The 54,838-nt window shown below is 71.5% G+C and carries 54 protein-coding genes, 2 tRNA genes and 2 pseudogenes (1 of these 58 cut by a window edge); 29 read left to right on the top strand and 29 right to left on the bottom strand.

Annotation, left to right across the window (positions count from 1 at the left end):
* Positions 1-661 precede the first annotated feature (661 nt).
* The 9 genes and pseudogenes from IE108_RS17405 to lysA form a co-directional block, all read left to right on the top strand.
* Positions 662-1,042, top strand: a pseudogene (locus tag IE108_RS17405) (amino acid permease); the annotation flags it as partial.
* A gap of 213 nt (positions 1,043-1,255) precedes the next feature.
* The gene (gene kdpF, locus IE108_RS34685; protein WP_018533641.1) at positions 1,256-1,345 is read left to right on the top strand and encodes a K(+)-transporting ATPase subunit F; all 90 of its coding nucleotides are present in this window, start codon (positions 1,256-1,258) and stop codon (positions 1,343-1,345) included.
* A gap of 7 nt (positions 1,346-1,352) precedes the next feature.
* Entirely contained in the window at positions 1,353-3,017 is a 1,665-nt protein-coding gene (gene kdpA, locus IE108_RS17400; RefSeq protein WP_064728417.1) for a potassium-transporting ATPase subunit KdpA, read from the top strand.
* Positions 3,014-5,161 (top strand): potassium-transporting ATPase subunit KdpB, encoded by a 2,148-nt coding sequence (gene kdpB, locus IE108_RS17395; RefSeq protein WP_189397689.1) that lies wholly within the window; start codon positions 3,014-3,016, stop codon positions 5,159-5,161. Before kdpA ends, kdpB begins: the two co-directional genes overlap by 4 nt.
* Positions 5,162-5,166: 5 nt before the next feature.
* Complete coding sequence (locus IE108_RS17390; protein WP_064728416.1) at positions 5,167-5,838, top strand: potassium-transporting ATPase subunit C; 672 nt, start codon at positions 5,167-5,169, stop codon at positions 5,836-5,838.
* Positions 5,839-5,956: 118 nt separating this feature from the next.
* Positions 5,957-6,649 (top strand): response regulator, encoded by a 693-nt coding sequence (locus IE108_RS17385; RefSeq protein ID WP_064728415.1) that lies wholly within the window; start codon positions 5,957-5,959, stop codon positions 6,647-6,649.
* Positions 6,646-6,870, top strand: coding sequence for a hypothetical protein (locus IE108_RS17380; protein ID WP_064728414.1), 225 nt, complete (start codon positions 6,646-6,648; stop codon positions 6,868-6,870). The genes IE108_RS17385 and IE108_RS17380 overlap by 4 nt, the downstream gene beginning before the upstream one ends.
* A 180-nt stretch (positions 6,871-7,050) precedes the next feature.
* Positions 7,051-7,398 (top strand): SAV_915 family protein, encoded by a 348-nt coding sequence (locus tag IE108_RS17375; protein WP_064728413.1) that lies wholly within the window; start codon positions 7,051-7,053, stop codon positions 7,396-7,398.
* Between the two features lie 15 nt (positions 7,399-7,413).
* Positions 7,414-8,748: a diaminopimelate decarboxylase gene (lysA, locus tag IE108_RS17370; RefSeq protein ID WP_064728412.1), complete on the top strand. Its 1,335-nt coding sequence runs from the start codon at positions 7,414-7,416 to the stop codon at positions 8,746-8,748.
* A gap of 61 nt (positions 8,749-8,809) precedes the next feature.
* Here the strand turns inward: lysA and IE108_RS17365 are convergent, their stop codons facing one another.
* Positions 8,810-8,965 carry a hypothetical protein gene (locus IE108_RS17365; protein WP_107420190.1) on the bottom strand — a complete coding sequence of 52 codons (156 nt, stop codon included), beginning with the start codon at positions 8,963-8,965 and terminating at the stop codon, positions 8,810-8,812.
* Between the two features lie 263 nt (positions 8,966-9,228).
* Between IE108_RS17365 and IE108_RS17360 the strand changes: the two genes are divergently transcribed.
* Genes IE108_RS17360 through IE108_RS17350 form a run of 3 tightly spaced genes read left to right on the top strand, consistent with a single transcriptional unit; the run spans position 9,229 to position 11,101 of the window.
* Positions 9,229-9,720 carry a DUF2975 domain-containing protein gene (locus IE108_RS17360; RefSeq protein WP_064728411.1) on the top strand — a complete coding sequence of 164 codons (492 nt, stop codon included), beginning with the start codon at positions 9,229-9,231 and terminating at the stop codon, positions 9,718-9,720.
* Positions 9,720-9,962 carry a helix-turn-helix domain-containing protein gene (locus IE108_RS17355; RefSeq protein WP_161341258.1) on the top strand — a complete coding sequence of 81 codons (243 nt, stop codon included), beginning with the start codon at positions 9,720-9,722 and terminating at the stop codon, positions 9,960-9,962. The genes IE108_RS17360 and IE108_RS17355 overlap by 1 nt, the downstream gene beginning before the upstream one ends.
* Entirely contained in the window at positions 9,959-11,101 is a 1,143-nt protein-coding gene (locus IE108_RS17350) for an NAD(P)/FAD-dependent oxidoreductase (RefSeq protein WP_107420189.1), read from the top strand. Before IE108_RS17355 ends, IE108_RS17350 begins: the two co-directional genes overlap by 4 nt.
* 39 nt (positions 11,102-11,140) lie before the next feature.
* On the opposite strand, the gene IE108_RS17345 is transcribed toward IE108_RS17350, so the two are convergent.
* From IE108_RS17345 to IE108_RS17330, 4 genes are all read right to left on the bottom strand, one after another.
* On the bottom strand, positions 11,141-11,785 hold the full coding sequence (locus tag IE108_RS17345; RefSeq protein WP_064728408.1) for a response regulator transcription factor: 645 nt from the start codon (positions 11,783-11,785) through the stop codon (positions 11,141-11,143).
* A complete protein-coding gene (locus IE108_RS17340; RefSeq protein ID WP_373296989.1) occupies positions 11,776-13,014 on the bottom strand; it encodes a sensor histidine kinase in 1,239 nt (412 codons plus the stop codon). The genes IE108_RS17345 and IE108_RS17340 overlap by 10 nt, the downstream gene beginning before the upstream one ends.
* 98 nt (positions 13,015-13,112) lie before the next feature.
* Positions 13,113-13,775, bottom strand: coding sequence for a DedA family protein (locus IE108_RS17335; protein ID WP_064728407.1), 663 nt, complete (start codon positions 13,773-13,775; stop codon positions 13,113-13,115).
* Positions 13,776-13,913: 138 nt separating this feature from the next.
* Positions 13,914-14,345, bottom strand: a complete 432-nt coding sequence (locus IE108_RS17330; protein WP_064728406.1) for an ArsI/CadI family heavy metal resistance metalloenzyme — start codon at positions 14,343-14,345, stop codon at positions 13,914-13,916.
* A 92-nt stretch (positions 14,346-14,437) separates the two neighbouring features.
* Here IE108_RS17330 and IE108_RS17325 point away from each other — a divergent pair, with 92 nt between their 5' ends.
* The 3 genes from IE108_RS17325 to IE108_RS17315 are packed head-to-tail and all read left to right on the top strand — an operon-like array spanning position 14,438 to position 16,336.
* Positions 14,438-14,827, top strand: coding sequence for an ArsR/SmtB family transcription factor (locus IE108_RS17325; RefSeq protein WP_064728405.1), 390 nt, complete (start codon positions 14,438-14,440; stop codon positions 14,825-14,827).
* Entirely contained in the window at positions 14,824-15,921 is a 1,098-nt protein-coding gene (arsB, locus tag IE108_RS17320; protein ID WP_064728404.1) for an ACR3 family arsenite efflux transporter, read from the top strand. The genes IE108_RS17325 and arsB overlap by 4 nt, the downstream gene beginning before the upstream one ends.
* Positions 15,914-16,336, top strand: a complete 423-nt coding sequence (locus IE108_RS17315; protein ID WP_064728403.1) for an arsenate reductase ArsC — start codon at positions 15,914-15,916, stop codon at positions 16,334-16,336. Before arsB ends, IE108_RS17315 begins: the two co-directional genes overlap by 8 nt.
* A 39-nt stretch (positions 16,337-16,375) precedes the next feature.
* Here IE108_RS17315 and IE108_RS17310 read toward each other — a convergent pair whose 3' ends face one another.
* The 3 genes and pseudogenes from IE108_RS17310 to IE108_RS17305 all read right to left on the bottom strand — a co-directional run bounded on the left by IE108_RS17310 (position 16,376) and on the right by IE108_RS17305 (position 17,223).
* Positions 16,376-16,714 carry a deoxyxylulose-5-phosphate synthase gene (locus IE108_RS17310; protein WP_079163542.1) on the bottom strand — a complete coding sequence of 113 codons (339 nt, stop codon included), beginning with the start codon at positions 16,712-16,714 and terminating at the stop codon, positions 16,376-16,378.
* Positions 16,715-16,920: 206 nt separating this feature from the next.
* A pseudogene (locus tag IE108_RS34830) lies at positions 16,921-17,022 on the bottom strand (Uma2 family endonuclease); the annotation flags it as partial.
* Positions 17,023-17,148: 126 nt separating this feature from the next.
* Positions 17,149-17,223: transfer RNA gene (locus IE108_RS17305), tRNA-OTHER, on the bottom strand.
* Between the two features lie 192 nt (positions 17,224-17,415).
* Here IE108_RS17305 and IE108_RS35400 point away from each other — a divergent pair.
* Entirely contained in the window at positions 17,416-18,567 is a 1,152-nt protein-coding gene (locus tag IE108_RS35400; RefSeq protein ID WP_444545607.1) for a hypothetical protein, read from the top strand.
* Between the two features lie 280 nt (positions 18,568-18,847).
* The gene (locus tag IE108_RS17295; RefSeq protein WP_064728402.1) at positions 18,848-20,023 is read left to right on the top strand and encodes a glutathione-independent formaldehyde dehydrogenase; all 1,176 of its coding nucleotides are present in this window, start codon (positions 18,848-18,850) and stop codon (positions 20,021-20,023) included.
* A 186-nt stretch (positions 20,024-20,209) separates the two neighbouring features.
* On the opposite strand, the gene IE108_RS17290 is transcribed toward IE108_RS17295, so the two are convergent.
* The 10 genes from IE108_RS17290 to dnaK form a co-directional block, all read right to left on the bottom strand.
* Positions 20,210-21,964, bottom strand: coding sequence for an FAD-dependent oxidoreductase (locus IE108_RS17290; protein ID WP_064728401.1), 1,755 nt, complete (start codon positions 21,962-21,964; stop codon positions 20,210-20,212).
* Entirely contained in the window at positions 21,964-22,227 is a 264-nt protein-coding gene (locus IE108_RS17285) for a UBP-type zinc finger domain-containing protein (protein WP_064728400.1), read from the bottom strand. The genes IE108_RS17290 and IE108_RS17285 overlap by 1 nt, the downstream gene beginning before the upstream one ends.
* Before the next feature lie 71 nt (positions 22,228-22,298).
* Positions 22,299-22,727, bottom strand: a complete 429-nt coding sequence (locus tag IE108_RS17280) for a DUF2267 domain-containing protein (protein WP_064728399.1) — start codon at positions 22,725-22,727, stop codon at positions 22,299-22,301.
* A gap of 70 nt (positions 22,728-22,797) precedes the next feature.
* Positions 22,798-23,292 (bottom strand): Hsp20/alpha crystallin family protein, encoded by a 495-nt coding sequence (locus tag IE108_RS17275; RefSeq protein ID WP_064728398.1) that lies wholly within the window; start codon positions 23,290-23,292, stop codon positions 22,798-22,800.
* The gene (trxA, locus tag IE108_RS17270) at positions 23,292-23,762 is read right to left on the bottom strand and encodes a thioredoxin (protein ID WP_064728397.1); all 471 of its coding nucleotides are present in this window, start codon (positions 23,760-23,762) and stop codon (positions 23,292-23,294) included. The genes IE108_RS17275 and trxA overlap by 1 nt, the downstream gene beginning before the upstream one ends.
* On the bottom strand, positions 23,759-26,401 hold the full coding sequence (clpB, locus tag IE108_RS17265; protein WP_064728396.1) for an ATP-dependent chaperone ClpB: 2,643 nt from the start codon (positions 26,399-26,401) through the stop codon (positions 23,759-23,761). Before clpB ends, trxA begins: the two co-directional genes overlap by 4 nt.
* On the bottom strand, positions 26,392-26,799 hold the full coding sequence (locus IE108_RS17260) for a chaperone modulator CbpM (RefSeq protein ID WP_064728395.1): 408 nt from the start codon (positions 26,797-26,799) through the stop codon (positions 26,392-26,394). The genes clpB and IE108_RS17260 overlap by 10 nt, the downstream gene beginning before the upstream one ends.
* Complete coding sequence (locus tag IE108_RS17255) at positions 26,796-27,749, bottom strand: DnaJ C-terminal domain-containing protein (RefSeq protein ID WP_064728394.1); 954 nt, start codon at positions 27,747-27,749, stop codon at positions 26,796-26,798. The genes IE108_RS17260 and IE108_RS17255 overlap by 4 nt, the downstream gene beginning before the upstream one ends.
* Before the next feature lie 6 nt (positions 27,750-27,755).
* The gene (locus tag IE108_RS17250) at positions 27,756-28,364 is read right to left on the bottom strand and encodes a nucleotide exchange factor GrpE (protein ID WP_064728393.1); all 609 of its coding nucleotides are present in this window, start codon (positions 28,362-28,364) and stop codon (positions 27,756-27,758) included.
* 8 nt (positions 28,365-28,372) lie between these two features.
* Positions 28,373-30,268 carry a molecular chaperone DnaK gene (gene dnaK / locus IE108_RS17245; RefSeq protein WP_064728392.1) on the bottom strand — a complete coding sequence of 632 codons (1,896 nt, stop codon included), beginning with the start codon at positions 30,266-30,268 and terminating at the stop codon, positions 28,373-28,375.
* A gap of 320 nt (positions 30,269-30,588) precedes the next feature.
* Here dnaK and IE108_RS17240 point away from each other — a divergent pair, with 320 nt between their 5' ends.
* The gene (locus IE108_RS17240) at positions 30,589-32,370 is read left to right on the top strand and encodes a PucR family transcriptional regulator (RefSeq protein ID WP_079163541.1); all 1,782 of its coding nucleotides are present in this window, start codon (positions 30,589-30,591) and stop codon (positions 32,368-32,370) included.
* Between the two features lie 35 nt (positions 32,371-32,405).
* Here the strand turns inward: IE108_RS17240 and IE108_RS17235 are convergent, their stop codons facing one another.
* Positions 32,406-34,580, bottom strand: a complete 2,175-nt coding sequence (locus IE108_RS17235; RefSeq protein ID WP_064728391.1) for an FUSC family protein — start codon at positions 34,578-34,580, stop codon at positions 32,406-32,408.
* Between the two features lie 132 nt (positions 34,581-34,712).
* On the bottom strand, positions 34,713-35,834 hold the full coding sequence (locus tag IE108_RS17230) for a hypothetical protein (RefSeq protein WP_064728390.1): 1,122 nt from the start codon (positions 35,832-35,834) through the stop codon (positions 34,713-34,715).
* A gap of 404 nt (positions 35,835-36,238) precedes the next feature.
* Between IE108_RS17230 and IE108_RS17225 the strand changes: the two genes are divergently transcribed.
* Complete coding sequence (locus tag IE108_RS17225; RefSeq protein WP_064731806.1) at positions 36,239-36,688, top strand: DUF1931 family protein; 450 nt, start codon at positions 36,239-36,241, stop codon at positions 36,686-36,688.
* Positions 36,689-37,559: 871 nt separating this feature from the next.
* Here the strand turns inward: IE108_RS17225 and IE108_RS17220 are convergent.
* The 4 genes from IE108_RS17220 to IE108_RS17205 all read right to left on the bottom strand — a co-directional run bounded on the left by IE108_RS17220 (position 37,560) and on the right by IE108_RS17205 (position 38,965).
* The gene (locus IE108_RS17220; protein WP_064728389.1) at positions 37,560-37,979 is read right to left on the bottom strand and encodes a PIN-like domain-containing protein; all 420 of its coding nucleotides are present in this window, start codon (positions 37,977-37,979) and stop codon (positions 37,560-37,562) included.
* Positions 37,976-38,395, bottom strand: coding sequence for a DUF433 domain-containing protein (locus IE108_RS17215; RefSeq protein WP_229851896.1), 420 nt, complete (start codon positions 38,393-38,395; stop codon positions 37,976-37,978). Before IE108_RS17215 ends, IE108_RS17220 begins: the two co-directional genes overlap by 4 nt.
* Before the next feature lie 36 nt (positions 38,396-38,431).
* Positions 38,432-38,779, bottom strand: coding sequence for a hypothetical protein (locus tag IE108_RS17210; protein ID WP_064728388.1), 348 nt, complete (start codon positions 38,777-38,779; stop codon positions 38,432-38,434).
* Positions 38,780-38,892: 113 nt separating this feature from the next.
* Positions 38,893-38,965 (bottom strand) — tRNA-Arg (locus IE108_RS17205).
* 193 nt (positions 38,966-39,158) lie between these two features.
* Here IE108_RS17205 and IE108_RS17195 point away from each other — a divergent pair.
* Positions 39,159-39,302, top strand: coding sequence for a hypothetical protein (locus tag IE108_RS17195; RefSeq protein ID WP_159394610.1), 144 nt, complete (start codon positions 39,159-39,161; stop codon positions 39,300-39,302).
* An 85-nt stretch (positions 39,303-39,387) separates the two neighbouring features.
* Here IE108_RS17195 and IE108_RS17190 read toward each other — a convergent pair whose 3' ends face one another.
* Entirely contained in the window at positions 39,388-41,193 is a 1,806-nt protein-coding gene (locus IE108_RS17190) for an IclR family transcriptional regulator domain-containing protein (RefSeq protein WP_064728387.1), read from the bottom strand.
* Between the two features lie 242 nt (positions 41,194-41,435).
* Complete coding sequence (locus IE108_RS17185; protein WP_064728386.1) at positions 41,436-42,722, bottom strand: M6 family metalloprotease domain-containing protein; 1,287 nt, start codon at positions 42,720-42,722, stop codon at positions 41,436-41,438.
* Positions 42,723-43,035: 313 nt separating this feature from the next.
* Between IE108_RS17185 and IE108_RS17180 the strand changes: the two genes are divergently transcribed.
* On the top strand, positions 43,036-43,689 hold the full coding sequence (locus tag IE108_RS17180; protein WP_189397686.1) for a TetR/AcrR family transcriptional regulator: 654 nt from the start codon (positions 43,036-43,038) through the stop codon (positions 43,687-43,689).
* 183 nt (positions 43,690-43,872) lie between these two features.
* Positions 43,873-45,408 carry an MFS transporter gene (locus IE108_RS17175; protein ID WP_064728384.1) on the top strand — a complete coding sequence of 512 codons (1,536 nt, stop codon included), beginning with the start codon at positions 43,873-43,875 and terminating at the stop codon, positions 45,406-45,408.
* Positions 45,409-45,508: 100 nt separating this feature from the next.
* Here IE108_RS17175 and IE108_RS17170 read toward each other — a convergent pair whose 3' ends face one another.
* Positions 45,509-46,000, bottom strand: a complete 492-nt coding sequence (locus IE108_RS17170; protein ID WP_064728383.1) for a MarR family winged helix-turn-helix transcriptional regulator — start codon at positions 45,998-46,000, stop codon at positions 45,509-45,511.
* A gap of 118 nt (positions 46,001-46,118) precedes the next feature.
* Between IE108_RS17170 and IE108_RS17165 the strand changes: the two genes are divergently transcribed.
* Positions 46,119-46,904 (top strand): dioxygenase family protein, encoded by a 786-nt coding sequence (locus IE108_RS17165; protein WP_226486512.1) that lies wholly within the window; start codon positions 46,119-46,121, stop codon positions 46,902-46,904.
* Between the two features lie 28 nt (positions 46,905-46,932).
* Here IE108_RS17165 and IE108_RS17160 read toward each other — a convergent pair whose 3' ends face one another.
* On the bottom strand, positions 46,933-47,451 hold the full coding sequence (locus IE108_RS17160) for a GNAT family N-acetyltransferase (protein WP_064728381.1): 519 nt from the start codon (positions 47,449-47,451) through the stop codon (positions 46,933-46,935).
* Between the two features lie 181 nt (positions 47,452-47,632).
* Between IE108_RS17160 and IE108_RS17155 the strand changes: the two genes are divergently transcribed.
* Positions 47,633-48,631 carry a sigma-70 family RNA polymerase sigma factor gene (locus tag IE108_RS17155; RefSeq protein WP_031044499.1) on the top strand — a complete coding sequence of 333 codons (999 nt, stop codon included), beginning with the start codon at positions 47,633-47,635 and terminating at the stop codon, positions 48,629-48,631.
* A gap of 412 nt (positions 48,632-49,043) precedes the next feature.
* Complete coding sequence (locus IE108_RS17150; RefSeq protein WP_064728379.1) at positions 49,044-49,730, top strand: TetR/AcrR family transcriptional regulator; 687 nt, start codon at positions 49,044-49,046, stop codon at positions 49,728-49,730.
* A 121-nt stretch (positions 49,731-49,851) separates the two neighbouring features.
* Here IE108_RS17150 and IE108_RS17145 read toward each other — a convergent pair whose 3' ends face one another.
* A complete protein-coding gene (locus IE108_RS17145; RefSeq protein ID WP_064731804.1) occupies positions 49,852-50,829 on the bottom strand; it encodes a helix-turn-helix transcriptional regulator in 978 nt (325 codons plus the stop codon).
* A gap of 62 nt (positions 50,830-50,891) precedes the next feature.
* Between IE108_RS17145 and IE108_RS17140 the strand changes: the two genes are divergently transcribed.
* The 4 genes from IE108_RS17140 to IE108_RS17125 form a co-directional block, all read left to right on the top strand.
* Positions 50,892-52,439 carry an MFS transporter gene (locus IE108_RS17140; protein WP_064728377.1) on the top strand — a complete coding sequence of 516 codons (1,548 nt, stop codon included), beginning with the start codon at positions 50,892-50,894 and terminating at the stop codon, positions 52,437-52,439.
* Positions 52,440-52,565: 126 nt separating this feature from the next.
* The gene (locus IE108_RS17135) at positions 52,566-53,327 is read left to right on the top strand and encodes a DeoR/GlpR family DNA-binding transcription regulator (RefSeq protein ID WP_189397684.1); all 762 of its coding nucleotides are present in this window, start codon (positions 52,566-52,568) and stop codon (positions 53,325-53,327) included.
* A complete protein-coding gene (gene pfkB / locus IE108_RS17130) occupies positions 53,324-54,271 on the top strand; it encodes a 1-phosphofructokinase (RefSeq protein ID WP_064728373.1) in 948 nt (315 codons plus the stop codon). The genes IE108_RS17135 and pfkB overlap by 4 nt, the downstream gene beginning before the upstream one ends.
* A 154-nt stretch (positions 54,272-54,425) precedes the next feature.
* A protein-coding gene (locus IE108_RS17125; RefSeq protein ID WP_064728371.1) for a PTS fructose transporter subunit IIABC crosses the window boundary here: on the top strand, positions 54,426-54,838 show its 5' end (the start). Its footprint extends 1,693 nt past the window's final position; 413 of the gene's 2,106 nt are visible here — the first part of the coding sequence; the start codon lies at positions 54,426-54,428; the stop codon falls past the right edge of the window.

Genomic DNA, 54,838 nt, shown 5'->3' with positions numbered 1-54,838 from the left:
CCGGACCGGCTCAGTCCAGCCCCGACACCTCGAACACCGCCCGGGCGGTCTCGCGGTCGACGCGCTTGGCGAGCCGGCCCAGCGCCGCCCCGCCGCGGGTCAGCGACCCGGAGGCCACCGAGAGCCGGGTGTCCTCGGCCGGCCGGTACCGGAGCGGCGGGTTGGCGACGAGCGTCGCCGGGTCCAGCTCCACCCGCCCGCCGAAGGCGTCCCGCAGGACCAGGCGCTGCGAGACGCCGTCCACGCAGCGCACCGACACCAGCCGGTCGGTGCGCACCAAGTGCTCGCGCAGCAGCCCACGCGCGGCCGGCCGGCCCCGGCCCGTCGTGACCCGGCACGGGCAGAGCACGGCGAACAGCAGGAGGCCGAGCGCCGCCCACAGCACCGAGCGGGCCGGGCGGTGGTGCCCGCCGCCAGGTCAAGCAGCTGGAGCGCGACCGGCAGGGCCGCGGCGCAGCGGACCGCGCCGCGCAGCTCCCCGGCCCAGCGGGTGTCGTATGCCGTACCGGCGGCCGGCCGCGAACGTGCCGACCCCCGCGCGTCGTCGCGGCGTCCCATGCCGCTGAAGGTAGGCACCGGCACCGCCGCCCCGCGCCCCTCCTGACGCCTCCTGACGGAACCCCTGCGTACGAGCCGCCGCCGTCCGGGAAGGCGGCGATCTGAGGCCGGCCGGCAGGCCCACCGGCACGGCGTGCTCACGCCGGCCGCCGTCTCCGCCGTGCTGCCGGTGCTCTCCGGCGGCGACACCAACACCTTGGTGCCGCTGTTCGCCATCGGGGTCTTCGTCGACTTGACCCTCGCCCAGGCCGGCATGGTCGTGCACTGGTGCCGGGAGCGCGGCGCCCGATGGCGCGCGAGGACCGCCCTCAACGGCACCGGCGCCCTGCTCGCCGGCGTGTCCGCCGTCGTCGTCACCGCGACCAGGTTCCAGGACGGCGCCCGGCTCGTCGTGATCGCGCTGCCGCTGCTGGTCCTCGCCTTCGAGGCCGTCCGGCGCGCCTACGCCCGGATCGGCGAGCGGCTGGGCGTCGGACGGCTCCCCGGCCGCTCCCCGTCAGGGATGCGTCAAAGGCGTTCGGGCGGCCGTATGGAAGCCATCAACGGTGGCCGGAAACGGTCGAGGAGGGGTTTTCCTCGACTTGTCAGTTCCCTGCCCGAACCTCTTAGGAGTTGCGATGGCCGACGTGGCCTTCGTCGTCACCACGATCGCGGTGTTCGCGCTGGTGGCCCTCGTCGCCAAGGGGGTGACGAAGCTGTGACCGCCGAGAACATCGTCGGCCTGGTCGTGGCCGTCGCCCTCCTGGGTTACCTCGTCCTCGCCCTGATCTACCCGGAGAGGTTCTGAGCACCACATGAGCCCCGTCCTCGCCGGCGTCCTCCAGCTGCTCGCCCTCATCGCGGCGCTGGCGCTCGCCTACATACCCCTCGGCAACCACATGGCCCGGGTCTACACCTCCGACAAGCACTGGCGCGTCGAGAAGTGGATCTACAAGGGCATCGGTGCCGACCCCGACCGGGAGATGCGCTGGCCCGCGTACCTGCGCGGCGTCCTCGCCTTCTCCCTCGCCGGCGTCCTCTTCCTCTACCTGCTCCAGCGGCTCCAGGGCGTGCTGCCCGGCTCCCTCGGCTTCGCGTCGATCGACCCGGACCAGGCGTTCAACACCGCCGTGTCCTTCGTGACCAACACCAACTGGCAGTCGTACTACGGCGAACAGGCCATGGGCCACGTCGTGCAGACCGCCGGTCTCGCCGTGCAGAACTTCGTCTCCGCCGCCGTCGGCATGGCCGTCGCCGTCGCCCTGGTACGCGGCTTCGCCCGATCCCGCACCGGCGAACTGGGCAACTTCTGGGCGGACCTGGTGCGCGGCGTCGTCCGCGTACTGGTGCCCATAGCGGCCCTCGCGGCGGTCGTCCTGGTCGCCTGCGGGGTCATTCAGAACTTCTCCGGCATCCACCAGGTCGGCCAGTTCCTCGGCGACCCGCAGCAGTGGAACGGCGGCGCCGTCGCCTCCCAGGAGGCCATCAAGGAGCTGGGCACCAACGGCGGCGGCTACTTCAACGCCAACTCCGCCCACCCCTTCGAGAACCCGACGCCCTTCTCGAACCTCTTCGAGATCTTCCTGATCCTGCTCATCCCGTTCTCGCTGACCCGGACCTTCGGCCTCATGGTCGGCTCGGTCCGCCAGGGCTACGCGATCCTCGGCACGATGGCCGCCATCTGGGTCGGCTTCACCGCCCTGATGATGTGGACCGAGTTCGCCCACCACGGACCCGCCCCGGAACTCGCGGGCGCGTCGATGGAGGGCAAGGAACTCCGCTTCGGCGTGGGCGCCTCGTCGATCTTCGCGGTGGCGACCACCCTCACCTCCACGGGCGCGGTGGACTCCTTCCACTCCTCGTACACCGGACTCGGCGGCGGCATCACCATGCTCGGCATGATGCTGGGCGAGATCGCGCCCGGCGGCACCGGCTCCGGCCTCTACGGCATGCTGATCATGGCCGTCATCGCGGTGTTCATCGCCGGCCTGATGGTCGGTCGGACGCCCGAGTACCTGGGCAAGAAGATCGGCACCCGCGAGATCAAGTTCGCCGCCTGCTACATCCTCATCACGCCCGCCCTGGTGCTGGTCCTCACCGCCGCCGCCATGGCCCTGCCGACCCCGGGCGCCTCGATGACCAACAGCGGGGCGCACGGGTTCTCCGAGATCCTCTACGCCTACACCTCGGCCTCGAACAACAACGGCTCCGCCTTCGCCGGCCTGAACGCCGACACCCAGTGGTTCAACAGCACCCTGGGGCTGGCGATGCTGCTCGGCCGCTTCCTGCCGATGGTGTTCGTCCTGGCGCTCGCGGGCTCCCTCGCCCGGCAGCAGCCCGTACCCGCCTCGGCCGGCACCCTGCGCACCGAGAAGCCGCTGTTCGCCGGCCTGCTCGTCGGCGCCATCCTGATCATCACCGGTCTGACCTACTTCCCCGCGCTCGCCCTGGGGCCGCTCGCCGAGGGGCTGGCGGCATGAACACCGAGACGCGCACGACCGACACCCGGAAACACGAGGACGCCATGTCCACAGCCACCCCGACCAGGGCGCCGCACAGCGACGCGCCCACCGGGCACAAACCGCAGGAAGGCCGTGTGGGCGCGGGCCTCTTCGACCCCGGGCAGCTCCTCAGGTCGCTGCCCGACGCCTTCCGCAAGCTGGACCCGCGGGTGATGGTGAAGTCGCCCGTCATGTTCGTCGTCCTGGTGGGCTCCGTCCTGACCACGGCGTTCGCCTTCGCCGACCCCGGCGACTGGTTCGGCTGGACCATCAGCGCCTGGCTCTGGCTGACCGTGCTCTTCGCCAACCTCGCGGAGGCCGTCGCCGAGGGCCGCGGCAAGGCGCAGGCCGACACCCTGCGCCGGGCCAAGACCGACACCGTCGCCCGCCGCCTGGTGGACGGACGCGAGGAGCGGGTGCCCGGCACCGGCCTGCGCGTCGGCGACCTCGTGGTCTGCGAGGCCGGCGACGTCATCCCCGGTGACGGCGACGTCGCCGAGGGCGTCGCCTCCGTCGACGAGTCGGCGATCACCGGCGAGTCCGCCCCCGTGATCCGCGAGTCCGGCGGCGACCGGTCCGCCGTCACCGGCGGCACCAAGGTGCTCTCCGACCGGATCGTCGTCAGGATCACGACGAAGCCGGGGGAGACCTTCATCGACCGGATGATCAACCTGGTGGAGGGCGCGGCCCGGCAGAAGACGCCGAACGAGATCGCGCTGAACATCCTGCTGGCCTCGCTGACCGTCGTCTTCCTCCTCGCCTGCGCCACCCTGCCGCCCCTCGCGGACTACGCGGGCACCGACCTGACGATGGTCGTGCTGGTGGCCCTGCTGGTCTGCCTCATCCCGACCACCATCGGCGCCCTGCTCTCCGCGATCGGCATCGCGGGCATGGACCGCCTCGTGCAGCGCAACGTCCTCGCCATGTCGGGCCGCGCCGTCGAGGCAGCCGGCGACGTCTCCACCCTGCTGCTGGACAAGACCGGCACCATCACGCTCGGCAACCGGCAGGCCGCCGAGTTCGTGCCGGTCGGCGACGCCACCGAGGCCCGGCTGGCGGACGCCGCCCAGCTCTCCTCGCTGGCCGACGAGACCCCCGAGGGCCGCTCCGTCGTCGTACTCGCCAAGGAGCGGTACGGGCTGCGCGAACGCGACCGGGGCGAGCTGGTGGGCGCCGAGTGGATCGAGTTCACCGCCCAGACCCGGATGTCCGGCGTGGACGTCGGCGGCCGCAAGGTCCGCAAGGGCGCGGCCGGTTCGGTCACCGCCTGGGTCCGCGAGCGCGGCGGCACGGTCGCCGAGGGCGCCGGCGAGGCCGCCGACCGCATCTCCGCGGCGGGCGGCACCCCGCTGCTGGTCGCCGTGGAGGACGGCGACGGCGCCCGCGTCCTCGGGGTGATCCACCTCAAGGACGTGGTCAAGCAGGGCATGCGGGAGCGGTTCGAGGAACTGCGGCGCATGGGCATCAAGACCGTCATGATCACCGGCGACAACCCGCTGACGGCCAGGGCGATCGCCGAGGAGGCGGGCGTCGACGACTTCCTCGCGGAGGCCACCCCCGAGGACAAGATGGCCCTGATCAAACGGGAGCAGGCCGGCGGGAAGCTGGTCGCGATGACCGGCGACGGCACCAACGACGCGCCCGCCCTCGCGCAGGCCGACGTCGGCGTCGCGATGAACACGGGCACGTCGGCCGCCAAGGAGGCCGGCAACATGGTCGACCTCGACTCCAACCCGACCAAGCTCATCGAGATCGTCGAGATCGGCAAGCAACTCCTCATCACCCGCGGCGCCCTGACGACGTTCTCCATCGCCAACGACGTCGCCAAGTACTTCGCGATCATCCCGGCGCTCTTCGCGGCCGTCTACCCGGGCCTGGACAAGCTCAACATCATGGGGCTGTCCTCCCCGGACTCCGCGATCCTGTCCGCGGTGATCTTCAACGCGCTGGTCATCGTGGCCCTGGTGCCCCTCGCCCTCAAGGGCGTGCGCTACCGCCCGGTCAGCGCCGACCGGCTGCTCCGCCGCAACCTCGCCGTCTACGGCCTCGGCGGGCTGATCGCCCCCTTCCTCGGCATCAAGGCCATCGACCTGCTCATCTCCCTCATCCCCGGGATCGGCTGACCGCCATGAACACCTCCGTCACCAACACCGCCCGGCTGCTCGGCGCGGGCCTGCGCGCCCTGCTCGTGCTGACCCTCCTCACCGGCGTCCTCTACCCGCTGGCCGTCACCGGCATCGCCCAGGGACTCTTCGACGGCAAGGCGAACGGCTCCGAGGTCGAGTCCAACGGCGAGGTCGTCGGCTCGTCCCTGATCGGCCAGGCCTACAACCTGCCGCTGAAGGAGGGCCAGGAGACCCCGGCGCCCGACCTCAAGTGGTTCCAGGGCCGCCCGCAGAACGGACTCGGCAGCAACAGCGTCAACACCCAGTACCGGCTCATCCTGTCCGGGGCCACCAACCGCTCCGCCGACAACGCCGAGCTGGTCCAGTGGGTCAAGGACGCCAAGGCCGCCGTCGTCAAGGACAACTCCGTCCCCGGCCATCCGGTCAACCCCGCGGACGTGCCCGCGGACGCCGTCACCTCCTCCGGCTCCGGCCTCGACCCTGCCATCTCCCCGAAGTACGCCGACCTCCAGGTCCAGCGGGTCGCCGAGAAGAACGGCCTGCCCGCCGACCGGGTCCGGAAGCTGGTCGACGAGCACACCGAGGGCCGCACCCTCGGCTTCATGGGCGAGCCCCGGGTGAACGTGCTCGAACTCAACATCGCGCTCAAGGACCTCGCGGCGGCCGGCCGCTGATGGCCTTACGCGCACGCCGTCGGAGCCGGCCGGCCGGAACCCGTCCCCGGCCGCCGGCTCCGACCACACCCAGGACGTGTCGATTCGACGGGAAATCCGACGGGAAAGGCGCACAGCGATGACCCGGGTGCTGGTCGTGGAGGACGACCCCCGGCTCGTCCGCGCACTCGTCCTGAACATGCGGGCCCGCCGCTACGGCGTCGACGCGGCACCCGACGGCACCACGGCCCTGCGCCTGGCCCAGGCCCGCCGCCCGGACGTGGTCGTCCTCGACCTCGGACTGCCGGACAGGGACGGCGTCGACATCATCAGGACGCTGCGCGGCTGGAGCCGGGTGCCGATCCTGGTGCTCTCGGCCCGCCGGGCGTCCCGCGAGAAGGTCGCCGCGCTCGACGCGGGCGCCGACGACTACATCACCAAGCCCTTCAGCATGGACGAACTCCTGGCCCGCCTGCGCGCCGCCGTCCGCCGCACCGACGCGTCCCCCGGCGCCGCGACGACGCTGGTCACCACCGACGAGTTCACCGTCGACCTGAGCGCCAGGAAGGTCCGCCGCTGCGACCGCGACGTCCGCCTCACGCCGACGGAATGGCACCTGCTGGAGATCCTGGTCACCCACCCCGGCCGCCTCGTCAGCCAGAAGCACCTGCTGCGCGAGGTCTGGGGCGAGGCCCGCGGCAACAAGACCAACTACCTGCGGGTCTACATGGCCCAACTGCGCCGGAAACTGGAGACCGACCCCTCCCACCCCCGCTACCTCGTCACCGAGGCCGGGATGGGCTACCGCTTCGAGCCGGGGGAGGCCGCATGACGTTCCCCCGTCCCGGCGGCGAGGGCGGCACGGGTCCAGGCGGCGACCGCGGCACGGGTCAAGGCGGCGACCGCGGCATGAAACGGCTCTTCCACGCGCTGCTGCTCGCCGCCGCGCTCGTGTTCACCGCGGGCCTGCTCGCCGACTCGCTCTGGCTGCTCGGCATCGGCACCTGGACGCTCATCGCGGCGCTGCTCGTCGAGCTGGTCCACCGGCCCTGAGGCCCACCCCGTCAGCGTCCCGTCAACAACGCCCCCGCCCCCGTCAGCGTCCCGTCAGGGACCACCCCGGACCCGGGGGCACCGGGCATAGCGTCGAGGAAGAGCCCCGGCCCGCCTCCCCGCGCCGCCCGGGGCCACGCACACCACACGCGCGCCCCGCGCACACCCCGGGAGGACCCCATGGCACAACCCCTGTACGGCGAGGACCCCGAGCCCTGCGAACCGTTCCCGGCCGGACCCCTGTACGTCCCGGTCCGGCCGGGCCCCTCCGGATGCGCCACCCGCCTCTTCCGCACCCCGCTGGGCCGCCGCACGGCCGTCGCCTTCACCTCCGAGCGCGCCCTGGCCGCCGCCCTCGGCACCGGCCAGCCCTGGATCCGCCTCGCCGAGCCCGCGCTGCGCGCGCTGACCGCGCCGCTCGGCGTCACCACCGTCACGCTCGACCCGCGGTTCGCCGCCCCGGCCGCCACGCCGGCCGCCGCCGCGTCCGCCGTACGGCCGTCCGCCCCGCTGCTGCGGGCCGGCTGAGAGGGGTTGCCCGGTATGACCACCGTCCACGTGCCCGCGGCCCGCGCCGCCCGCGCCGACCTCTCGGTCTGGCCCGCCTCCACCACCGACCCCGCGCACGGCGAGCTGTCCGTGGGCGGCGTCCCCCTCACGGAGCTGGCCGACCGCTTCGGCACCCCCGTCTACGTCCTCGACGAGGCCGAGGTCCGCGAACGCTGCCGCACCTACCGGCACGCCTTCCCCGACGCCGAGATCCACTACGCCGCCAAGGCGTTCCTGTGCCGGGCGATGGCCCACTGGGTCGACGAGGAGGGCCTCGGCCTGGACGTCTGCTCGGCCGGCGAACTCGAACTCGCCGTCACCACCGGTTTCCCGCCCGAGCGCATCGTCCTGCACGGCAACGCCAAGTCCCCGCGCGACCTCGAGACCGCCCTGCGGCTACGGGTGGGCCGCATCGTCATCGACTCCCCGTCGGAGATCGCGCGCCTCGCGGCCGCCGTGGGGCCGAACGGCAGCCAGAAGGTGATGGTCCGCGTCGTGCCCGGCATCGGCGCGGGCGGCCACGAGAAGATCCGGACGGGCACGGACGACCAGAAGTTCGGCCTCTCGATCTCCGACGGATACGCCCAGCACGCCATCGCCCGCATACTCGACCAGCCCCAGCTGCGGCTCACGGGCCTGCACTGCCACCTGGGTTCCCAGATCACCGGCGTCAAGCCGTACCTCGTCGCCGTGCGCCGCATGGTCGGCCTGATGCTGCGCCTGCACGAGCAGCACGGCCTTGTCCTGCCCGAACTCGACCTGGGCGGCGGCCACGGCATCGCCTACCGCCCCGGTGAACCGGCCCTGGACCTGACGGCCCTGGCCCGCCGGGTGCGCGCGGAGCTGTCCGACGCGTGCGCCACCGCCGGCCTCCCCGTGCCGCGCCTGATCATCGAACCGGGCCGGGCCATCGCCGGGCCCGCGGGCGTCGCCCTCTACCGGGTCCTCGCGGTCAAGCACACCGGCGAGAAGGTCTTCGTCGCGGTGGACGGCGGCATGAGCGACAACCCCCGCCCGGCCCTGTACGGCGTCCGCTACGCGCCCGTCCTGGCGGGCCGCCGCAGCACGGCCGCCCCGGCCCGGGTGACCGTGGTGGGCCGCCACTGCGAGGCGGGCGACGTGCTCGCCGCCGACGTCGAACTGCCCGGCGACGTACACCCCGGCGACCTGCTCGCCGTACCGGTGGCCGGCGCGTACCACCTCTCCATGGCCTCGGCCTACAACCTGGTGGGCCGCCCGCCGGTCGCCGCGGTGCGCGACGGGCACGCCCGACTCCTGGTCCGCCGGGAGTCGTTGGCGGACATCCGGAGCCGCGACGTGGGGCTGTGACCACGCACGCCGACGGGGGCCGGGGCGAACGCCCCGGCCCCCGTCGGCAGTTGACCGACCCCTAGAAATAATGCTTACGGCCGCCCACGGCCCGCCCGGTCGCCCCGAGGATCCAGAGGACCGCACCGACCACGATGAGGATTCCGCCGATCGTGGTCAGCAGACCGATGCCGACGAGCAGTCCGATGATGAGCAGAATCAGCCCGATGAGAATCATTGCGAATCCGTTCTGTCGAGTCTCCACGAGGCGCCCGGGCCCCCTGACGAAAGGTCCGTGGCGTCGCTGTTTTCCTCAGCCTCGATACGGTGGAGGTTGTTTGTCGTTGCACCCTCCGTCTGCCCTGCCATGACGGGCACATGCCCGGAGAATCTCCGGCCCTTGGCCGCGCACCCCCGCCACCGCACTCTTCCGACCTCCGAGTTGCCTTCATCTATCGAGAAACGATAGATTCACATCGTGATTCGATTGAAGGAGTGGCGATGGGAAAGCTGACCGTGCTCGCACTGCGGGCCGTGCTCGTGGCGCTGCTCGCCGGATCGGTGTTCGTCCAGACGGTGATGGCGGCCCTGCTCGCGTCCGACCTGGACGGCGGCGAGCTGGCGGGCCGGCGCGTGCCGATCGTCGTGATCGTGGTCCTCGGCGTCGTGACCGTGGAGGCCGTCCTCCTGTGCACGTGGCGGCTGGTGACCATGGTGCGCAGGGGGACCGTGTTCTCCGACGCCGCCTTCCGGTACGTGCACGTCGTGACGGGCGCCTTCGCCGCCGCCGGGGTGCTCGTCTGCGCGCTCGGCGCCGTCCTCGCGCCGGGCGAGGCCGTGGCGCCTGGAGTGGTGCTCCTGCTCGGTGGTGTCGCCCTCGCCGCGTTCGGGGTGGCGCTCGTCGTCCTGGTCATGCGGGTGCTGCTCGCGCAGGCCGTCGCGCGCGACGCCGAGGCCTCGCGGATGCGGGCCGAGCTGAACGAGGTGATCTGATGGCCATCGTCGTCGACATCGACGTGATGCTGGCCCGCCGCAAGATGGCCGTCGGGGAACTCGCCGAGCGCGTGGGCATCACCCCCGCCAACCTGGCTGTGCTCAAGAACGGCCGGGCCAAGGCGGTGCGCCTGTCGACGCTCGACGCGCTCTGCGAGGCGCTCGACTGCCAGCCCGGCGACCTGCTGCGCTGGGAGGCCGGCGACCGGGTGGACGCGGCCGTCCAGGAACCGCCCCGATGACCGGCCTCGGCGCCACCGCCACCGCCGACGTCCTGGTGGTCGGCGCGGGCCTCGCCGGCCTGCACACCGCCACGCTCCTCGCTCGCCGGGGCCACGACGTGGTCCTGGCCGAACGCCGCGCGAGCCCCGCGTCCGCGGTCCGCACCACCGGCATCTTCGTCCGCAAGACGCTCGACGACTTCCCCCTGCCCCCCGACTGCCTCGGCCCGCCGATCCGCCGCGTGCTGCTCTACCCGCCGAACCGGCGCCGCCCGGTCGCCCTGGTCAGCGACCGGGACGAGTACCGCGTCGGCGACATGGGACCGCTCTACACGAGGGCGGCCACCGACGCGGCCGCCGCCGGCGTACGCATCGCCCTCGGCACCCGCTACACCGGCCGCGACGGCGGCACCTTCCACCTCGCCGGGCGCGACGGCACCACGGCTGTGCGGGCCCGCTTCCTGGTGGGCGCCGACGGAGCCCGCTCACGCGTCGCCCAGGACCTGGGCCTCGACCGCAACGACCGCCTGCTGGTCGGCGCGGAGGAGGTCTTCGCCCTCTCCGGGTCCGGCGCCGAACCCCCCACGTTCCACTGCGTGCTGGACCCCTCGCACGCCCCCGGCTACCTCGCCTGGGTGGTCAACGACGGCCGCCACGCCCACGTCGGCGTGGCCGGCTACGCCGACCGCTTCCCCGACGGCCTGCGCCGCACCATGGAACGCTTCAGCGCCTCCGCCCCCGGGCTGCCCGGTGTCACCCGCCCCCAGGCGGTGGAACGACGCGGCGGCCCGATACCCGTCGGCGGCGTCCTGCGCCGGATCAGCTGCCCGGACGGCCTCCTCGTGGGCGACGCGGCGGGCGCGGTCTCCCCGCTGACGGCCGGCGGCCTCGACCCGTGCCTGCGCCTGTCGGAACACGCGGCCACCGTCCTGGACACGGCCCTGCGCACCGCGGACCGCCAAGCGCTGCACGCCTACGACGGAGCCGCCCTGCGCACCGCCTTCCGCGGCCGCCTCACCCTCCGCCGAGCCCTGTCCCACCTCCGCACCCCGACGGCCACCGCGGCCGCGTTCCCCCTCCTGCGCACCCCCCTCGGCCACGCGGTGGCGACCCGGGTGCTGTTCGGGGACCGCTCGTTTCCGTCGGCGGTGGGCGGATAAGCCGACGGCGGGCCGGGGGCCTCCGGCGGGGCGGGGTCCCTACGACTCCAGGTAGCGCAGGACGGCCAGCGTGCGCCGGCTGTACTCGGTGGTGTGGGGCAGCTCCAGTTTGCCGAAGACGGAGCTGAGGTTCTTCTCCACGGTGCTCAGCGACAGATGCAGCCGCTCCGCGATGGCCGTGTTGGCGTACCCCTGGGCCAGCGCCTCCAGCACGGTGCGTTCACGCGGGGTGAGCCGGGCCAGCGGGTCGACGTGCGTGCTGCGGATCAGCAACTGCCGTACGACCTCCGGGTCGATGGCGGCCCCGCCCGCGTGGACGCGCACCAGCGCGTCCAGGAACTCCTCGACCTGGGCCACCCGGTCCTTGAGCAGATAGCCGACCCGTTCGGCGTTGGAGGACAGCAGCTGGGTCGCGTAGTTCCGCTCGACGTGCTGGGAGAGCACCAGCACGCTGACCTCGGGGAACCGCTCCCGGATCGCCACGGCGGCCCGCAGGCCCTCGTCGGTGTGGGTCGGCGGCATGCGGACGTCGGCGACGACGATGTCCGGCCGGTGCTCCTCGACCTCCGCGAGGAGCGTGACCGCGTCGCCCAGCGCCGCCACCACCTCGTGCCCTTCCTCGGCGAGCAGCCGGACCAGGCCCTCGCGCAGCAGGGTCGAGTCCTCGGCGAGGATCACACGCATGGCAGCTCCGCGAGGATGGTGGTGGGGCCCCCTGGAGGGCTGTCGACGCGCAGGACGCCGTCGAGGGCGGCCACCCGGCCGCGCAGTCCCGCCAGCCCGCCGCCGGACGGGTCGGCGCCGCCCCTGCCGTTGTCCTCGATCCGCACGGCCAGGCGTCCTCCGGTGAGCGCCACCCGCACCTCGATGGCGGTGGCCGCGGAGTGCTTGGAGGCGTTCGTGACGGCCTCGGACACCACGAAGTAGGCGGCGGTCTCCACGGGCCGCGGCAGCGGAGCGTCGGCCTCGAACCGGGTGCGCAGCGGGATGCCGCTCCGCTCGGCCACGCCGCCCAGCGCCTCCTCCAGGCCGAGGCTGTCCAGTGCCGAGGGATAGACCCGCCAGGCCACTTCGCGCAGTTCGTCGAGGACGCCCCGGGACTCGTCGTGCGCCTGGCGCAGCAGCGCGTCGGCCCGTTCCGGGTCGGGGCTGCGGCGGGCCCGGCCGAGCAGCATGCCCAGCGCGACCAGGCGCTGCTGGACGCCGTCGTGCAGATCGCGTTCGATGCGGCGGCGTTCGGCGTCCACCGCGCGGACCACCGCGGCCCGGCTGGCCGCGAGTTCGTCGATACGCCGCTGGAGCAGCTCCCGCTCGGAGGGGCCGAAGCACTCCCGGGCGGTGCGGGCGTCCAGGGCGGCCAGCGAGTACAGGCCCTGGACGTCGAGGAAGAGCAGGACGCCGCCCAGGATCACCTGGGTGAGCAGCTCCTCCCAGCCGAGGCTGTCCCGCACCACCCCGGTCACCAGGACCGCGGCGAGGACCACGCCGAAGCCCAGCAGCCCGATCACGACGGCGCACAGCAGCCCGGTCCAGCAGCGCACGGCGAGGTAGCGCAGCACCTTCTGGTCGGAGGCCTCGTAGTGGTCGGGGAACCGGTCCCCGAAGAACACCGAGCGGCGCACCCGTTCGAGGGCGGTCAGCCGGCGCGCTCCGGCCCGCAGGACGCGCAGGGCGTCGGGGCGGGTGCGCGGCCACAGCAGGAACGGCCCGAGGGCGGTGCCGACGGCGACCAGGTAGAGCGCGCCGGGCAGGGCGGTCGCGCAGCCGAGCAGGACACCCAGAGCGCGGCGCGGCAGCGGGGGCGGCGGTGCCGCGGTCCCGTCGTCTTCGAGCAGCGGCACGGAGAGGCCTCCCGCTCCGGTGGGGCCGTGCGAGGCGGCGTGCGGCGCGGGGTGGGGCGAGTCCTCCTGCACGGCGTTCGAGCCTAGTGCGGCCGCGCGACCCCGGGCAAGATCGCCCGAGGTTCCCGGCGGGGTGGCGGTCCGGCGGCACCGGGCGCGGTCACCGGCCATCAGACGCGCCGGTGCCGCGCGCCCTTGTCGCGGCCCCTGACCCGTACGGCCACGTAGGCGGCGAGGGCGACGACGACCAGCACCAGGACGGCCTTGCTCAGGACACCGACGTAGGTCCCCACCTCGTCCCACCGGTCGCCCAGCCAGTAACCGGCCAGCACCAGGGCGCTGTTCCAGATCAGGCTTCCGAGCGTGGTGAGCGTGAGGAACACGGGCATCGGCATGCGCTCGATGCCGGCGGGCACCGAGATCAGACTGCGGAAGATCGGCACCATCCGGCCGAGGAAGACCGCCTTGGTGCCGTGCCTGGCGAACCACTCCTCGGTGCGCCGCAGGTCGGAGGTCTTCACCAGCGGCAGCCTCGCCCACAGTGCGTACATCCGCTCGCGCCCGATGAGCGCGCCGATCCAGTAGAGGACGACGGCGCCGGTCACCGACCCCAGCGTCGTCCACAGCAGCGCCGAGGTGAGGCTCAGCACGCCCTGCCCCGCGGCGAATCCGGTCAGGGGGAGGATGATCTCGCTGGGCAGCGGCGGGAAGACGTTCTCCAGGGCGACGAACAGCCCGGCGCCCGGAGCACCCAGCGCGTCCACGAGATCGGCGGCCCACCCCGCGACACCCCCCGCGGGCTCCTGGGGCAGCGCCAGAGTCACATGATCCATGGGTGCCCCTCATTCACCGGACTCACCGCCCGGGTCGGCGAACCGGGACGGCTGCCCGCGGCCGACTCCAACCTAGGAACGGGCGCGGGGCGGGGGTACGGGGGTTGCCGTCGGGTGGGGTGCGGGTTCCCGTACTTCTCAGGTCTTCGCGGTGCAGCAGCCGATGTCACCGCCGCCGGCCCGGCCGCTGCTGCCGAGAGTGCCGGCGTCGGCCTTGACCACGTAGACCTCCCACGGCTCCCGGCCCGGGCCGTGGACCCAGACCTTGTCCTGCACGGCGTAGCAGCAGGAGGTGTCGTTCTCCTCGAAGGTCGCGAGGCCCGCGTCCTTGAGGCGGCCGGTGGCGGCGGCGACCTGGTCGGTGGACTCGACCTCGACGCCGAGGTGGTCGAGCCGGGTCTCCCGGCCCGGCTCGCCCTCGATGAGGACGAGCTTGAGCGGGGGCTCGGTGATCGCGAAGTTGGCATAGCCCTCGCGGCGCTTGACGGGTTCGGCGCCGAACAGCTTCGAGTAGAAGGTGATCGACGCCTCCAGGTCGCTGACACGCAGGGCGAGCTGAGCGCGGGACATGGTGACCCTCTCCTTCACTTGTATTGACGTTCATCGATAAGGCCTGTCGATGCAAGATTGCGCCTTGATTCGAAGAGTGTCAACATAGAGAAATGTCGAATCAAGAGCGGGTGGCAGTGGGACGGTCCGGCGGAGCCGACGCCTGCTGCCCGGGGCTGCTGACCGTCCCACTGGACGAGGAGCAGGCCGTCGACCTGGCGAAAGTCTTCAAGGCGCTCGGCGACCCCGTGCGCCTGCGACTGCTGTCGATGATCGCCTCGCAGGCGGGCGGAGAGGTCTGCGTGTGCGACCTGACTCCGGCCTTCGACCTGTCGCAGCCGACCATCTCGCACCACCTCAAGCTGCTGCGCCAGGCCGGCCTGATCGACTGCGAGCGCCGCGGCACCTGGGTCTACTACTGGCTGCTGCCCGAGACGACCGACCGCCTCGCGGCCGTCCTGACCCGCCCCGCCCAAGGCGCGACGGCCGAGGCCGCCGGGTGAGCGTCGACGCACCGGAGCGGAACGTGGCCGGACGGCTCTCGTTCCTCGACCGCTACCTGGCCGTGTGGATCCTGGCGGCGATGGCGGCCGGGATCGCCCTCGGCCGCCTGGTCCCGCGGCTGGGGGACGCGCTGACCGCCGTATCCGTGACCGGGGTGTCCCTGCCGATCGCGCTCGGCCTGCTCGTGATGATGTACCCGGCCCTGGCCAGGGTCCGGTACGACCGCCTCCGCACCGTGACCCGCGACCGGCGCCTGCTGCTGCCCTCGCTGCTGCTGAACTGGGTCGTCGGCCCGGCGCTGATGTTCGCGCTGGCGTGGCTGTTCCTGCCGGACCTGCCCGAGTACCGCACCGGCCTGATCATCGTCGGCCTGGCCCGCTGCATCGCGATGGTCGTCATCTGGAACGACCTGGCCCGCGGGGACGGGGAAGCGGCAGCCGTCCTGGTCGCGCTCAACTCCGTGTTCCAGGTCGCGGCGTTCTCGACGCTCGGCTGGTTCTACCTCCAGGTGCTGCCGGGTTGGCTCGGCCTGGAACAGACCCACCTGGACGTATCGGTGTGGGAGATCGCCCGCGGCGTCCTGGTCTTCCTCGGGATCCCCCTCGCGGCCGGCTACCTCACCCGCCGCATCGGCGAGCGGGCCAGGGGACGCGCCTGGTACGAGGCGAAGCTGCTCCCGCGGGTGGGGCCGTTCGCCCTGTACGGGCTGCTGTTCACCATCGTCGTCCTCTTCGCGCTCCAGGGCGACGCCCTCACGGGCCGACCCGTGGACGTGGTCCGCATCGCGCTGCCGCTGCTGGTCTACTTCGCTCTCATGTGGGCCGGATCGATGGCGCTGGGCAGGGCCGTGGGCCTCGACCACCCCCGCGCCACCACCCTCGCCTTCACCGCCGCGGGCAACAACTTCGAACTGGCCATCGCCGTCGCGATCGCCACCTTCGGCGCCTCCTCGGGACAGGCCCTGGCCGGCGTCGTCGGACCGCTCATCGAAGTGCCCGTACTGATCGGCCTGGTCCACGTGGCCTTGTACGCGCGCCGCTTCTTCCCCACCTCGACCGTGCCCGCCCCGCGGAAGGAACCCACCCGTGCCTGACCCCTCGCGGCAACCATCGGTGCTGTTCGTCTGCGTCCACAACGCCGGACGCTCGCAGATGGCCGCCGCCTTCCTCACCCACCTGGCCGGCGACCGGGTCCAGGTCCGCTCCGCGGGCTCCGCCCCCGCCGACACCGTCAACCCGGCCGTGGTCGAAGCCCTGTCGGAGGCCGGCATCGACATCTCCGCCGAGGTCCCCAAGGTCCTCACCGCCGACGCCGTCCAGGCCTCCGACGTCGTCATCACCATGGGCTGCGGCGACACCTGCCCCGTCCTCCCCGGCAAGCGCTACCTCGACTGGCAACTACCCGACCCGGCCGACCGGGGCGTCGCCGCCGTCCGCCCGATCCGCGACGAGATCGAACACCGGGTACGTGCGCTGATCGACGAGATCGCTCCGCGGGAGGGCGGGTGACGGGCGTCGCGTCGAGCTGCCCGCACTCGTACGAACGCGTCACCGGGTCAGGTCACGTCGGACCAGTGCCTGAGCGGCCGGTTCCCCGGTGACCTTCGCGAAAGCCATGCGCTCGCGCACCTCGCCGAGGGTCCGGGGACGATAGCCGGGGCCGCAGCAACAGCTCATGTGAAAACGCACGCCGGCGTGCAACAGCACGGAGAGCGTGCGCCAGCCTGCGAGGTCCCGTCGCTTGGGCGGCGCGAAAGCGGAGCCGACGTGGATCAGGAGTCCGGTACAGCGCGGGCAGACCCGTTCGCGGTCGTAACGGGCGGGATGGGACTGCTTGAACGAGGCCCGGCACGGCAGGCAGACGTACGAGGTCTTTCCATGGCCCATGCGGGGAGGGTAGGGCCGTCGCGGCACCGCGGTCCACGGAATTCGGACGTGCGGTGCGGGCCTTCATCCGCGAGTTCGTTCCGCATGCGGTCACGCGGCGTGAGGAGCGATGCTTCAAACACTCTCCGGGGGTCTGGGGTGAGCCGAGGACATCCACCCCTCCTCGTCACTCCGCGCCGGACGTCGAAGTCCGTGTCGGCGTACTACTCCGCGCCCGCGGCTGAATCCAGGGCGTTCGCCAGAGTCCGGGCCAGCCGGTTGTGCCGCTTGGAGGAACGCGGACTCGCGACGACCATGCCGTCCACGACCTACTCACACGCTGCCCTCCTGCCTATCGACCAGCCCGCTCACGCAAGCGGCCCCGGACGAGTAGTCCGAGGCCGAAAGGACGCCTCCCTGGGGAGAAAGGCCCAGGTCGACTTCATGACGCGCTGTGCCCCCGGCAGGATTCGAACCTGCGACACCCGCTTTAGGAGATCCTTATGGGCGGGGCCGTGACCTGCGGGGACGCTGGCGATACGCCACCTGGGCAGGGGATCACGACTCCATACTTCTCACATTCTCGCGGGGCTTCCCGTGCTCATGTGTGCTGAACACGTGCTGTTCGGGGCACCGAGGGCAGTCTCGGCAGGGATGTACAGGGCAGGGTCGGGGCCGGCGTGGCATACGGTCCGGTCCGGGGTGCGCCGACGCATGCGCGGATGCAGTCTGTGGTCACCTGCGATCGCGGGGCGACCGATGAGAAGAGGCCAGTCATGCGGGTGGTTCTCCTGGCGGATCCGGATGCGCCGACGGAGATCGCGCAGCACGTGGCGCGGAGACTTCCCGCTCGGCTCGCCGACAGGTCGGGCCGGGGCCGGCGGTTCGACGTCGAAGTGGTCAGCGAGCCGTTCACCTCGGGGACGGAGGACCCGCCCACCTTGATGAGCCGGATCAGGGACCGTAGGAGTACCGAGAACTGGGACATCGTCGTGGCCCTCACCGATCTCCCGCTGCACTCACATGGGCGCAAGCTCGTGGTGGATCTGGATCACGAGCACGGTCTGGCGCTGCTGTCCCTTCCCTCACTGGGGGGCTGGCGACTGCAGACGAGGGCCCGGCGGGCCGTCGAGGAATCCGTCGTCAGCTTGGCGGAATCGCGCGTCAGGAAGGGTGAAAGGGCTGGCCCAAGACGGCTGTCGCTGCGGCCTTTCGCCGGCCGTATCGCGCCTGTCCACCCAGACCCGGTCGGTGACGAGGAGACGGCCGATCTGAGGTATGTCGCCAGTGGGCCGCGCGGATATCTCAGGCTTCTGGTCGGCATGGTCCGCGCCAACCGGCCGTGGCGGTTGGTGCCGGGTCTGTCGAAGGCCCTGGCAGCCGCACTCGCCACGGGAGCCATCGCCACGGTGAACTCCACCGTCTGGAGTCTCGCCGCGTCTCTGAGCACGCCACGCCTCGTGATCGCCACGGTCGGGTCCGTCGCGCTCATGATCGGCTGGCTGATCGTGGATGCGAACCTGTGGCATCGAACGGCGGAGGAGTCACCGGAGGCGAGGAAGCAGGCCGCCCTCTACAACGTCTCGACCGTCGTGACTGTGGGCATCGGGGTAGTCGTCTGCTACGTGGGTCTGCTGGTCATCAACTTCGTGTGGGCGTTGTTCATCCTCAACGACAGGGTGTTCGCCTCCTTCACTCGAAACCCGCTGGACGCCACGGCGTACTGGATGCTGTCCTGGTTCGTCGCTTCGATCGCCACGGTGGGCGGCGCCCTTGGATCGGGCTTGGAGACTGACGAGGCGATCCGGGCAGCCGCCTACTCCAAGCGCGAGCAAGAGCGTCGCCGCATGCTGCAGAACGATCAGGACCACTAGCAAGACGCGTCTACGGGGCAACGACAGAGTCCGGAGAATTGCGCAGATCGGGCAGTGCGTGACTGTTACGCGTAGAGGTCCACGGGGACCCGGACAGCATGCCGCCGGCGGAACACTGGAACTTCGCCCGGCAGGACGGCGGCACCACCGTTCCGGGTGAACGGCCCGCAGAGGCGTGCCGGAGCCGAGTGCCCCCTCGCAGCGACTCACGGGAGCCAGGCTCTACGCCGTCTCAACCCGTCAGTGCCGTGCTCAAGCAGCGGCACCGAAAGAAGTCATCATGAAAGCAGCGGTATACGAAGGTCCGCGTACGGTCGCAGTGAAGGACGTACCGGACCCGAAGATCGAGCACCCCTGCGACATCATCGTCAAGATCACCGCCACCAACATCTGCGGTTCCGATCTGCACATGTACGAGGGCCGCACCTCGTTCGAGTCCGGCCGCACGCTGGGACACGAGAACATGGGCCAGGTCGTGGAGGTCGGCCCGGCCGTGAGCAAGGTGAAGGTCGGCGAGTACGTGGTACTGCCCTTCAACATTGCCTGCGGCTTCTGCAAGCAGTGCGAGCGAGGGCTGACCAACTACTGCCTGACCATGCAGCCGGAACCCGCCCTCGCCGGAGCCGCCTACGGCTTCGCCGACATGGGCCCCTACCAGGGCGGCCAGGCAGAACTGCTGCGCGTGCCCTACGGCGACTTCAACGCGCTGCGCCTGGGCGAGGACGCCGCCGAGCGGCAGACCGACTACGTGATGCTCGCCGACATCTTCCCCACCGGCTACCACGCCACCGAGATGGCCCACGTCAAACCGGGCGACCAGACGATCATCTTCGGGGCGGGCCCCGTCGGGCTGATGGCGGCCTACTCCGCCGTGCTCAAGGGCGCCGGCCGTGTCTGGGTGGCCGACCATCAGCCCGACCGGCTGGGCAAGGCGGAGGAGATCGGGGCCATTCCGATCAACACCGCCGAGCAGGACGCGGCGGAGGTCGTCAAGGAGGCGACCCTCGGTCTGGGCGCCGACAACGGGTGTGAGTGCGTCGGGTACCAGGCACATGACCCCGAGGGCCACGAGGACGCCAGCCTCACGCTCAACAACCTGATCGACTCCGTCAGGTTCACGGGCGACATCGGTGTGGTGGGCGTTTACCTGCCTCAGGACCCTGGCGGCGAAGAGGCCCAAGGCGAACTGGAGGCGCAGGGCAAGGTGCCCATCGACTTCGGCATGATGTGGTTCAAGGGCCAGCACATGGGGACCGGGCAAGCGCCGGTGAAGAGGTACAACCGGGCCCTGCGGGACCTGATCGCCGGCGAGAAGGCGACGCCGAGCTTCATCGTCTCCCACCAACTCGGCCTGGACGAAACCCCCACCGCCTACGAGCACTTCGACGCCCGTGACGAGGGCTGGACGAAGGTGGTGCTGCATCCCGACGGCCACAGCAACGGCCACAAGCAGTAAGGGCCCTGAGGACCGCAGTCCGATGTCTGCCGGACCGGCCCGACCGAGGCGTGGCGAGCGGTCCGGGTCGGGGGCCGGCCCCGGCATCAGGTGACGACGCCGGGGTCTGGCTCGCCGGACCGCACGGTAGACAGCACACGTCTTGCAAGACGCGGGCGCACACCCGTCAGCAGACCAGCGCAGAAGTCAGTCGGTCGCTGCTACCGAACTCCTCGCCGGCCGGTGGCCTTCCGGGCCCGCGGCACGGACCAGGTTGCCTGCCTGCTCCCGATGCTCGTGCACGAGGTGGATCGCCATGGCACCCTCACCGGTCGCCGCGGCCACCCGCTTGACCGAACCGCTTCTGACATCACCGGCGGCGAAGACGCCGGGAAGGGTGGTCTCCAACAGCAGCGGAACACGGCTGAGCGAGGCCCACCGGGCCGGGTCGGCCAACGGCTGGGCTTCGGCGCCGGTGAGGACGAAGCCCTTCTCGTCGAGGGCCAAAACGTTCCTGAGCCAATCCGTGTGAGGCCGAGCCCCGATGAACACGAAGAGCGCTGCGGCACGCAGCTCGCTGCGCCGGCCACTCGTGTTGTCCTCGACCAGCAGCACTTCCAGCTTTTCCGCCCCGAAGACGCGCCGGACTTCGGTGTGCAGCAGTACCTCGATCTTCGGGTGCCGTTCGACTTGGTCGACCAGGTAGCGCGACATGTCCGCGTTGAGGTCACCGCCCCGGACGAGGAGCTGGACCCTGGACGCGTGGTTCGCGAGGAACAGCGCCGCTTGTCCGGCGGAGTTTCCGCCACCGACCACGGCGACCGGATCAGCCTGGCAGAGGCTGGCTTCGTGGACGGTTGCCGCGTAGTAGACGCTGATGCCCTCCAGAGGGTCGATGCCGGGCACTTCGAGTCTGCGGTACCGCACGCCCGAAGCGAGGACCACGGCGCCAGTCCGGACCCGCGACCCGTCGGCGAAGCTGACGACGTACTCGTCGTCCTGAGGAGTAAGCCCGGTGACCGTGGCGGGCACCATGAGGCGGGCGTCGAACTTGCGGGCCTGGAGCACAGCGCGTTCGATGAGCTCGCCCCCGGAGACGCCCGACGGGAAGCCGAGGTAGTTCTCGATGCGGGACGAGGTGCCCGCCTGGCCGCCGGTGGCCACAGCGTCGATGACCGCCGTGGAGAGGCCGTCGGAGGCGCCGTACACGGCGGCGGCGAGTCCCGCGGGACCCGCCCCGACCACCATCACGTCGTACCGCGCTGTCTCCGGCGAGGGGGCGGGCAGCCCGATGATCCGGGCGAGTTCGGCGTTACTCGGGTTTCGCAGCACATGGTCGCCCTTCCAGAGGACCACCGGAGTCTCCTCCGGACGGACCCCGAACCGGTGCAGCAGGGCCTCCGCATCCTTGTCCTTCTCCAGATCCATCCAGCGGTGCGGCAGCCTGTTGCGGGCGGCGAACTCACGCAGCCGCAACGTGTCCGGTGAATAGCACGATCCCAAGATCCGGAAGCCCGCGCCGAGGCCGATGAGCAGATATCTGCGATTCAGGTATGCGCGGAGGATCAGGTCACCGAGGACGGGGTCGCGGCTGACCAAGGCACGTTGCTGGTCCACCGGTACGGTCAGGATCTCGCCCGGTTCACGCACTACAGCGGTGTCGAAGGCCGCCTGGCCCTCCAGCAACCCGAGTTCGCCAAGGAATCTTCCGGGTCCGTGTACGGCGACCGTCCGCTCCTCGGGGCCGCCGAGGTCATGGAGGATCTCGACGGTCCCGCCGAGGATCGCGAGGAACTCCCGGAACGGCTCACCCTCGCGGTACAGCACCTCGTTCTCGGTGGTTCTGCGGCGTTCACCGTGCGCGGCCAGAGTCTGGAGTTGCTCGGGTGAGAGGCGCGGGAACGCCCCGTACCGGTCCGGTGTCTCTCGGGGCCCATCATGCCCGTACTCGGCGCTGCTCATCAGACCATGGCCTCGTGGACGTAGCACCAGCGCCAGTTCTCCCCCGGCTCGAAGGACTGCACCACGGGGTGACCGACGCCGGCCGCGTGGCGGCTGGCGTGCTTGAGGGGCGAGGAGTCGCAGCAGCCGACGTGCCCGCAGGTGAGGCAGAGCCGGAGGTGCACCCATGGGGAGTGGGACCTGAGGCACTCCTCGCATCCCTCCGGGGTGCGCGGACTCACGGGACGCACCATCGCCAGGTGCGGGTCGGGGATCGTAGCCATGATGGCGTGCTCCTTATTGAACAGAGGCTGTCCAGCTGGTGTGCGCGGCGGCGTGCCCGTGCGCCGAACGTCTACGGCAGTACGGAGGCCAGTGACTTCGGCAGTCCGGATTTGAGGTGGTTCCACTCGCCTTCGCTCACGTGGCGTTCCAGAACCTCCAGGACGGTGTGCACGACTCGTTCGACGCCACCGTCGACCGCGTAGGGAAAGTCGTCCCGGACGCGTTGGAGGAAATCCTCGCCGCTGAGTTTCACCGGTGTCTCGGCCGGCTTCCAGCCGTCGTAGTAGACGCCTCGGATCAAAGTGGGCAGCTGTGCCCCGAAGTGCGCGGCCCCGTCGACGGAGAGGCGGTCCCGTAGCCGGTGCAGGACGGCGCGCAGTGCGGCGTACGACTGCTTACGGCGTTCCTTGGGCCAGCCGTTGGCTTCCTCGATCTCCCTGAGGAGCCGGTTCGCCTTGTCCACCATGGTGTCGAAAGAGGAGAATCCTGTTTCGGTCATGTCCGGGCTCCTTTCACTCCCGGCGGGCCGACGGTGCCGGACCGCGGTCCCGCACCGCCGGGCTCCCGGGTCAACGATCGGCGCTCTCGCCGCTCTCGGTGATTTGGATGTGACGGGGCTTGGCGACCTCCGCCTTGGGGACGGTGACCGTGAGTACACCGGCCGACATCTCCGCTGTGACCTTTTCGGTGTTCACCTCGCCCGGCAGCCGCAGCCGGTACTCGAAGGCACCGGTTCGGCGGGCGCGGCGGCGCAGGACGCCGCTGCGCTCCTTTTCCTTGATCTCTCCGGTGACCACCAGTTCCTGTCCGTTGGCCTCGACGTGGATGTCCTTGCTCTTGACGCCAGGAAGTTCGATCTCGACCTCGAAGGCGTCATCGGTCTCCGTGACGTCCGCGAGGGGGGTCCAGGCGGCTGCGGGCGCGGCCGCCCCGCCCACCGTCGATTCGAGCAGTCCGCTCATCTGGTTGAGCAGTTCGTCGAATTCCGTCAGTGGATTACGGGCCCACCCGAGAGGCCGCTCTGCTGTCGCGCCACCGCGGTGGCTGCGGACGGGCATGTTCATCACCGATCACCTCTGCTTTCTCGTCGGTCCGGTCGGCCTGCCATGGCCTGTTCGACCCAATCCCGCAGGACGTGCGCGGGTGCCGCGCCGGCCTGTCGGGCGACCGTCTCCCCTCGGTCGAGGACAAGCAGTGTGGGCACCGCCTGCACCTCGAATCGCTGGCTGAGCAGTGGGTTCTTGTCGACGTCGACCTTGGCGAGCTTGATCCGTCCGGCAAGGTCGCGAGCTACTTGTTCGAGGGCGGGGCTGACCATGCGGCAGGGGCCGCACCAGGTGGCCCAGAGATCGACGACGACGGGCACCGTGGCCTGCTCGACGACCTCGCGGAAGTCGCCGTCGCCCGCGTCGACGATCCAGGGCAGGTACTGCTTGCAGTGGCCGCACCTGGGGCGTCCCTCGGCGGTCACGGGAATCCGGTTCTCGCGCTCGCAGTGCGGGCAGGTCACCGTCGTCGTCCGGCTGGTGTTCACGCGGCCCTCGCTTCCCGGGCGGCGGCGTCCGGCTGGTCGTAGGTGACCACCAGTTCCCCGTTCTCGCTGTCCACGCGGACCGTCGCGCCGTCCTGAACGTCGCCGCGCAGAAGGGCGCGCCCGACCAGGGTCTCCACCTCGTGGGAGATGTAACGGCGCAGGGGCCGCGCCCCGTACACGGGGTCGTAGCCCTGATGGGCGATCGCCTCACGCGCCCGATCGGTGAGTTCGACGTCGATGCGGCGTTCGGCGAGCCGCTGTCGCAGTTCGTCGAACTGCAGCTCCACGATCCGCTCGATCTGGCGCTCGCCGAGGGGCTTGAACAGCACGATGTCGTCGACGCGGTTGAGGAACTCCGGGCGGAAGTGCCCGCGGAGTTCCCCCATGACCAAGGCGCGGGCGTCCGGCTTGATCTCCCCGTCGGCGGTGACGCCGTCGAGGAGGTGCTCGGAGCCGATGTTGGACGTCATGATGATCACGGTGTTGCGGAAGTCGACGGTACGGCCCTGAGCGTCGGTGATGCGGCCGTCGTCGAGGACCTGCAGCAGCGTGTTGAAGACATCGGTGTGCGCCTTCTCGATCTCGTCGAACAGCACGACGGAGTACGGCTTGCGGCGTACGGCCTCGGTGAGCTGCCCGCCCTCCTCGTAGCCGACGTATCCGGGCGGTGCGCCCATGAGCCGGCTTACGGTGTGCCGTTCCTGGTACTCGCTCATGTCGAGGCGGACCATGTTCTCCTCGGAGTCGAACAGAGCCCGGGCGAGGGTCTTGGCCAGCTCGGTCTTCCCCACGCCGGTGGGGCCGAGGAAGACGAACGAGCCGATGGGGCGGCGCGGGTCGCGGATGCCGGAGCGGGCGCGGATGATGGCGTCGGCGACGAGCTTGACGGCCTCGTCCTGGCCGATGACGCGCTCGCGCAGGATCTCGTCGAGACGCAGCAGTTTCTCCCGTTCCCCCTCCTGAAGGCGGGCTACGGGGATGCCTGTCCAGGCGGCGACGATCTCGGAGATCTCCTCCTCGGTGACGACCTCGCGCAGCAGCCGGTTCTCCCCTTGCTTGGAAGCCAGCTGCTCCTCCTCGGCGGCGAGCCGGCGCTCCAGGTCCTGGAGGCGGCCGTAGCGGAGTTCGGCGGCGCGGTTGAGGTCGTAGGCGCGCTCGGCCTCCTCCGCCTCGTGGCGGACCTGCTCCAGTTCCTGGCGCAGTTCCTGCACACGGCGGATGGCCTGCCGTTCGGCCTCCCACTGGGCGTGCTTGGCGTCGGCCTCGCCGCGCAGGTCGGCCAGCTCCTTGCGCAGTTCCTCCAGGCGGGCTTCGCTGGCGGGGTCGGTCTCCTTCGAGAGGGCGGCCTCCTCGATCTCCAGGCGGGTGACGCGGCGGGTGATCTCGTCGAGTTCGGCGGGCATCGAGTCGATCTCGGTACGCAGCCGGGCGCACGCCTCGTCGACGAGGTCGATGGCCTTGTCGGGCAGGAACCGGTCGGTGATGTACCGGTGGCTCAGGGTGGCCGCGGAGACCAGTGCGGTGTCCTGAATCTTGACGCCGTGGAAGACCTCCAGGCGTTCCCGCAGTCCGCGCAGGATGGAGATGGTGTCCTCGACGCTGGGCTCGTCCACCAGGACCTGCTGGAAACGGCGTTCGAGGGCGGCGTCCTTCTCGATGTGCCGGCGGTACTCGTCGAGTGTGGTCGCGCCGATCATGTGCAGTTCGCCGCGGGCGAGCATCGGCTTGAGCATGTTGCCCGCGTCCATGGCCCCTTCGGCGGCGCCCGCGCCGACGACGGTGTGCAGTTCGTCGACGAAGAGCAGGATGTTTCCTTCGGCGGCCTTGACCTCGCTGAGCACGGCCTTCAGGCGTTCCTCGAACTCGCCGCGGTACTTGGCGCCGGCGACCAGGGAACCCATATCGAGGGCGAAGACGATCTTGTCGCGGAGTCCTTCCGGTACGTCACCGCGGACGATGCGCTGGGCGAGGCCCTCGACGATGGCGGTCTTGCCGACGCCGGGGTCGCCGATCAGGACGGGGTTGTTCTTGGATTTGCGGCTGAGTATCTGGGTGACGCGGCGGATCTCGGAGTCCCGGCCGATGACCGGGTCGAGCCTGCCGTCCCTGGCCTCGGCCACCAGATCGCGGCCGTACTTTTCCAGGGCCTCGTAGGCCACTTCCGGGTTGGCGGAGGTGACGCGCTGGTTACCGCGCACCTGGGTGAGCGCGCCCAGGAACGAGTCCGTCGTGATGCCGACCCGGCCGAGCAGTCGTCCGGCGGCGGTCGAGGAGCCCTCCCCGGCCAGGGCGAGCAGGAGGTGTTCCACGGAAACGTACTCGTCCTTGAGGCGCTTGGCCTCCTGTTCTGCGGTGTCGAGCAGGCCGGCGAGGCGCTGGGTGACGAAGACCTGGCCGGGTGCCGCGCCGGGACCGGTGACCCGCGGGCGGCGCGAGAGTTCGTCGCGCACGGCCTCGCGCAGTTCGTTCGGCTCGGCGCCGGCGTGCTGCAGCAACCGCGGGATCAGACCGTCCTCCTGGTCGAGAAGCGCGAGCAGCAGGTGTTCCCCGTCGACCTCGGTCTGTCCCATGCGGGCGGCCGCGGTCTGGGCCTCCTGGAGGGCTTCCTGGGATTTCTGGGTGAGACGGTTCATGTCCATGGGGGTGTTTCACTCCTCGTGCCGCGGACGCGCAGGGCGGATTCGAGCAGGCTGATGCGGTCGAGCAGGTCGAGCACCAGGCCGATGGCCGCGTAGTTGAGGCAGAGTCCGGCGCGCAGCCGCTGGATGCGGGCGAGTACCGCCGGGGCGGTGGGGTCGAACACCAGCTGTCCCGCGGCGTCGCGTTCGGCGTCTACCAGCCCCAGGGCGACGAACCGGCGGACGAGATCGGGGTGGAGGCCCGAGCGGCGGGCCACGGCGTCCAGGGAGAGCCTAGGTGCGGGCACGAGTGCGAACCGGACAGCCGTGGAGGCGGTCACGTCGGCGTGCGTCCGTGCCGGGCGGTCGCCCAGCCCGGTACGGACGGGGCCTGCCGCTCTCTCGGGTCGGTCTTTCATCGTGTCCTCCTGGGGTCGAAGGAAGAGGTGGCGGCGAGCTCCTCGAACAGTTCGCGCTCCCGGTCGCCGAGGGTGGGCGGCACCATGACACGGACTTCGGCGTACAGGTCACCGCCGGCGCCGCGCGGATTGGGCATGCCCTCACCGCGCAGTCGCAGCCGTCGGCCGCTGGACGAGCCCGCCGGCACCGTGACCTTGGCCGTGCCACCGCTGGGGGTGGGCACCGGCACGGTCGCGCCCAGAGCCGCCTCCCACGGGGCGACTGGAAGTTGCACGTACACGTCTCGGCCTTCCAGCCGGAACTGGGGGTGGGGCTGGACGCGCACCCGCAGGTACAGGTCGCCCCCCGGGGCATCGCCACTGCCTCGGCCGCCCTCGCCCGCCAGCCGGATGCGCTGCCCATCGGTGACGCCCGGCGGCACGTCGACGTCGTACCGCCGCGGCTGTCCTGCGTGGCCGGCGAGCGTGACGGTGCGGCGGCCGCCCCTGTACGCCTCCTCGACGGTGAGCGGCAGCTCGGCCTCCTGGTCGGCGCCCGGTACACCGCCGGGGGCCGCGCCCGCTCCGAAGAGCGAGCCCAGCAGGTCCTCGATGTCGACACCCTCTCCCGCGAAGTCGTCGCCGAAACCGGAGGCGTACCGGACGCGGGGGCCGCCCGTACCCGCGGTCCTCCCTGTGCGGAACCCGCCACCCGCTCCGGCCGCGACCCTTTCGTCGAAGTCCTCGGGGATCTTGCGGAAGTCCTCGCCGAAGCGGTCGTATCGGGCCCGGGTCTTCGGATCCGAGAGGACGCTGTACGCCTCGTTGAGGTCCTTGAAGCGTTCCTCCGCCCCCGGGTCATTGTTGACATCGGGGTGGTACCGGCGGGCGAGCTTGCGGTACGCCTGCTGGATCTCGTCCTGGCTCGCGGTCCGCGACACGCCCAGCACCTCGTAGAAGTCCCGTGCCATGACCGGTCACTCCCGCTTCGCGACAGTCACGGCGGCGGCCCTGAGCTGCCGTTCACCGTCCCCGTAGCCCGGGCGCAGTACCTCGACGACGGTGCCCGGCGGGGCGTCGGGGTCCTGGACGACCCCGACCACCTCGTGCCGGGCCGGGTCGAAGGCGACGCCGGTCTCCGCGTGTCGTGGGTAGCCCAGCAGTTCGAGGACGTTCACGGCCTGGTCGCGGACCGCCCGGATGCCCTCCACGATCGCGCCGGGGGCGGCGTCGGAATGGTTCAGGGCGAGTTCGAGGTTGTCGATGACGGGGAGGAAGGCGGCTGCGGTGCGGGACCGTTCCGCGGCTCGTTCCCGTTCCAGCTCCCTGGCGTGACGCTTGCGGAGGTTGTCGAGGTCGGCGAGGGCGCGCCGCCAGCGGTCTTCGAGTTCCTGGACCGCGGCCGCGTATTCGTCGTCGGCGGGCTCGGGGCCGGCGGTGTCGGGTTCCGACGCGTCGTGCGCCGCTTCCGGCCCGGGCGCCGGGTCCGGACGCGGCACGTCCCCGTGCGACGGTCGTACGGCTTCCGGAGCCGGTTCGGCCGGGTCCGACGCGGCGCGGTCGGGTTCGTTCGGCTGGGTGGGCATGGCGTGCCTCAGTCCTTGTCGAACTCGGCGTCGATGACGTCGTCGTCATCGCCACCGGCGGCGCCACCGTCGGCGGTGTCCTGGCCGGGCCCGCCTGCGGCGGTGGCGCTCTGCTGGGCAGCCGCCAGCCCGGCCAGCACCTGCTGGAGTTCGGAGGTCAGGGGCCGTACGCGCTCCACGCCCGCCTCTTCCTTGACCGCCGTCCGGGCGTCGGACACGAGCATCTCGGCCCGTGCCTTCTCGTGCGCCGGGGCGGCGTCGCCCAGCTCGGCGAGGCGCTTCTCGACCTGGTAGGCGACGGCGTCGAGCTCGTTGCGGGCGTCGACGGCCTCGCGGAGTGCCTGGTCCTCGCCCTGGTTGCGCTCGGCTTCCTGGACCATCCGTTCGACCTCACTGCGGTCCAGGTTCGAACTCTCGCTGATGGTGATGCCCTGTTCCTTGCCGGTGTCCCGGTCGCGGGCCTTGACCTCGAGGATGCCGTTGGCGTCGATGTCGAAGGTGACCTCGATCTGCGGTTCGCCCCGCGGCGCCTGCCGGATGTCGGTGAGCTGGAACCGGCCCAGCACCCGGTTGTCGGCGGCCCGCTCGCGCTCGCCCTGGAGGACCACCACGTCGACGGCCGGCTGGTTGTCCTCGGCGGTGGAGAAGGTCTCGCTGCGGCGTACCGGGATGGTGGTGTTCCGTTCGATGATCTTCGTCATCACGCCGCCACGTGTCTCCACCCCGAGCGACAGGGGTGTGACGTCGAGCAGCAGGACGTCCTTGACCTCGCCCTTGAGCACCCCGGCCTGGATCGCGGCGCCCAGGGCCACGACCTCGTCGGGGTTGACGCTCATGTTGGGATCCTTGCCGCCGGTCAGCCGGCGCACGAGCGACTGGACGGCGGGGATACGGGTGGAACCGCCGACGAGGATGACCTCGTCGATGTCGCTCTCGCCGACCTTGGCATCGGCCATGGCCTGCTGGACGGGCCCCAGGCACCGCTCCACCAGGTCGCTGGTGATCTGCTCGAACGTGGAGCGCATCACCGAGTCGGTGAGGTGCTTGGGACCCGAGGCGTCGGCGGTGATGAACGGCAGGCTGACCTGCGTCTGCGTCACCGAACTCAGCTCGGTCTTGGCCTTCTCCGCCGCCTCGAAAAGCCGCTGCAGCGCCTGCGGGTCCTTGCGCAGATCGACGCCGTTCTCCTTCTGGAAGTCGTCCGCGAGGTGATCCACCAGACGCCGGTCGAAGTCGTCACCGCCCAGGTGGCTGTCGCCGGCGGTGGACCGTACCTCCACCACGCCGTCCCCCACGTCGAGAATGCTCACGTCGAAGGTGCCGCCGCCCAGGTCGAAGACCAGCACCGTCTCGTGCTGCTTCTTGTCCATGCCGTACGCGAGGGCGGCCGCCGTCGGCTCGTTGATGATCCGCAGCACCTCCAGTCCGGCGATCCGTCCGGCATCCTTGGTGGCGGTGCGCTGCGCGTCGTTGAAGTAGGCCGGCACCGTGATGACCGCCTCCGTCACCCGCTCGCCCAGCTGCTTGGAAGCGTCGTCGGCGAGTTTGCGCAGCACCTGCGCGCTGATCTCCTCGGGCGCGTACAGCTTGTCGCCCACCTTGAAGCGGGCCGCCCCGCCGTCGCCCTCGACGACGTCGTACGCCACCGCTCTGGCCTCGTCCGAGATCTCGTCGAAGTGCCGGCCGATGAACCTCTTGGCCGAGTAGATGGTGCCTTTGGGGTTGAGAATCGCCTGGCGACGGGCCAGCTGGCCCACCAGGCGCTCACCGCTGTCCGTGAAGGCCACCACGGATGGTGTGGTGCGGTTGCCCTCGTTGTTGGGCACGACGGACGGCTCGCCGCCCTCCCACACGGCGATCACCGAGTTGGTGGTGCCCAGATCGATGCCCACTGCCTTGGCCATGAGGATCTCCTCCTGCTCTGGCGGCCCGCGCCGACTCACCGGATCGCGTGGGTTCACTTACGACCGGAACCTCCTGACCTGCAGGGCGGGCTCCTCGGGCATCGCCCAACTCTTGCCGCCGGTGTGGACGGAGGTTCTCGGACACACCCCAGGGTGGTGAGACGAGAAGGAGCACGCCTGCTCCTGGCGAGTCGAGATTGCCCGCGGCCGTTCGCACCGTCGGCACAAGACGGTGCAAGTCGTGTATCTCGAATGAGTCGGCTTGTGGACGGGTACCCGTCAGCTCGTCCACCGACGGCTCGGGCGGACGGAGCCATCCCATGGCCGGCAGCCGGGTGCAGGATCCGTACTCCAGCGGCCCCGACCGGGAGAACGATCTCCCACGGGGCGGCGCCGGGCTGGCTCCCGCGGCCGCCCCGGCGGCGGGCCGGCCACCATCGCCCGGCCAGTTCGACCGTGCCCTCAACGACCTGGCGGCGCTCTCCTACGCTCTGCTCGACACCCTGGACGAAGCTGAGATCCTCGGGCTGGCCATGGCCCACGTGGAGGCCGTAGGGGCCTACAGAGCCGAGGCCGGATTCGTCGAAAGGGGTGGTGATCTGTTTCCGGCTCCGGCCAACGGACGGAATCACGCCTCGGCGGTGGACCAGAGAGTGCGGGAGCTGGCCGGCCAGGACGGGCCGGTGACCGTACCCGACAGGCCCTGGGGCCGCGCCCTCGGGCTGCGCGGACTGCAGCGACTGCACGGTTACCTCGTGGTGACGTCCGATTCCGAGCCCACCGAGGCAGAACGATTCCTGCTGAGCACGCTCGTCCGGTACACCGCCGCCGCTCTGTCGCTCGCTTTTGCACACCGCCGCCTGAGTGACCAGGCGGTGGAGCTCCACCGGGTGAGGGAGGAACGCCTCGCCCTTCAGCGACAGCTCATCTCGGTCGTGGCCGAGCAGCGGTACCAGCGGGCCGTGCACACGCTCCTCACCGACGTCGCCGACACGGGCGGCGGAGAAGAAGCGGTCACGCGGGCGCTCCACGGCCTCACCGGGTTCCCCGCGCTGGTCGAGGACCGGTTCGGTCGGTTGAGGTCCTGGAGCGGCCCGAACCGGCCCGACCCCTATCCGGAACCGGACCCCGTGCGTCAGGACGAGATGCTGCACGCCGTCGCACGGGAGGCCGGACCGGTGCGGATAGAGGACCGGCTGATCATCCTGGTCCGCCGGCACGGCGAGATCCTGGGCGTGCTCGCCCTGCTCGACGCCGGCGGCGAGGCGGACGAGCACACCGTGCTCGCGCTGGAAAACGCCGCCACGTCACTCGCCCTTGAGCTGGCGCACCTGCGCAACCTTGCCGAAGTCGAGCTGGGACTGCGCCGTGAGCTGGCCGATGACCTCCTGGTCGGGACGGACACGGCTAGCGCCTACGCCCGCTCCGAGGCTATCGGCCACGACCTGCACCGCAGTCACTACATCGTCGTGGTGCAGTGGTCCAAGCGCACCGTGGACGACTCCTTCGCGGAGACCGTGGGCCGGGCGGCCGCCGCCCAGGGCATGCGCTCGCTGCTGACCCGGCGCTCCGATCACGTGGTCCTGGTCGCCGACGCCAGGCCGCGCGCCCGCGCGCTGTACGAGGCGCTCACCGTGGAGACGGGGACACGTTCAGGGGCAATCGGGGTGAGCGCCCCGTGCGACTCCCCGAACGGCATTCCCCGGGGTTATCAGGAGGCACAGCGTGCCCTGGAGGTGCGCCGCCAGTCCCGCGAGGGCTACGGCACGACGTTCTTCGACGAGCTCGGCCTCTACCGCATCCTCGGCCCCGGCAACGACCACCAGCAGTTGGAGGCGTTCGTCCACGAGTGGATCGGGCAGCTCATCGAGTACGACTCCCGGCACCACGCGACCATGGTGGACACCCTGACCCGGTACTTCGACTGCGGCGGCAACTACGACGAGACCGCCGCGTCCCTCGCGATCCACCGAAGCACGCTGCGCTATCGTCTGCAGCGAATCCGTGACATTAGCGGCAACGACCTCGCGAACGTCGAGGACCGGCTCAACCTCCAGGTGGCGACCCGCGTGTGGAAGATCGTGCTGGGCGGATCCGGCTGACTCGGGGGACGCCGCGCTGCTCGACGCCGAAACCCTTACCCGCCTCCGCGGGCGGGTCCTGATCCGTCACCCTCCGCGGCCAGAGCCGCGCGCACCCGTTGTTCCTCGCGAGCAGAGCCGACGTCCCGTTCCAGGGGTGTGCGGCTCACGGCCGTCGCAAGATTGTCCAGGGCCTTCTTCTGCAGTTCCGTACCGCGCCGCAGTACCGGGCTTCGCTCCCCGGCGGCGCCCTCCCATGTGTGAAGCGCCTCCGCCAAGTGCCCCCAGTCCGGGTTTCTGTGTTCACGCATGTCGTCTGCCGCCTGGGCGGTCTCCGCCTCCAGGGCCTCGGCGAACCTCTCCGCCTCGGGGATGGAACGACTGTCGGCCCCCGGGAGGTGGCTCTCCATGAGCATCGTCGCTCGGTCGAACCCCTTGAGCGCCTCCTGCGCATCCTCCGCCTCGCGGGACGTCAGGCCCCTGGGGCGGACGGGTTCTTGCCTCGCCTGGTCGTAGGCATCCTGCCAGGCGGCACGTGCCTCGCGGCTTGCCAGCAGGGCCCTGCGCAGGTCGGCGCGATGCTCCCGGGTCGGTTCGGCGTAGCCGCGGAGCACCGCGGCCGCGTAGCGGCCGTTTGCGGCGAGCCAGTCCGCGAGCCGCCCCGGGAGCCGGGGAGTCTCCCACGCGGGGAACACCACGTACGCCAGCATCGCCAGGGCCCCGCCGATCAAGGTGAGCACCACCCGCTCCGGGACCGTCTGCTCCCATGCATGGCCCCCCATGCCGAGCAGGAAGACGACATAGGCGGCAGTGAAGCACTGGGAATACGCGTAGCCGGTACGGAGCAGCGTGTACGACAGGGCCGCCGATACCACCGCGAGCGCACCGAACAGATGAGCGTCGGGGCCGATGGCCCGCACCATCCCGGTGGCGAGGGCCACCCCCACCAGGGTGCCGGCGAGGCGGCCCACCGCACGCGCGTACGTCCGGTGGAAGTCCGGCCGCATCACCATCACCGAGGCGATGGGCGCCCAATACCCGTGGCCCACGGGCAGCGGGGAAGCGATGAGATATCCGAGCGGGGCCACCGCCGCCAGGCGGACGGCGTGCCGGAGCACGGGCGAGTCGCGGCGCAGCTCGCGGCGGACCGCGCGGACGACAACGGGGAGCAGCCGGAACATGGTCGGACGCACCAGGAACCGGGCGCTCGCGGGGCCGGACGATGTAGACGCCCTGTCGTACGCGCCGGCGCCCGCGGCGACCTCCAACGCTTCGGCGAGCAGCCTCACGAGCTCTTCTGCGGTGTGCCGGGCAGGCCCCTCCAGCACCTCGCCCTGGCCGTCGACGCGCAGGACGTCCGTGCTCCGGGGCGGAACCTCGGTGGGAGTGCCGCAGCGGATCGAACGCGCGGCCGCGTCCAGCACGTCAGCGGCCGCATTGAGCAGCTCCCGCGCGCGGTCCCGCCCGGGCCCCTCCGCCGGAGCGCCGACGTCCGGGTCGGCGAGCGCGGCGACGACCGGCACGATGCGCTCGGCGAGGCCCCGGGGGCCGTGGAGGGCGGGGGGCCGGGTGCGGGCCTGCGACGGCGTCACGGCGGCCGCGTCCCGGGCCGTCATGAGAGGCTCCGGGTCGAACGGGGCAGCCGGGTCGTGTTGCAGCCGACGGGCGTAGTCGGCCACGGCGGCCAGCGCGTCGGCGAGCGCGTCGCGATGAGCCCCCCATCGTCGGACCGGGAACAGCAGGATCAGTACGGCCTGCGCCACGCCTCCGAGAGCGATGACCCCGGCGTGCTCAAGGGCCGGCCCGAGGCTCGTGGGCAGGGTGACAGTCACCAGCATGCTGCCGACCGTCGTCGCCGCGACGATTCCAGCGGTCGATCCGAGGGCCCACGCCATCCCCGCGGCGAAGGCCCATACGGCCAGCAGCGGGAGGAACGTCGCGAGTCGCCCCGCCGCCAGGTACCCCACGAGGGTACTCAGCGCCAAGCCCGCGCCCGCGCCGAGCGCGATCACCTTGCGCGGACGCCAGGTGCGCTGGAAGGTGGCCGTACCCGCGGAGAAGGCACCGAGGGCGGCGGACGCGGCGAATGGAGGCGAGGCCAGCCACAGCGCGGCCCCGATGACCAGCCCGACCCCCGCAGCCGTGCGTAGCGCGAGCAGAGGCTCCAGCCGCGTCTCCTCGATCGAGAGCCCGGACCGCACGACCTCCCCCAAGGCCCGAAGCCACCTCACCGTGCAAGTCCGGCCGGAACGCCCTGCCGGGGCGCGACGGCATGGCCGAGGTGCGGCAGCCGGGCGGCGAGGACTCCCGCGGTGCCCGCGAAGGTCCACCGGTCGGCCTCGTACTTCCGACTCGGACCCCGGCTAGTCATCGAGGGCGCTCTGGAGTCTGTCGCGACGTTCCTGTTCGCGCTTGGAGTACGCGGCTGCCCGAATCGCCTCGTCGCTCTCGAACCCTGATCCCAGCGCGCCCCCCACGGTGGCGACCGAGGCAACGAACCAGGACAGCGTCAGGTACTCCGTGGCGTGCAACGGGGATCGCGTCAGGGAAGCGAACACCTGGTCGTTGAGGATGAACAGCGCCCACAGCAAGTTGATCACCATCAGGCCCACGTAGCAGACGAGTGCCCCGATACCCACAGTCACGACCGTCGAGGCGTTGTAGAGCCTGGCCCGCTGCCTCGCCTCCGGTGAGCCCCCTGTTGATCGATGCCACAGTTCTCCGTCCACGATCAGCCAGCCGATCATGAGTCCGACGGACCCGATCATGGCGATCACGAGGCGTGGTGTGCTCAGGGCCTCGGAGAGGCTCCAGGTGGTGGAGTCGAGGGTGGCGATGGCCCCGGTGGCGAGGGCGGCCGCCAGTGCTTTCGACAAGCCCGTCACCAACCGCCACGGCCGGTTGGCGCGGACCATACCGACGAGTACCCGCAGGTAGCCGCGCGGTCCGCCGACGACGTACCGAAGATCGTTGGCCTCTTGCCCACCGGTCGGGCCCGGATGACCAGGTACGAGACGGTTGTCGAGAGGTCTCAGAGCCGGCTGCCCTCGCGGAGGTCCGTCGGCTGCCATGGTCTGTGGACCCGCGAGGCCGAGCACGGCTTCCTCGACGGCCCGCCGGGCCCTCGTCTGCAGCCGCAGGCCCCCCAGCGAAGGAAGAGAAAGCAGCGCCACGCCCTGCTCGTGATTCAGCCCCACAGCGAGCCTGCGTCCGTGGGAGTGCAGCGGAAGGTCGGTGAGGGCCACGACGATGTCCCAGTTCTCGGTACTCCTGCGGTCCATGATCCGGCGCATCAAGGTGGGCGGGTCCTCCGTCCCCGAGGTGAACGGTTCGCTGACCACCTTGACGTCGAACCGCCGGCCCCGGCCCGACCTGTCGGCGAGCCGAGCGGAAAGTGTCCAGGCCATGCGCCGCGCGATCTCCGTCGGCGTGTAGGGATCCGCCAGGAGAGCCACGACTGAAACGCCTTGAGACGACACCCGCATGACAGGAACCTCCTCGCCGGCCGCCCCGCGACCCCAAGTGCCCGCAGACGCCTCCGAGGTAACGCCGATGGCGCCTGCACCTCCCGGCCGTACCGCGCTGGCAGGTGCAGGCGACATCGCTACGCTCCGCCCGGTGTCATGACGCCTGGTGGGCGGGATGATCCGCGTTAGCCGGACCCAGATGCTGCTCGCCCCGCTCTCCCGAGCGCTTTTCGGCCCTGCACCGTAGGTCTGCACGCCCGTCCGACACCCCGGGGCCATCGGACGCATGGGCCTGACAGGGCGAGACAGGGAGCCTGATTGGGCCCGGCATGCGCATGCGCTCGCGCGCTCGCGTCATCCAGGCTGGCCGGGAAGCCCAGGGACCGGGAATCACCCGGCTCCCGCAGCCGGAGGTTGCCGTCATGACAGTGATGTCCCTCGCCAGATTCGAGAGGTTCTTTCGCGCGGCCGCAGGACTGAACGTCGACAAGAACGATCTCAAGCGCTACAGCGACTTCGTCGACGCCAAGCTCTACGACCTGCTGATCGTCGCCCAGGCCACTGCCAAGGCCAACGGACGCGACGTCATCCGGACCTGTGACCTGCCGATCACGAAGGGCTTGCAGGAGAGCATCCACCAGTTCCGGAAGATCGACCAGGAAGTAGAGATCAAGCCGATTTTGGAGCAGCTCGCCACCCATCCCGCGCTGGACCGTACGCCCGATGAGGAGACCGAGGCGGCCTACCCGGACATCGTGGGCGGACTCAGCCTCGCCCTCGGCCAGAACTTCAAGATTCTTCACCCCGATCTGAAGAACCCCCAGACCCAGCACTGGGACGAGGCCCGAGCTGTCTTCGACCTTCTGCTGTGAGTGGCGACCGGAACAGGCGGCGCGGCCAGCGCCGAAGTTACGCACGGCCCTGACCAGGTAAAACCGAAGCAATGGCTTTGGGGGAGCCCGTTGTCCAGCGGTCGCCGCGTTGCTATACGTGAACTCCGCTCAGGCCGGTCCTCACCGGCACAGGAGGGGCGGGGCCGACCGCTACCGCTGGGGGCGCGGGCGGTGCTTACCTCGGTTCCTGCCGTGACTAGGGCGGTGCCTCGAAAGACCCGCCCGGTCCGGGGGGAACCCAGCTCAGTACCACATTGAGCAGTACATCTCATGCCCAGTCTCGTGCAGCCGATGCGCCAAGTCCTGCGACCCGTGCAGCGAGTGGGAGGGGTGCGGTGCTGACCTGGGGCTTCTTGGTCATATGCGCGTTGACCTGCGGGTACTCCTCTCTGTCTTGTCTACCCCTGTGACGAGAGTGGCAGCGGAGTGGGCGTGGACCGGCAGCTGTCGGTTGAGACGGTCGAGTACCTCTTGCGTCGGTGCAGACATGGTTCGGAACGGTACGAACATGGTCGTGGGCGCACACAAGTGCGCATTGGCTGCCATGCTCCTGATCCAGCCAGCCACGAACGGGCGCGCCCGATGATCAGGCGATGGCTGAGAGGGAGGGACGTGTGCGTGCCCGATCCGCCAGACCCGGGCACCCTGCGTCGCCTCACCGTCTGGACGATGGCACGTCGGCTTTGTCTTCGGCGTCGGCATGGCCGTCTTCACCCACGGCACCCACGGCCCCGGAGCTGTCGCAGCCATCCTCGCATTCCGTGCACCGCCACCCCGAGCTCAGGGCCACATCACGCACCACGGCTACGCTCCGCCCCATGGCCTGACGCTTCCGCCTGACCGGAGCGCGTCAAGTCTTGAGGCGGCTGACTGTGACCCGTTGGCCTTTGAGTAGGGGCAGATTGCGGACGTGGAAAGCGTGGGCGCCTGTGACGTTGCTCATCTCGTCCAGGATGTGCGGCATGGCCGCGAGATAGGCGGCGGTGGAGTTCACGATGTACAGGAGCCCTTCTGCATCGGGCTGGCGATGGCCGACCCAATGCAGGCCGGTCTCTATCAGCGCGTCGCGTTCGTCTCGGTTCGACAACTGATTGCGGTCTTGAGTCATGATCGCGTCGAAACCACGGTCGCTGACGGCATGTAGGAGTTCTGTGTCCATGACGCCCGACAGTCCTTCGTCGTGAGCCGTACGGAACTCATGCAGGAAGAAGACCGTACTCAAGGGAGGCAGGATCGCTGGTGTCTCGTTTTCGTCCAGGAAGAACCTCATGCAGCGCGGCCCCCGATCTGCACGACCTCCTGATGGAAGTCGGCCGCGTCAGCCGCCCCTGAAATCTCGACAGTTGGATAGAAGCGGTGGACTTCGGCCGGTGCGACACCGCCAGCGACCAGCTTGGCGACAGCGTCGTACGGAACGCGTGTCCCCTGAATGGTCGGCCACCCCCCGAGCCGGTTCTCCTTGACCTCCAGATGCGGCCGTGGACGTCGGAAGTCCGCGACGGTCCGCCCTTGCATATTCTCGAATGATGCGAAGACGTCAGCCAGGCTGTAGATGACTTCTTGACCGGGGCGACGGACAAGGTCGATGGCTCTTTCCTCTTCTACGAGGAAGACCGAGTCACCCTCAGTGACGAGTTTGTAAGCGGCCGGATGTTCGGTCAGGTCCCACTTGCGTAGCTGGTCCATGGCTTTGCGGACGGCGCCCTCCGGACTGCCTTCGAGTCAGGTCAGCCGCGGCCGGAAAGCCTCTTCGCGGGCCCGGTCGACGGCCTCTGCGGTCGCATCGCCGGCCAGCCGCTCGATCTCCTCGGGTACCTCCCGTTGGTCAAGCACGAAGAGCCTGCCGTCGACGAGTCGAGTGGCCACCTTCCAGCCGAGACGTCCTCCGGCCTCCCGAGCGGCTCGTCGAAGGTCTTTGAGTTCACCCATCTCGGTAAGGTCCTCGCGGCCGAGAACCAGCTGGCCGTAGTAGCCCTCGTACATGGGGTTCAGGCCGGCGCGCATCAACGTCTCCAGCCGGTCGACCAGCTTCTCGTACCGGCGTCGGGCCAGCTCGTCCTCTGAGGGCATCTCGCACAGCTCCCCACCTCTGCCCGCAGCCGCGTGTGTGCCATATGTGTGCCGCGAGTACGAAGGCCCTCCCGTCCGGTGGACGGAAGGGCCTCTGACCAGGTGTTTCTCTGTGCCCCCGGCAGGATTCGAACCTGCGACACCCGCTTTAGGAGAGCGGTGCTCTATCCCCTGAGCTACGGAGGCGGGGCTGTGGTGGTCCGGAACGTACAGGTGGGCCACCGCCGACAGTGTAGCGGGTGGGGTGGGGCGGCGTTCGTCGACGGTGTGGCGGGGGCTACTGGTCGCGGTCGGTGTCCTTCACCAGCCCGGCCCTGTAGGCGATGATCGCCGCCTGTACCCGGTTGCGGAACCCCAACTGAGCTAAGGCAGCGCTGACATGGGTCTTGATCGTGGCCGGCGGGTCGTACTCCAGCGGTTCCCTCCGCACATGCTCCAGAGCCTGGCCGGGCGCGGCCGGATGCTGCGGTGGAAGACCCTGGTGGTCGCCGGCTTCGCGGTGCTGCGCCGGTGGGACGACTAGGGCGACACGACCTAGGGCACGCACGCGGCCCCGCGGAGGCGTCGGGACGGCGGGAACCACCGGACGGCGGGAACCGTCCGCCGGATCACACCACCGCCACCCGGCAGAACCGCCCCGCCACCCGCAGCTCCGCCTCGACGAGGCCCGCCGTGTGGCGCAGTTCCGGCAGGACGCGGGTGAGGCACTCCTCCGTCGTGCCGCGGGCCGCGTGCATCGCGACGTTCACGGCGGCCACCACCCGTCCCGCGCGGTCGCGCACCGGGACCGCGACCGCGCGCAGGCCCGCCTCCAGTTCCTCGTCGACCAGGGCGTGGCCCTCCTCCCGCACCCGGCGCAGTACCGGGGACGCGGTCGCGTCCGGGCGGTCGGCCAGCAGTACGCGGCCCAGCGCGGTCGCGTGGGCGGGGAGCCGGGTGCCGACGGTGACGCGGGCGCTGAGCACGCGCCCGCCGGCGGCCCTGGCCGTGTACTGGATCTCGTCGCCGGTGTCCGACAGGACGGCCAGCGCCGCGGACTCGTGGACGCGCCCGGCGAGTGCGGTCAGGTGCGGCTGGGCGATCTCGGGCAGCGACCTGCGGGAGAGCGGCGGGAAGCCGAGGGACAGCACCCGGGGGGTGAGCGCGTAGGTCCGGTCCGGCGCCGGTGCCAGGAGGCCCGCGTGTTCGTGGGTGATCAGTGCCCGGCGCGCGGAGGCGCGGGTCAGGCCGGTGGCTCGGGCGATCTCCGTGAGGGTGAGCGCGGCGCGGCCCTCGCCGAACGCCGTCAGCACGGTCAGCCCGCGGGCCAGGGACTCCACGAACTCCCGGCCCAGCTCCTGCTTCGACGCCCCGGTCCAGATGGCCAGCCCCGCGGGCGGCGGGCCCGGCTGAGCCGGTGGCGCGGTGCGCAGGCCGTCCTCCATCGCGGCGACCGCCGCGCGCAGCCGGGGGAGCAGGGCCGACCGCAGGTCCGGCGCGGTGTGCCGGCTGGTGTGGCTCACCACGCTCGCCACGCACACCACCTCCCCGGCGCCCGCCATGTCCCCGGCTCCCGCCGCTTCCCTGGCTCGCGCTACGTCCCCGGCTCCCGCCATTTCCCTGGCGCCCGCCACGTCCCCGGCTCCCGCCACCTCCCCAGCACCCACCGCCCACCCCGTGTCCGCCGCCCACCCGGTCCCGCGCGCCCACCCGGTGCCAGGTGCGCGCACCGGGACCGAGATCGCGACCAGGCCCGGCTCGATCAACTGGTCGTCCAGCGCCCAGCCGTCGACCGCCGCCCGCGCCGCACGCCGCTCGAACTCCGCGTCCGCAGAGGCGTGTTCGCGCGGCGGCAGGGCCGGGAAGCGGTCGTCCCGCGGGTCGGCCGTCCGGCGTTCGTGCCAGCGGTGCCAGTCGGCCGGTGTCCAGTCGGCGGCGAACAGCGGTCCCGGCGCCGTGCGTTCGGCGGGCAGGAGGTCGCCGATCCGGAAGCTCAGGGACATCGCGCGGCGGCGGGTGGCCTGGTGGATGAAGCGGATGCCGTCCCGGTCGCCGACCGCCAGCGACACCGACTCGTCCAGCTCGTCGGCGAGGGCGTCGGCGCGGCCGGCCAGCAGGGCGGGGAGGCGGAGCGCGGCGAGGTAGGCGTTGCCCAGTTCCATCAGCCGGGGTGCGAGGTGGACGTCGCGGCCGTCCAGGCGTACGTAGTCCATGCGGGCGAGGGTCGCGACGAGGCGGTCCACCGTGGACCTGGCCAGCCCGGTGGCCCGCTCCAGCGCGCTGAGGCTGAGCGCACCGCCGTCCGCCTCGGTCAGCCGTCGCAGCACGGCGATCCCGCGCAGCAGCGGGGCCACCGCCTCGTCCGGTACGGCGGCGGGCCCGTCGGGCACGGCGGCCCCGTCGCGGGCGGCGGCGTTCGTGGTGTTGGCGGGCATCGGCTCTCCGGTACGGCGTTCGCGGCAGGGCTACGGTAATGCCGCCCGGCCCAGGCTCCGCCCAACCAAAAGCCAAGGGCCCGCCTCGGCCGCCGCCCGCTCTCTCGGCCGCTCCTCCCTCAGCCGCCCCCTCCCTCGGCCACCCCCTCCGTCAGCCGCCTCTTCCCACGGCCGCCCCTCCGACACCGCCTCCCCCACGGCCGCCCCTCCCACAGCCGCCCCCTCCCACAACCGCCCCTCCCTCAGTCCCGAGTGACCCGTATTCGCTGGCCGCCCTCGCGGTCCGCGTCCGAGACCTGGATCGTCAGGCCGTGCGAGGGATCCTTGAACGTCTCGCCCGCGACGAACGCGGCGTCGGAGAGTTCCGCGTGCACGTTGGGGCCGCGGGTGCAGCCGCCGCTGTCCCGCTGGGAGTCGTAGACCTTCACCGGGCCCATGCCGGTGTCCACGTCCGCGTCGACCTTGTAGACCAGCACGCCCGGCCGGCACACGGTCTCGTCGTTGCCCTCCTGGGTGCGCAGCTCGACGGCGTAGCCGGACTCGCCGTCCAGCGGGACGACCACCACCTTGTCGCCGCCCCTGCGGGCCAGCGGGGTCAGTGTGTAGTCCGTCGCCCCGGGCGTGGCCGCGCAGTGCACCTGGGAGGGGTCCAGCCAGCCCAGCTTCCACTTGTGCCAGCCGAGGAGGTCGTTGTTGGCGCCCCAGTCCTCGCTCATGATGTCCCAGTGCCCGACCGCGCCCCCGCCCTCCTGGGTGTAGAGGTCCGGCAGGCCGAAGACGTGGCCGTTCTCGTGCGGCAGCACCCGGTAGCCCGTCTCGTCGTAGGAGCCGGAGCCGTCGTCCTGGCGGGAGTAGACGAAGGACGCGTTGGCGACCGGGACGCCGTCGGCGACGGGGGCGTCGGCGTTGCCGGCGAAGGTCACGGACAGCACCGTGTCCAGGGCGGAGGGGCCCGCGTTCGGGGTGACCAGCACGTTCAGCAGGTCGTAGGAGCGGAAGTCGACCTCCGGGTCGGCCGCCGCCACCAGGTCCTGCACCAGTTTGCGGTAGCCGGGTTCGAAGGGGGCGCCGCGCTCTATGCCGTACTCGGCGAACGACTTCGGCATCCGCAGCCAGTCCCGCACGGGGGTCTCGGGGCGGTAGTCGAGGCGGCCGTAGGAGCTGGTGCGGAACCACTCCTCGGTCTTCGGGAAGAACTCCGCGAACCGGTCCATCGCCTCGCCCTCGCCGGGCGCGTCGGAGAAGTCGACCATCAGGTTCAGGGCCCGGACGGTGCCGGTCGAAGGGGCGTAGCCGGCGGTGGTCGGGACGCCCTCGGACATCTGGATCTCTGGACCGCCGCTGATCATGCAGGGGCCGTGCGCGGAGGAGCGGGAGAGGGCGCCCGGCCCGGCGCCCGCCGGTGCGGTGCCCGGCGCGAGTCCGCCGGTGCCCGCCGAGGTGCTGAGCGCGAGTGTCAGGACGCCCACGGTCCCGATCGCGGCCAGCCGGCGCGGGCGTATGCGTCGGCTCGGCGGCTGCGCCTGCATGCGGACCTCCCCGTACCACGGCAGCCGTCCGGCACGGGCTGCACCCTTGCGCTCACCCTGTGCCGGGGGGTCGGCGGGCGCGCGCTGGAGCGGCCGATCGTGGGTTTCTCGCCGGTAGCTTCCGTCCGGCGGACGGGCGTTGGGGCGTGACGGAGGGTGAGGGAGTAGTGCCCTCGCGTGTTGTGACTCAGGTCACGGTGTTTCTTTCCGGGTCCGGGAAATAACCGGGGATCGTTTCCCCGTTTAGCCCTGTGTCCGAGCGAAGCGGGGACTGTCTCCCCGGATCGCGAACCACCAGACCAAGGAGTACGCCGTGCAGACCGCGACCCCGGAACAGCGCAAGGTGCCCAGGCCGCGTGCCGACGCTCTGCGCAATCGGGAGCGGATCGTCACCGCCGCCCGGGAGATGTTCGTCGAGCACGGCCCCGAGGTGCCGCTCGACGAGATCGCCCGCCGGGCCGGCGTGGGCAACGCCACGGTGTACCGGAACTTCCCCGACCGCGACGCCCTCGTCCGCGAGGTCGTCTGCTCGGTCATGGACCGCACGGCACGGGCGGCCGAGCTGGCCCTCGCGGAGACCGGGGACGCGTTCGAGGCGCTGGAGCGCTTCGTGCACGCCTCCGCCGACGAGCGGATCAGCGCCCTGTGCCCGATGGTGTCCAGCACCTTCGACCAGCACCACCCCGACCTGGAAGCGGCGCGCGAACGGGTCGAACGACTCGTCGCCGAGGTCATGGACCGGGCGAAGGCGGCCGGTCAGCTCCGCGGCGACGTGGGCGTGGGCGACCTGATGATCGCCGCGGCCCAGCTGAGCCGGCCTCCGGCCGGCACGGGCTGCCTGAGCGCCGACCGCTTCGTCCACCGTCATCTCCAGCTGTTCCTGGACGGACTGCGGGCGCCGGCCCGGTCCGTCCTGCCCGGCAGCGAAGTGACCATGGAGGATCTGCGCCGGCCCTGCGACCAGTAGCACCACTGCTTCCAGTACCAGTAGCACCACTGCTTCCAGTACCAGTAGCACCACTGCTTCCACTACCAGCAGCACCACTGCCTCCGGCAGCTGTGCGACATCCGAGCCTCCGGCCGTCGCCGTAGGTCAGTCGTCCCTTTTACTCGCCTTTATCCGTCACGAAGTCCCGAAGTGGGTATCCCCATGTCTGAAACAGCCGTCAAGGCTCCCGGCGTCCCGGATGCCGGACGCTGGAAAGCGCTCGTCTTCATCGCGCTCGCCCAGCTGATGGTCGTGCTCGACGCCACCATCGTGAACATCGCCCTGCCCTCCGCCCAGCAGGACCTCGGCATCTCCGACGGCAACCGGCAGTGGGTCGTCACGGCCTACGCCCTCGCCTTCGGCGGTCTGCTGCTGTTCGGCGGCCGCATAGCCGACCTGTGGGGCCGCAAGCGCACCTTCGTCACCGGCCTGGCCGGCTTCGCCGTCGCCTCGGCGCTCGGCGGCGCGGCCACCAACGAGGCGATGATGTTCGGCTCCCGCGCCCTCCAGGGCGTCTTCGGCGCCCTGCTCGCGCCGGCCGCGCTCTCCCTGCTCGCCGTGATGTTCACGGACGCCAAGGAGCGGGCCAAGGCCTTCGGCATCTACGGCGCGATCGCCGGTGGCGGCGGCGCCGTCGGCCTGATCCTCGGCGGTTTCCTCACCGAGTACCTGAACTGGCGCTGGACGTTCTTCGTCAACATCCCGTTCGCCATCGTGGCCGCGGCCGGCGCCTACCTCGTCATCCGTGAACCCCAGGGCGGCCGCAACCGCTCGCCGCTCGACATCCCCGGCGTGATCCTGTCCACCCTCGGCCTGGTCTCGCTCGTCTACGGCTTCACCCGCGCCGAGTCCAACGGCTGGAGCGACGCGCTGACCGTCGGCATGTTCGTCGCCGCGGCCGTGCTGCTGCTCGCCTTCGTGATCGTCGAGTCGAGGGTCAAGGCCCCGCTGCTGCCGCTGCGCGTGATCACCGAGCGCAACCGGGGCGGGATCTACCTCTCGCTGGGTCTGGCGATCATCGCGATGTTCGGCCTGTTCCTCTTCCTGACCTACTACCTCCAGGTCGTGAAGGGCTACACGCCGGTGAAGACCGGCTTCGCCTTCCTGCCGATGATCGCGGGCATGATCACGGGCTCCACCCAGATCGGCACCCGCCTGATGACCCGGGTCGCGCCCCGGCTGCTGATGGGCCCCGGCTTCCTGGTCGCCGCCGTCGGCATGCTGCTGCTGACCCAGCTGGAGATCAACACCTCCTACGCCGGGGTGCTGCTGCCCGGCATGCTCCTGCTCGGCCTCGGCATGGGTACGGCGTTCATGCCGGCCATGTCCATGGCCACCATGGGCGTGGAGGCGCGGGACGCCGGTGTCGCCTCGGCGATGGTCAACACCTCGCAGCAGGTGGGCGGCGCGATCGGTACGGCGCTGCTGAACACCATCGCGGCCTCGGCCACCACGTCCTACGTCGCCGACCACATCGGCGGCGCGACCTCCCGGTCCCAGCAGCAGCTGGTCCAGCTCCAGGGCCAGGTGCAGGGCTACACCAGCGCCATCTGGTTCGCCGTCGGCATCCTGGTCGCGGCCGCCGTGATCGCCCTGACCTTCATCAACGCCGGACGTCCGGGCGGCACCACCGTCACCGGGTCGGCCGCCGGCGACGGGGTCGAGGACGAGCTGCCGGTGCCGGTCGTCGCCCACTGACGCCGGACCCGCTACCCGCTCGGGCCCTTCGTTCCATCCGTGTGCGGGGGGAGGGGACGCCCTCCGCACACGGCTCCCAGGACCTGCCCCGGCCGCGCGTTCAGCGCAGCCAGGGCAGGTCCGCACCCGCTTCGCTCGGCTGGAGTCCCTCGGCGACGATCCGCATGATCTCGCCGAGGGACTTCTGCTGTTCCGGGGTGAGCCGGTCGAAGACGGCCTGGCGCACGGCGTCCACGTGGCCCGGAGCGGTCCGGCTCAGCACCGCGTACCCCTCGTCGGTGAGGATGGCGAACTGGCCGCGCTTGTCCGAGGGGCAGTCCTCGCGGCGGACCCAGCCGTTCTTCTCCAGCCGCGCGACCGCGTGCGAGAGCCGGGACCGGGTGATCTTGGCGTACCGGGCCAGCTCGGTCATCCGCAGCCGCCGCCGCGGCGACTCGGCCAGCTTGACCAGCAAGCCGTAGTAGACGTGCGGCATGCCCGCGTCGCGCTGGAGCTGCCGGTCGAGGTGGTCCTCCAGGAGGGTGGCGGCCTCGATGTAGGAGCGCCAGACGAGCTGCTCCTGGTCGGAGAGCCAGCGGGGGTCGTCGTTCATGGACCCCACTCTACGGAACCACTCCTTGAAACTTAAACAAATGCGGCGTAGATTCACCCGTAGAGATTGAGAGTTCAAGTAACTGAGTCCCGGCATCCGGAGTATGGGAGCAGCAGCCATGACCGCCGTCGCACAGGAGCGCATGCCCGCCCTCTACCTCAGCCACGGCGCCCCGCCGCTCGCCGACGACCCCGTCTGGCCCGGCGAACTCGCCGCCTGGGCCGCCGGCCTGCCCCGCCCCAAGGCGATCCTCGTCGTCTCCGCCCACTGGGAGGAGTCCCCGCTCGCCCTCGGCGCCACCACGACCGTGCCCCTGGTGTACGACTTCTGGGGCTTCCCCGAGCACTACTACCGGGTGCGCTACGAGGCCCCGGGCGCCCCCGCGCTCGCCGACGCCGTACGCAAGCTGCTGCGCGCCCCCGGCACCCCCGTCCAGGACGTCCCCGACCGCGGCCTCGACCACGGCGCCTACGTGCCGCTCGTCGAGATGTACCCGGACGCCGACGTCCCGGTCCTCCAGGTCTCCATGCCGACCCTCGAACCGGAGCGCCTGATGGAGCTGGGCCGCAGGCTGGCGCCGCTGCGCGACGAGGGTGTGCTGATCATCGGCTCCGGCTTCTTCACCCACAATCTGGCCGCGCTGCGCCAGGGCGGCATCCCCTCCTGGTCGGCGGAGTTCGACGACTGGGGCCGGCGTGCGCTGGAGGACGGCGACGTGGACGGCCTGCTCGACTTCACCCGCAAGTCCCCGGCGGGGCGGCTCGCCCACCCCCGCACCGAGCACTTCGCCCCGCTGTTCGTGACCATGGGGGCCGCGGACGCCGCCGGTGAACTGGACCTGCGGCGCTCGGTGATCGACGGCTTCTGGATGGGGCTGGCCAAGCGGTCGGTGCAGTTCGGCTGAGGCCCGCCGGGCGGATCCGCGGCGGCCGCTACAGCGGCTTCTCGTACCAGGCCACGTCCCAGTAGCGGCCGAACTTCCGGCCCACCTCGCGGTACATGCCCACGTGCCGGAAGCCCAGGCGCGCGTGCAGCCGGGCCGAGGCCTCGTTGGGCTGCGCGACGCCGGCGTAGGCGCGGTGCAGGTCCTCGCCGGCCAGGGCCTCGAAGAGGGACGTGTAGAGCAGCGTGCCGATGCCCCGGCCGCCGGCGCCCGGGGCGACGTAGACGGTGGTCTCCACCGACGTCCCGTAGGCGGGCTTCGCGCGGAACGGGCTGGAGGTGGCGTACCCCAGAATCTCCCGCGACCGCGCGTCCGTGGCAACCCTCAGCCGGTGGGGGCCGTCTTCAGGGTGGGAGAGCAGCCACGCGCGGCGCTCCCGCGCGGTGAAGGGCTCGGTGTCGAACGTGATGGGCGTCTCACGGACGTAGTGGTTGTAGAGGTCGGTGAGCGCCTGGAGGTCGTCCTCGATCCCCGGTCTGACCTGGACGTCCGTACGCCCTGTCGGCATCGCGCCACCTCCTGTGGCGGCACAGGGTACTGCATGATCAGAAAAATCGAGGGGCGGGTTGGGAATTCTGTCCGGATTCCAGTCGTTGTTTCCATCGGATGCAGGGCACCCGAGGAGAGTCCCCCACAGTGACCGGCGTCCACCGGACCACCCGCTGAACCACCATCGCAAGGGAGCACGCATGGCAACCCGTGCCGTCGCCCGTCGTAAGTCCGCCACCGGCGAGACCTCCGGCGCGGCAACCAGCGTCCGCGCCAACGGCGGAGAGCTCGCCGACCGCGATCTGGTCGGCATGTACCTCGACGAGATCGCGCGTACACCGCTGCTCGACGCCGCCAAGGAGGTCGAGCTGTCCCAGACCATCGAGGCCGGTGTGTTCGCGCGGCAGGTCCTCGAAGGCTACGAGGAGACCGGGGCGGATGCCACCCGTGAGGAACTCCAGGCCCTGATCGACGAGAGCGAGCGGGCGAAGGACGTCTTCATCCGCTCCAACCTCCGCCTGGTCGTCGCGGTGGCCCGCCGCTACCCGCGCAGCGGCCTCCCGCTGCTCGACCTGATCCAGGAGGGCAACGCCGGCCTGGTCCGCGCGGTGGAGAAGTTCGACTACCGCAAGGGCTTCAAGTTCTCGACCTACGCGACCTGGTGGATCCGGCAGGCCATCACCCGGTCCATCGCCGACCAGTCGCGCACCATCCGGCTGCCCGTCCACCTGGTGGAGGAGCTGGGCCGGATCCGCCGCGTGCAGCGCGAGTTCAACCGCGAGCACGGCCGCGAGCCGGAGCCCGCCGAGATCGCGGCCGAGCTGGGCTCGACCCCGGAGCGCGTGACCGACGTGCTCGACTGGGCCCGCGACCCGGTCTCGCTGAACATGTCGGTGGACGACGAGGGCGAGACCCAGTTCGGCGACCTGCTGGAGGACACCTCCGCCGTGTCGCCCGAGCAGTCGGTGCTGACCCTGCTGCGCAGCGAGGAGCTGGACGACCTCATCGGCCGCCTCGACCCGCGCACCGCCTCCATCATCAAGATGCGGTACGGCATCGACGACGGCCGCGAGCGCACGCTGACCGAGGTCGGCAAGGAGCACGGACTCACCCGCGAGCGCATCCGGCAGATCGAGAAGCACGCACTGCTCGAACTGAAGAAGCTGGCTCGTTCCACCGGGTTCGAGGCCGCGGCGTAGGGCCGGTGCGGACGGCGGCCGGGAGTTCCGCGCGGCCGCCGTGTGACGCGGGGGCGTGACGTGGCGGATGGGGCGCACGCCGGTGGCCGAACCCCGCGCAAACATGGCCGTACAACGCTGCTTCAACCCGCGGGGGCCCGGGAAAAAGAACTCCGGGCCCGCCGGTAGGGGCCCGGCCCCACCGGACCGCCGTCCCTCATGGACCACGTCCCGACGCACTCCCCCCGGTGCCGGGACTTTCCCGAGCCGGGCCCGGCGCCCCTCCCCCCGGGGCGCCGGGCCCGGCTCTCTCCGGTCCGCCGGGCTCCGCGCGGCGTGCGCGGGCCGGACGGACCGGCGGGACACCCCGAACCTGAACCCCGGGGTGGCCCGCCGAATGGCAGATTCTGCCACAGCGGCATAGCCTGCCGAAGTGAGCAGCACCATCCCCGCATCCCCCGACCCCGGGTCGGGACCGGTCTCCCTGACCGAACGGCGCAAGGCCGAGACCCGTATGGAGATCGCCCGCGCGGCGGCCCGCCTCTTCGTCGGCCAGGGCCTCAGAGCCACCAGGGCCGAGGACATCGCCCGCGCCGCCGGCATCGCCCCGCGCACCTTCTACCGCTACTTCGCGGCCAAGGAGGAGGCCGTCGCCCCGCTCTACGCCCTCGGCGCCGAGCGCTGGGTGCGGACGGTCCGCGACGCCCCGGCCGAACTGTCCCCGCCCGAGGCGCTGGAACACGCCGTCCGGCACACCCTGACGCCGGGCGCCGGGGTCTCCGCGGCGTCCTGGGAGTGGGCCCGCATCCTCATCCGCCTGGCGGCCAGCAGCCCGGCGCTGCGCAAGGTGTGGGCGGAGGTCTGCCTCGGCACGGAACGCGGTCTCGTGGAGGTGCTGGCCGCGCGGATGTCCGGCGGCGACGACAACGTTGCCGTACGCCTCGCGGCCTCGCCCCGGCTGCACTTCGCGGCGGCGGTGGCGGGCGCGGCCGTACGCGTCGCGGCGGAGGACTGGGCGGCCTCCGGAGAGACCACCCGCAGCCCCCTGGACCAGGCCCTGCGCAACCTGGAGGCCCTGCGCGACTTCACGTGGGAGGACGGGGAGCCCACCGGGGGATGAGCCGCCCGGCTGCCTGGGATCCCGCCCGAGGGGTGGCCCTGGTGGGGGCGCCGATCCGGAGCGGGGCCACCCGGTGCCGTCCCCGGCTCACGTCGTCCCCCGGCTCACGCCGTCCCCCGGCTCACGCCGTGTCCGGCGGGGCCGCCCGGCCCAGCCTCGCGCCCAACTCCCGCACCCGGTCCACCAGTTCCGCCGGCTGCCGGACCCGGAACTCCAGGCCCGTCATGGCCAGCCGCACCGCCATCCACTCGGGCGCGTCGGACACCGTCGCCCGCAGCACGCACGACGCGCCCCCCTCCGCCGCCTCCGGCGTCCCGATCCACTGCGGCAGCCGTGCCGCGACCACCTCGGGTGCGTCGAGGAAGAGAACGTCGACGTCGTAGGAGTCGTTGCGCCGCTGCATCGAGCGCCGCAGGTACTCGGCCGCGTCGCCGGTCGGCAGCTCGCGCGGCGTGAAGCGCGCGCCGGTCGCGAAGGGCTCGCTCACCCGGTCGACCCGGAAGGTCCGCCAGTCCTCGCGGTCGAGGTCATAGGCGATCAGGTACCAGCGGCGTCCCGTCGACACCAGCCGGTACGGCTCCGTCACGCGCCGCGACTCGGTGCCGTCCCCGGCCCGGTAGGCGAACCGCAGGCGCTCGTGCCCGGCCACCGTCGAGGCCATCACGGTCAGTGTGCCGGTGGCGATGCTCGGCCCGTCCCCGGTGGTCATCGGCGTGGTCGCGGCCTGGAGTGTGGTCACCCGGTGCCGCAGCCGGGACGGCAGCACCTGCTCCAGCTTGGCCAGCGCCCTGACCGACGCCTCGTCCAGGCCCTCGACCGCGTGCCCCGCACCGGCGCGCAGTCCGACCGCGATGGCCACCGCCTCCTCGTCGTCGAGCACGAGCGGCGGCATCGCCTTGCCGGCCACCAGCCGGTAGCCGCCGTCGGCTCCCATGGTGGCCTGCACGGGGTAGCCCAGTTCGCGCAGCCGGTCGATGTCGCGCCGGACCGTGCGGCGGGAGACCCCGAGCCGGTCGGCCAGCTCGCCGCCGGGCCATTCGCGGGGCGTCTGGAGGAGGGAGAGGAGCGTCAGCAGCCGGGCCGGAGTGTCCGTCGTCATGGCACCGAGAATGCCGCACATCTAGGACGTGATCCGTCCTACTGCGCGCCTAACTTCCTTCCATGACCTCCACGCAGACCCCGGGCACGCCACCCGTCCCGTCCGCCTCACCCGCCCCGAACGGCGCCGGCGACCGACGCCGCTGGTTCGCCCTCGCGATCGTGATGACCGCGGCCTTCATGGACCTCGTCGACGTCACCATCGTCAACATCGCGATCCCGTCGATCCAGGCCGACGAGGGCGCCTCCGTCAGCCAGATCCAGTGGATAACGGCCGGCTACGCCCTCGCCTTCGCCGCCGGCCTGATCACCGGCGGCCGGCTCGGCGACATCCACGGCCGCAAACGGGTCTTCCTGGTCGGCATCGGCGGCTTCACCCTGGCGTCCGCGCTGTGCGGTCTCGCGGCGGGACCGGAGATGCTGGTCGCCGCCCGGATCCTGCAGGGCGCCATGGCGGCGCTGATGGTGCCGCAGGTGCTGTCGATCGTGCACGCCACCTTCCCGGCCCACGAACGCGGCAAGGTCTTCGGGCTGTTCGGCGCGATCGTCGGCCTGGGCGCCGTCTCCGGCCCGCTGCTGGGTGCCCTGCTCACCGAGTGGAACCTCTTCGGCCTCGAATGGCGCCCCATCTTCCTCATCAACCTTCCGGTCGGCATCGCCGGACTCGTCCTCGGCAGCCGCTTCATCACGGAGTCCAGGGCGCCGCGCGCACTGCGGCTGGACCTGGTCGGGGTCGCCCTGGTCACGCTCGGCATGCTGATGCTGGTGTACCCGCTCACCCGGGGCGAGGAGCTGGGCTGGCCGCTGTGGGGGTACGCCTCGATGGCCGGCTCGCTGGTGGTCCTCGCGGTGCTGGTGGCGTACGAGCGGCGCAAGAGCGCGCGGGACGGCTCGCCCCTGGTCGAGCTGTCGCTGTTCCGGGTGAAGAGCTTCGCGGCCGGAATCGCCGTGCAGACCGTCTTCGGCGTCGCGCTCGGCATCTTCTTCCTGGTGTGGACGCTCTACATGCAGGTCGGCCTCGGCTGGACCCCGCTGCGGGCCGGGCTGACCGGCGTACCGTTCTCCATCGCCGTCTCCGTGGCGGCCGGGGTGTCGGTGCAGGTGCTGGTCCCGCGCTTCGGGCGCAAGGTGCTCCAGGCGGGCGCGCTGGTGATGGCGGCCGGCGTGCTGCTCTACATCTGGGAGTCCGGGCACTACGGACTCGGCATCGCGTCCTGGCAGATGGCGCTGCCGCTGGCCGTGATGGGCGTGGGCATGGGGCTGATCGTGGCTCCGCTGACCGACGCGGTGCTGTCCCAGGTGCCGCGCGAGCACGCCGGGGCGGCCTCCGGACTCATCAACACCGTGCAGCAGATGGGCAACGCCCTCGGCCTCGGCCTGGTGTCGGTGGTCTTCTTCGGCGCGATGGGCGACCACCTCGACCCCGCCGGTGTCGGCCCGGCCTACGCGGACGCCTTCCGCAACGCGCTGGGCTGGGTGGCCGCGGTGCTGGCCGTCATCTTCCTGCTGATGTTCGCGCTGCCCAGGCGGCCCGCGCAGCACGTGGAGGGCGCCGCGGCCGGGGAGGAGCCGGCGGCGGAGGCGGCGGACAAGGAGCCCGCGCTCACCTGAGCCACGCATGTCCGTTCGTGCCTGACTGTGCCCGAGTATCTGTATTCACCGGTTTACAACCCGGAAAACCGGGCGTAGCCTCCCCGGGAAACCACAGGTTCGGGCACGGTTCGGAGGTGAACGGTCATGTACGCACCCGAGCGGCAGCAGGAGATCCTCCGGCTCGCCCGGGACGGTGGCCGCGTGGACGTGGTGTCGCTGGCCGAGGAGTTCCAGGTGACGGCGGAGACCATCCGCCGCGACCTCAAGGCCCTCGACCGCGCCGGACTGCTGCGCCGGGTGCACGGGGGCGCGATCCCCGCCGGGCGCCTCGACTTCGAGCCGGACCTCGCCGAGCGCGAGTCCACCGCCGCCGACGAGAAGGACCGCATCGCCAGGGCGGCCCGGGCCGAACTGCCGACCGAGGGCACGCTGATCCTCGACGCCGGCTCGACGGTCGCCCGGACGGCGGCGGCGATCCCGGCAGAGTCCTCGCTGACCGTCGTCACCCACAGCCTGCCCATCGCCGCCCGCCTCGCCGACCACCCCGGCATCCAGCTCCACCTGGTCGGCGGCCGGGTCCGGCACCGCACCCGCGCCGCCGTGGACGCCTGGGCGCTGCGGGCGTACGGCGAGATCCGCGCCGACGTCGCCGTGGTCGCGGCCAACGGCTTCTCCGCCGAGCACGGACTGACCACCCCCGACCTCGCCGAGGCCGCCGTCAAGCGGGCCGCCGTGGCCGCCGCCCGCCGCGTGGTGCTGGTCGCCGACTCGTCCAAGTACGGCCAGGAGCACTTCGCCCGCTTCGGCGCCCTGGACGACGTCGACGTGCTGATCACCGACAGCGGGCTGAGCCCCGAGGACGCGGCCGCCATCGAGCGCGCCGGCACGGAAGTGGTACGCGCGTGATCGTCACCGTCACTCCCAACCCGTCCCTGGACCGCACCTACGAGGTGCCCGCGCTCGACCGCGGCGAGGTCGTCCGCGCCACGGGCGAGCGCGTGGACCCGGGCGGCAAGGGCGTGAACGTGTCGCGGGCGGTGGCGGCGGCCGGCCGGCGCACCGTGGCGGTGCTGCCGCTCGGCGGCGCCCCGGGAGCGCTGGTCGCCGACCTGCTGGCCGCCCAGGGCATCGAGGTCGCGCCGGTCCCGATCGCCGGGGCCACCCGCTCCAACATCGCGCTCGCCGAGGCCGACGGCGTCCTGACGAAGATCAACGCGCCGGGCCCCGAACTCTCGGCCGCCGAACGGGAACTGCTCCTGGAGACCGTACGGAGCCAGTCGCCCGGCGCCGACTGGATAGCCTGCTGCGGCAGCCTGCCCCGCGGACTCGCCCCTTCCTGGTACGCCGAACTGACCGCCCGCGCACACGCCGCCGGAGCCCGCATCGCCCTCGACACCTCGGGCCCGGCCCTCCTGCGGGCCCTGCGCGAGCGCCCCGACGTGGTCAAGCCGAACGCCGGGGAACTCGCCGGGGCCGTCGGACGCCCCCTCGCCACCGTCGGCGACGCCGTCAAGGCCGCCGAGGAGCTGCGGGAGCTGGGCGCCCGTGCCGTGCTCGCCAGCCTCGGCGCCGACGGGCAGATCCTCGTCACCGGCGAGGGCACGTGGTTCGGCGAGGCCCGCGTGGACGCCGTCCGCAGCAACGTGGGCGCCGGCGACGCCTCCCTCGCCGGCTTCCTGGCCGCCGGCGGCGCGGGGCCCGGCGCCCTCGCCTCCGCCGTCGCGCACGGCGCCGCCGCCGTCCGGCTGCCCGGCAGCGTGATGCCGGCGCCGGACGACCTCGAACCGTCCGCCGTGACGGTCACGGCGCAGGTGCCGGCGGACCGCGCACTGCGGGAGCCGGCGCCGTGACCCCCGCCCATGCCCACGAGGGCGGCCGCGCCGGGTGCGCGCACCGCACCGCCTCCGCCGCGCACGTGAGTACCTCGACGCCCCTCCCACTCCCCCTCCCCGCCCCCGCCCCTCGCCCCGTGTTCCGGGCGATACGCGAGCTAAGGAGCCCGCGATGAGCGACATGACCGGCGCGGACCTGGTCGACCTCGACCTGTCCGCCGACACCAAGGAAGCGGCGGCGCGCGCCCTCGCCGAGCGGATGGCGGCCCGGGGCCGGGTCACGGACCTGGAGGGCTTCCTCGCCGACGTGGCCGCCCGCGAGGCGCAGCTGCCGACCGGCCTCGACGGCGGCATCGGCATCCCGCACTGCCGCAGCGAGCACGTCACCGCACCCACCCTCGCCTTCGGCCGCAGCGGGCGGGGCATCGACTTCGGGGCGGCGGACGGCCCGGCCGACCTGGTCTTCCTGATCGCCGCGCCGGCGGGCGCCGACGACGCCCACCTGACGATCCTCTCCTCCCTGGCCCGGCAGCTGATGAACGCCGAGTTCACGGACGCCCTGCGCGCGGTGGCCGACCCGGCCCG

The sequence above is a fragment of the Streptomyces parvulus genome (assembly GCF_014648855.1).
Classification (GTDB): domain Bacteria; phylum Actinomycetota; class Actinomycetes; order Streptomycetales; family Streptomycetaceae; genus Streptomyces; species Streptomyces parvulus.
The sequence above is the reverse complement of the archived record's forward strand: the minus strand, read 5'-3'. Positions and strand labels throughout refer to the sequence as shown.

Excerpts from the sequence above, each read along its gene's own strand:
- kdpA (WP_064728417.1), top strand. The coding sequence starts at position 1,353 with ATGAGCCCCGTCCTCGCCGGCGTCCTCCAGCTGCTCGCCCTCATCGCG.
- kdpB (WP_189397689.1), top strand. The coding sequence starts at position 3,014 with ATGAACACCGAGACGCGCACGACCGACACCCGGAAACACGAGGACGCC.
- IE108_RS17390 (WP_064728416.1), top strand. The coding sequence starts at position 5,167 with ATGAACACCTCCGTCACCAACACCGCCCGGCTGCTCGGCGCGGGCCTG.
- IE108_RS17385 (WP_064728415.1), top strand. The coding sequence starts at position 5,957 with ATGACCCGGGTGCTGGTCGTGGAGGACGACCCCCGGCTCGTCCGCGCA.
- IE108_RS17380 (WP_064728414.1), top strand. The coding sequence starts at position 6,646 with ATGACGTTCCCCCGTCCCGGCGGCGAGGGCGGCACGGGTCCAGGCGGC.
- IE108_RS17375 (WP_064728413.1), top strand. The coding sequence starts at position 7,051 with ATGGCACAACCCCTGTACGGCGAGGACCCCGAGCCCTGCGAACCGTTC.
- lysA (WP_064728412.1), top strand. The coding sequence starts at position 7,414 with ATGACCACCGTCCACGTGCCCGCGGCCCGCGCCGCCCGCGCCGACCTC.
- IE108_RS17365 (WP_107420190.1), bottom strand. The coding sequence starts at position 8,965 with ATGATTCTCATCGGGCTGATTCTGCTCATCATCGGACTGCTCGTCGGC.
- IE108_RS17360 (WP_064728411.1), top strand. The coding sequence starts at position 9,229 with ATGGGAAAGCTGACCGTGCTCGCACTGCGGGCCGTGCTCGTGGCGCTG.
- IE108_RS17355 (WP_161341258.1), top strand. The coding sequence starts at position 9,720 with ATGGCCATCGTCGTCGACATCGACGTGATGCTGGCCCGCCGCAAGATG.
- IE108_RS17350 (WP_107420189.1), top strand. The coding sequence starts at position 9,959 with ATGACCGGCCTCGGCGCCACCGCCACCGCCGACGTCCTGGTGGTCGGC.
- IE108_RS17345 (WP_064728408.1), bottom strand. The coding sequence starts at position 11,785 with ATGCGTGTGATCCTCGCCGAGGACTCGACCCTGCTGCGCGAGGGCCTG.
- IE108_RS17335 (WP_064728407.1), bottom strand. The coding sequence starts at position 13,775 with ATGGATCATGTGACTCTGGCGCTGCCCCAGGAGCCCGCGGGGGGTGTC.
- IE108_RS17330 (WP_064728406.1), bottom strand. The coding sequence starts at position 14,345 with ATGTCCCGCGCTCAGCTCGCCCTGCGTGTCAGCGACCTGGAGGCGTCG.
- IE108_RS17325 (WP_064728405.1), top strand. The coding sequence starts at position 14,438 with ATGTCGAATCAAGAGCGGGTGGCAGTGGGACGGTCCGGCGGAGCCGAC.
- IE108_RS17310 (WP_079163542.1), bottom strand. The coding sequence starts at position 16,714 with ATGGGCCATGGAAAGACCTCGTACGTCTGCCTGCCGTGCCGGGCCTCG.
- IE108_RS35400 (WP_444545607.1), top strand. The coding sequence starts at position 17,416 with ATGCAGTCTGTGGTCACCTGCGATCGCGGGGCGACCGATGAGAAGAGG.
- IE108_RS17295 (WP_064728402.1), top strand. The coding sequence starts at position 18,848 with ATGAAAGCAGCGGTATACGAAGGTCCGCGTACGGTCGCAGTGAAGGAC.
- IE108_RS17290 (WP_064728401.1), bottom strand. The coding sequence starts at position 21,964 with ATGAGCAGCGCCGAGTACGGGCATGATGGGCCCCGAGAGACACCGGAC.
- IE108_RS17285 (WP_064728400.1), bottom strand. The coding sequence starts at position 22,227 with ATGGCTACGATCCCCGACCCGCACCTGGCGATGGTGCGTCCCGTGAGT.
- IE108_RS17280 (WP_064728399.1), bottom strand. The coding sequence starts at position 22,727 with ATGACCGAAACAGGATTCTCCTCTTTCGACACCATGGTGGACAAGGCG.
- IE108_RS17275 (WP_064728398.1), bottom strand. The coding sequence starts at position 23,292 with ATGAACATGCCCGTCCGCAGCCACCGCGGTGGCGCGACAGCAGAGCGG.
- clpB (WP_064728396.1), bottom strand. The coding sequence starts at position 26,401 with ATGGACATGAACCGTCTCACCCAGAAATCCCAGGAAGCCCTCCAGGAG.
- IE108_RS17260 (WP_064728395.1), bottom strand. The coding sequence starts at position 26,799 with ATGAAAGACCGACCCGAGAGAGCGGCAGGCCCCGTCCGTACCGGGCTG.
- IE108_RS17255 (WP_064728394.1), bottom strand. The coding sequence starts at position 27,749 with ATGGCACGGGACTTCTACGAGGTGCTGGGCGTGTCGCGGACCGCGAGC.
- IE108_RS17250 (WP_064728393.1), bottom strand. The coding sequence starts at position 28,364 with ATGCCCACCCAGCCGAACGAACCCGACCGCGCCGCGTCGGACCCGGCC.
- dnaK (WP_064728392.1), bottom strand. The coding sequence starts at position 30,268 with ATGGCCAAGGCAGTGGGCATCGATCTGGGCACCACCAACTCGGTGATC.
- IE108_RS17240 (WP_079163541.1), top strand. The coding sequence starts at position 30,589 with ATGGCCGGCAGCCGGGTGCAGGATCCGTACTCCAGCGGCCCCGACCGG.
- IE108_RS17230 (WP_064728390.1), bottom strand. The coding sequence starts at position 35,834 with ATGCGGGTGTCGTCTCAAGGCGTTTCAGTCGTGGCTCTCCTGGCGGAT.
- IE108_RS17225 (WP_064731806.1), top strand. The coding sequence starts at position 36,239 with ATGACAGTGATGTCCCTCGCCAGATTCGAGAGGTTCTTTCGCGCGGCC.
- IE108_RS17220 (WP_064728389.1), bottom strand. The coding sequence starts at position 37,979 with ATGAGGTTCTTCCTGGACGAAAACGAGACACCAGCGATCCTGCCTCCC.
- IE108_RS17215 (WP_229851896.1), bottom strand. The coding sequence starts at position 38,395 with ATGGACCAGCTACGCAAGTGGGACCTGACCGAACATCCGGCCGCTTAC.
- IE108_RS17210 (WP_064728388.1), bottom strand. The coding sequence starts at position 38,779 with ATGCCCTCAGAGGACGAGCTGGCCCGACGCCGGTACGAGAAGCTGGTC.
- IE108_RS17195 (WP_159394610.1), top strand. The coding sequence starts at position 39,159 with ATGGGTCTTGATCGTGGCCGGCGGGTCGTACTCCAGCGGTTCCCTCCG.
- IE108_RS17190 (WP_064728387.1), bottom strand. The coding sequence starts at position 41,193 with ATGCCCGCCAACACCACGAACGCCGCCGCCCGCGACGGGGCCGCCGTG.
- IE108_RS17185 (WP_064728386.1), bottom strand. The coding sequence starts at position 42,722 with ATGCAGGCGCAGCCGCCGAGCCGACGCATACGCCCGCGCCGGCTGGCC.
- IE108_RS17175 (WP_064728384.1), top strand. The coding sequence starts at position 43,873 with ATGTCTGAAACAGCCGTCAAGGCTCCCGGCGTCCCGGATGCCGGACGC.
- IE108_RS17170 (WP_064728383.1), bottom strand. The coding sequence starts at position 46,000 with ATGAACGACGACCCCCGCTGGCTCTCCGACCAGGAGCAGCTCGTCTGG.
- IE108_RS17165 (WP_226486512.1), top strand. The coding sequence starts at position 46,119 with ATGACCGCCGTCGCACAGGAGCGCATGCCCGCCCTCTACCTCAGCCAC.
- IE108_RS17160 (WP_064728381.1), bottom strand. The coding sequence starts at position 47,451 with ATGCCGACAGGGCGTACGGACGTCCAGGTCAGACCGGGGATCGAGGAC.
- IE108_RS17155 (WP_031044499.1), top strand. The coding sequence starts at position 47,633 with ATGGCAACCCGTGCCGTCGCCCGTCGTAAGTCCGCCACCGGCGAGACC.
- IE108_RS17145 (WP_064731804.1), bottom strand. The coding sequence starts at position 50,829 with ATGACGACGGACACTCCGGCCCGGCTGCTGACGCTCCTCTCCCTCCTC.
- IE108_RS17140 (WP_064728377.1), top strand. The coding sequence starts at position 50,892 with ATGACCTCCACGCAGACCCCGGGCACGCCACCCGTCCCGTCCGCCTCA.
- IE108_RS17135 (WP_189397684.1), top strand. The coding sequence starts at position 52,566 with ATGTACGCACCCGAGCGGCAGCAGGAGATCCTCCGGCTCGCCCGGGAC.